50 protein-coding genes and 5 pseudogenes (1 of these 55 running past the window's edge) are annotated in these 57,671 nt (G+C 51.5%); 28 read left to right on the forward strand and 27 right to left on the reverse strand.

The features are described 5' to 3' along the window. The coding region (locus HKD32_RS13535) for a DUF1656 domain-containing protein (RefSeq protein WP_194258267.1) at window positions 1-162 on the reverse strand (162 nt) is incomplete at its 3' end. Window positions 163-335: 173 nt separating this feature from the next. Here HKD32_RS13535 and HKD32_RS13540 point away from each other — a divergent pair. From HKD32_RS13540 to HKD32_RS13550, 3 genes are read left to right on the forward strand one after another with little or no spacing between them, the layout of a single operon-like run. Then, window positions 336-845 carry a MarR family winged helix-turn-helix transcriptional regulator gene (locus HKD32_RS13540; RefSeq protein ID WP_010505599.1) on the forward strand — a complete coding sequence of 170 codons (510 nt, stop codon included), beginning with the start codon at window positions 336-338 and terminating at the stop codon, window positions 843-845. Next, window positions 842-2,845 carry an FUSC family protein gene (locus HKD32_RS13545; RefSeq protein ID WP_194258268.1) on the forward strand — a complete coding sequence of 668 codons (2,004 nt, stop codon included), beginning with the start codon at window positions 842-844 and terminating at the stop codon, window positions 2,843-2,845. Before HKD32_RS13540 ends, HKD32_RS13545 begins: the two co-directional genes overlap by 4 nt. Before the next feature lies 1 nt (window position 2,846). Continuing rightward, complete coding sequence (locus tag HKD32_RS13550) at window positions 2,847-3,146, forward strand: EF-hand domain-containing protein (protein ID WP_064275414.1); 300 nt, start codon at window positions 2,847-2,849, stop codon at window positions 3,144-3,146. Window positions 3,147-3,291: 145 nt separating this feature from the next. Here the strand turns inward: HKD32_RS13550 and HKD32_RS13555 are convergent, their stop codons facing one another. Further along, the gene (locus HKD32_RS13555; RefSeq protein WP_194258269.1) at window positions 3,292-4,914 is read right to left on the reverse strand and encodes an NAD-dependent malic enzyme; all 1,623 of its coding nucleotides are present in this window, start codon (window positions 4,912-4,914) and stop codon (window positions 3,292-3,294) included. Window positions 4,915-5,021: 107 nt separating this feature from the next. Here HKD32_RS13555 and HKD32_RS13560 point away from each other — a divergent pair, with 107 nt between their 5' ends. Together HKD32_RS13560 and HKD32_RS15520 are read left to right on the forward strand one after the other, a co-directional pair. Next, window positions 5,022-5,927, forward strand: a complete 906-nt coding sequence (locus HKD32_RS13560) for a LysR family transcriptional regulator (RefSeq protein ID WP_034880152.1) — start codon at window positions 5,022-5,024, stop codon at window positions 5,925-5,927. A 135-nt stretch (window positions 5,928-6,062) separates the two neighbouring features. Then, window positions 6,063-6,585: pseudogene (locus tag HKD32_RS15520) on the forward strand (transposase); the annotation flags it as partial. A 315-nt stretch (window positions 6,586-6,900) separates the two neighbouring features. Here HKD32_RS15520 and HKD32_RS15305 read toward each other — a convergent pair. After that, complete coding sequence (locus HKD32_RS15305) at window positions 6,901-7,326, reverse strand: hypothetical protein (protein ID WP_228119048.1); 426 nt, start codon at window positions 7,324-7,326, stop codon at window positions 6,901-6,903. Window positions 7,327-7,573: 247 nt separating this feature from the next. Here HKD32_RS15305 and HKD32_RS15310 point away from each other — a divergent pair, with 247 nt between their 5' ends. Together HKD32_RS15310 and HKD32_RS13575 are read left to right on the forward strand one after the other, a co-directional pair. Beyond that, window positions 7,574-8,620 (forward strand): Hint domain-containing protein, encoded by a 1,047-nt coding sequence (locus HKD32_RS15310; protein ID WP_228119049.1) that lies wholly within the window; start codon window positions 7,574-7,576, stop codon window positions 8,618-8,620. A 78-nt stretch (window positions 8,621-8,698) separates the two neighbouring features. Continuing rightward, window positions 8,699-8,923, forward strand: a pseudogene (locus HKD32_RS13575) (hypothetical protein); the annotation flags it as partial. A gap of 90 nt (window positions 8,924-9,013) precedes the next feature. On the opposite strand, the pseudogene HKD32_RS13580 reads toward HKD32_RS13575, so the two are convergent. The 4 genes and pseudogenes from HKD32_RS13580 to HKD32_RS13595 form a co-directional block, all read right to left on the reverse strand. After that, window positions 9,014-9,810 (reverse strand): annotated as a pseudogene (locus tag HKD32_RS13580) (transposase); the annotation flags it as partial. 93 nt (window positions 9,811-9,903) lie between these two features. Next, window positions 9,904-10,984 (reverse strand): annotated as a pseudogene (locus tag HKD32_RS13585) (IS5 family transposase). An 811-nt stretch (window positions 10,985-11,795) separates the two neighbouring features. Next, window positions 11,796-13,682: a hypothetical protein gene (locus tag HKD32_RS13590; protein ID WP_194258272.1), complete on the reverse strand. Its 1,887-nt coding sequence runs from the start codon at window positions 13,680-13,682 to the stop codon at window positions 11,796-11,798. Window positions 13,683-14,166: 484 nt separating this feature from the next. Beyond that, entirely contained in the window at window positions 14,167-15,090 is a 924-nt protein-coding gene (locus HKD32_RS13595) for a LysR family transcriptional regulator (protein WP_194258273.1), read from the reverse strand. Window positions 15,091-15,188: 98 nt separating this feature from the next. Between HKD32_RS13595 and HKD32_RS13600 the strand changes: the two genes are divergently transcribed. Together HKD32_RS13600 and HKD32_RS13605 are read left to right on the forward strand one after the other, a co-directional pair. Continuing rightward, window positions 15,189-16,148 (forward strand): carbon-nitrogen hydrolase family protein, encoded by a 960-nt coding sequence (locus tag HKD32_RS13600; RefSeq protein WP_061928342.1) that lies wholly within the window; start codon window positions 15,189-15,191, stop codon window positions 16,146-16,148. 362 nt (window positions 16,149-16,510) lie between these two features. Then, complete coding sequence (locus tag HKD32_RS13605; protein ID WP_228119050.1) at window positions 16,511-17,077, forward strand: SCO family protein; 567 nt, start codon at window positions 16,511-16,513, stop codon at window positions 17,075-17,077. On the opposite strand, the gene HKD32_RS13610 is transcribed toward HKD32_RS13605, so the two are convergent. From HKD32_RS13610 to HKD32_RS13630, 5 genes are all read right to left on the reverse strand, one after another. After that, window positions 17,074-18,417 (reverse strand): PepSY-associated TM helix domain-containing protein, encoded by a 1,344-nt coding sequence (locus HKD32_RS13610; RefSeq protein ID WP_194258276.1) that lies wholly within the window; start codon window positions 18,415-18,417, stop codon window positions 17,074-17,076. The genes HKD32_RS13605 and HKD32_RS13610 overlap by 4 nt on opposite strands. Window positions 18,418-18,425: 8 nt before the next feature. Next, the gene (locus tag HKD32_RS13615; RefSeq protein ID WP_228119051.1) at window positions 18,426-20,783 is read right to left on the reverse strand and encodes a TonB-dependent receptor family protein; all 2,358 of its coding nucleotides are present in this window, start codon (window positions 20,781-20,783) and stop codon (window positions 18,426-18,428) included. A 30-nt stretch (window positions 20,784-20,813) separates the two neighbouring features. After that, window positions 20,814-21,206: a hypothetical protein gene (locus HKD32_RS13620; RefSeq protein WP_194258278.1), complete on the reverse strand. Its 393-nt coding sequence runs from the start codon at window positions 21,204-21,206 to the stop codon at window positions 20,814-20,816. Window positions 21,207-21,462: 256 nt separating this feature from the next. Then, on the reverse strand, window positions 21,463-22,068 hold the full coding sequence (locus tag HKD32_RS13625; RefSeq protein WP_194258279.1) for a contact-dependent growth inhibition system immunity protein: 606 nt from the start codon (window positions 22,066-22,068) through the stop codon (window positions 21,463-21,465). Next, window positions 22,065-25,379 (reverse strand): endonuclease toxin domain-containing protein, encoded by a 3,315-nt coding sequence (locus tag HKD32_RS13630; RefSeq protein WP_194258280.1) that lies wholly within the window; start codon window positions 25,377-25,379, stop codon window positions 22,065-22,067. Before HKD32_RS13630 ends, HKD32_RS13625 begins: the two co-directional genes overlap by 4 nt. 524 nt (window positions 25,380-25,903) lie before the next feature. Here HKD32_RS13630 and HKD32_RS13635 point away from each other — a divergent pair. The 5 genes from HKD32_RS13635 to HKD32_RS13655 all read left to right on the forward strand — a co-directional run bounded on the left by HKD32_RS13635 (window position 25,904) and on the right by HKD32_RS13655 (window position 29,436). Next, the gene (locus HKD32_RS13635) at window positions 25,904-26,194 is read left to right on the forward strand and encodes a type II toxin-antitoxin system RelE/ParE family toxin (RefSeq protein WP_061928277.1); all 291 of its coding nucleotides are present in this window, start codon (window positions 25,904-25,906) and stop codon (window positions 26,192-26,194) included. After that, entirely contained in the window at window positions 26,184-26,513 is a 330-nt protein-coding gene (locus HKD32_RS13640) for a HigA family addiction module antitoxin (RefSeq protein ID WP_061928275.1), read from the forward strand. The genes HKD32_RS13635 and HKD32_RS13640 overlap by 11 nt, the downstream gene beginning before the upstream one ends. Window positions 26,514-26,586: 73 nt before the next feature. After that, complete coding sequence (locus HKD32_RS13645) at window positions 26,587-26,826, forward strand: hypothetical protein (RefSeq protein ID WP_194258281.1); 240 nt, start codon at window positions 26,587-26,589, stop codon at window positions 26,824-26,826. Between the two features lie 62 nt (window positions 26,827-26,888). Next, complete coding sequence (locus tag HKD32_RS13650; RefSeq protein ID WP_194258282.1) at window positions 26,889-27,425, forward strand: contact-dependent growth inhibition system immunity protein; 537 nt, start codon at window positions 26,889-26,891, stop codon at window positions 27,423-27,425. 364 nt (window positions 27,426-27,789) lie between these two features. Next, window positions 27,790-29,436, forward strand: a complete 1,647-nt coding sequence (locus HKD32_RS13655; protein WP_194258283.1) for a hypothetical protein — start codon at window positions 27,790-27,792, stop codon at window positions 29,434-29,436. A gap of 23 nt (window positions 29,437-29,459) precedes the next feature. Here the strand turns inward: HKD32_RS13655 and HKD32_RS13660 are convergent, their stop codons facing one another. The 3 genes from HKD32_RS13660 to HKD32_RS15320 all read right to left on the reverse strand — a co-directional run bounded on the left by HKD32_RS13660 (window position 29,460) and on the right by HKD32_RS15320 (window position 31,516). Beyond that, the gene (locus HKD32_RS13660; RefSeq protein WP_194258284.1) at window positions 29,460-30,176 is read right to left on the reverse strand and encodes an IS6 family transposase; all 717 of its coding nucleotides are present in this window, start codon (window positions 30,174-30,176) and stop codon (window positions 29,460-29,462) included. Window positions 30,177-30,930: 754 nt separating this feature from the next. Continuing rightward, window positions 30,931-31,383 (reverse strand): transposase, encoded by a 453-nt coding sequence (locus tag HKD32_RS15525; RefSeq protein WP_408870757.1) that lies wholly within the window; start codon window positions 31,381-31,383, stop codon window positions 30,931-30,933. Beyond that, entirely contained in the window at window positions 31,352-31,516 is a 165-nt protein-coding gene (locus HKD32_RS15320; protein ID WP_228119053.1) for a hypothetical protein, read from the reverse strand. Before HKD32_RS15320 ends, HKD32_RS15525 begins: the two co-directional genes overlap by 32 nt. Window positions 31,517-31,721: 205 nt before the next feature. On the opposite strand from HKD32_RS15320, the gene HKD32_RS13670 reads away from it, so the two are divergent. Then, window positions 31,722-32,573 carry a hypothetical protein gene (locus HKD32_RS13670; RefSeq protein ID WP_194258285.1) on the forward strand — a complete coding sequence of 284 codons (852 nt, stop codon included), beginning with the start codon at window positions 31,722-31,724 and terminating at the stop codon, window positions 32,571-32,573. A gap of 30 nt (window positions 32,574-32,603) precedes the next feature. On the opposite strand, the gene HKD32_RS13675 is transcribed toward HKD32_RS13670, so the two are convergent. Together HKD32_RS13675 and HKD32_RS13680 are read right to left on the reverse strand one after the other, a co-directional pair. Continuing rightward, window positions 32,604-32,891 (reverse strand): hypothetical protein, encoded by a 288-nt coding sequence (locus HKD32_RS13675; RefSeq protein ID WP_194258286.1) that lies wholly within the window; start codon window positions 32,889-32,891, stop codon window positions 32,604-32,606. Further along, on the reverse strand, window positions 32,888-33,238 hold the full coding sequence (locus HKD32_RS13680; RefSeq protein ID WP_194258287.1) for a hypothetical protein: 351 nt from the start codon (window positions 33,236-33,238) through the stop codon (window positions 32,888-32,890). Before HKD32_RS13680 ends, HKD32_RS13675 begins: the two co-directional genes overlap by 4 nt. Window positions 33,239-33,771: 533 nt before the next feature. Here HKD32_RS13680 and HKD32_RS13685 point away from each other — a divergent pair. Next, on the forward strand, window positions 33,772-34,023 hold the full coding sequence (locus tag HKD32_RS13685; protein ID WP_194258288.1) for a DUF1272 domain-containing protein: 252 nt from the start codon (window positions 33,772-33,774) through the stop codon (window positions 34,021-34,023). A 315-nt stretch (window positions 34,024-34,338) separates the two neighbouring features. On the opposite strand, the gene HKD32_RS13690 is transcribed toward HKD32_RS13685, so the two are convergent. The 5 genes from HKD32_RS13690 to HKD32_RS13710 all read right to left on the reverse strand — a co-directional run bounded on the left by HKD32_RS13690 (window position 34,339) and on the right by HKD32_RS13710 (window position 39,066). Next, entirely contained in the window at window positions 34,339-35,478 is a 1,140-nt protein-coding gene (locus HKD32_RS13690; protein WP_194258289.1) for a YiiX/YebB-like N1pC/P60 family cysteine hydrolase, read from the reverse strand. A 164-nt stretch (window positions 35,479-35,642) separates the two neighbouring features. Next, the gene (locus HKD32_RS13695; protein WP_194258290.1) at window positions 35,643-36,059 is read right to left on the reverse strand and encodes a hypothetical protein; all 417 of its coding nucleotides are present in this window, start codon (window positions 36,057-36,059) and stop codon (window positions 35,643-35,645) included. A gap of 347 nt (window positions 36,060-36,406) precedes the next feature. Next, on the reverse strand, window positions 36,407-36,703 hold the full coding sequence (locus tag HKD32_RS13700) for a helix-turn-helix domain-containing protein (RefSeq protein WP_194258291.1): 297 nt from the start codon (window positions 36,701-36,703) through the stop codon (window positions 36,407-36,409). After that, the gene (locus HKD32_RS13705; protein WP_194258292.1) at window positions 36,700-37,041 is read right to left on the reverse strand and encodes a type II toxin-antitoxin system RelE/ParE family toxin; all 342 of its coding nucleotides are present in this window, start codon (window positions 37,039-37,041) and stop codon (window positions 36,700-36,702) included. Before HKD32_RS13705 ends, HKD32_RS13700 begins: the two co-directional genes overlap by 4 nt. 495 nt (window positions 37,042-37,536) lie before the next feature. After that, window positions 37,537-39,066: an LA2681 family HEPN domain-containing protein gene (locus tag HKD32_RS13710; protein ID WP_194258293.1), complete on the reverse strand. Its 1,530-nt coding sequence runs from the start codon at window positions 39,064-39,066 to the stop codon at window positions 37,537-37,539. 493 nt (window positions 39,067-39,559) lie between these two features. Here HKD32_RS13710 and HKD32_RS13715 point away from each other — a divergent pair, with 493 nt between their 5' ends. Beyond that, window positions 39,560-41,536: an ATP-dependent nuclease gene (locus tag HKD32_RS13715; protein WP_228119054.1), complete on the forward strand. Its 1,977-nt coding sequence runs from the start codon at window positions 39,560-39,562 to the stop codon at window positions 41,534-41,536. A gap of 321 nt (window positions 41,537-41,857) precedes the next feature. Here HKD32_RS13715 and HKD32_RS13720 read toward each other — a convergent pair whose 3' ends face one another. Then, entirely contained in the window at window positions 41,858-43,288 is a 1,431-nt protein-coding gene (locus HKD32_RS13720) for a hypothetical protein (RefSeq protein WP_194258294.1), read from the reverse strand. 788 nt (window positions 43,289-44,076) lie between these two features. Here HKD32_RS13720 and HKD32_RS13725 point away from each other — a divergent pair. The 4 genes and pseudogenes from HKD32_RS13725 to HKD32_RS13740 all read left to right on the forward strand — a co-directional run bounded on the left by HKD32_RS13725 (window position 44,077) and on the right by HKD32_RS13740 (window position 48,562). Beyond that, the gene (locus tag HKD32_RS13725; protein ID WP_194258295.1) at window positions 44,077-44,958 is read left to right on the forward strand and encodes a hypothetical protein; all 882 of its coding nucleotides are present in this window, start codon (window positions 44,077-44,079) and stop codon (window positions 44,956-44,958) included. A 57-nt stretch (window positions 44,959-45,015) separates the two neighbouring features. Further along, window positions 45,016-45,974 (forward strand): annotated as a pseudogene (locus tag HKD32_RS13730) (IS481 family transposase). 324 nt (window positions 45,975-46,298) lie between these two features. Continuing rightward, window positions 46,299-47,522, forward strand: a complete 1,224-nt coding sequence (locus HKD32_RS13735) for an HNH endonuclease (protein ID WP_194258296.1) — start codon at window positions 46,299-46,301, stop codon at window positions 47,520-47,522. A 497-nt stretch (window positions 47,523-48,019) separates the two neighbouring features. Further along, entirely contained in the window at window positions 48,020-48,562 is a 543-nt protein-coding gene (locus HKD32_RS13740; protein WP_194258297.1) for a hypothetical protein, read from the forward strand. 570 nt (window positions 48,563-49,132) lie between these two features. Here HKD32_RS13740 and HKD32_RS13745 read toward each other — a convergent pair. Continuing rightward, a complete protein-coding gene (locus tag HKD32_RS13745; RefSeq protein WP_194258298.1) occupies window positions 49,133-49,876 on the reverse strand; it encodes a hypothetical protein in 744 nt (247 codons plus the stop codon). 172 nt (window positions 49,877-50,048) lie between these two features. On the opposite strand from HKD32_RS13745, the gene HKD32_RS13750 reads away from it, so the two are divergent. Continuing rightward, the gene (locus tag HKD32_RS13750) at window positions 50,049-50,258 is read left to right on the forward strand and encodes a hypothetical protein (RefSeq protein ID WP_194258299.1); all 210 of its coding nucleotides are present in this window, start codon (window positions 50,049-50,051) and stop codon (window positions 50,256-50,258) included. Between the two features lie 41 nt (window positions 50,259-50,299). On the opposite strand, the gene HKD32_RS13755 is transcribed toward HKD32_RS13750, so the two are convergent. Then, on the reverse strand, window positions 50,300-50,746 hold the full coding sequence (locus tag HKD32_RS13755) for a hypothetical protein (RefSeq protein ID WP_194258300.1): 447 nt from the start codon (window positions 50,744-50,746) through the stop codon (window positions 50,300-50,302). 112 nt (window positions 50,747-50,858) lie between these two features. Between HKD32_RS13755 and HKD32_RS13760 the strand changes: the two genes are divergently transcribed. Together HKD32_RS13760 and HKD32_RS13765 are read left to right on the forward strand one after the other, a co-directional pair. Next, window positions 50,859-52,307 carry a site-specific integrase gene (locus HKD32_RS13760; RefSeq protein WP_194258324.1) on the forward strand — a complete coding sequence of 483 codons (1,449 nt, stop codon included), beginning with the start codon at window positions 50,859-50,861 and terminating at the stop codon, window positions 52,305-52,307. A gap of 458 nt (window positions 52,308-52,765) precedes the next feature. Continuing rightward, window positions 52,766-53,701, forward strand: a complete 936-nt coding sequence (locus HKD32_RS13765; protein ID WP_064275578.1) for a replication protein RepA — start codon at window positions 52,766-52,768, stop codon at window positions 53,699-53,701. Window positions 53,702-54,056: 355 nt separating this feature from the next. On the opposite strand, the gene HKD32_RS13770 is transcribed toward HKD32_RS13765, so the two are convergent. After that, window positions 54,057-54,719: a ParA family protein gene (locus tag HKD32_RS13770; RefSeq protein WP_064275576.1), complete on the reverse strand. Its 663-nt coding sequence runs from the start codon at window positions 54,717-54,719 to the stop codon at window positions 54,057-54,059. A 694-nt stretch (window positions 54,720-55,413) separates the two neighbouring features. On the opposite strand from HKD32_RS13770, the gene HKD32_RS13775 reads away from it, so the two are divergent. The 3 genes from HKD32_RS13775 to HKD32_RS15330 are packed head-to-tail and all read left to right on the forward strand — an operon-like array spanning window position 55,414 to window position 56,759. Further along, window positions 55,414-55,791 (forward strand): hypothetical protein, encoded by a 378-nt coding sequence (locus tag HKD32_RS13775; protein WP_194258301.1) that lies wholly within the window; start codon window positions 55,414-55,416, stop codon window positions 55,789-55,791. Then, a complete protein-coding gene (locus HKD32_RS15325; RefSeq protein WP_228119055.1) occupies window positions 55,788-56,390 on the forward strand; it encodes an adenine nucleotide alpha hydrolase family protein in 603 nt (200 codons plus the stop codon). The genes HKD32_RS13775 and HKD32_RS15325 overlap by 4 nt, the downstream gene beginning before the upstream one ends. A 39-nt stretch (window positions 56,391-56,429) precedes the next feature. After that, the gene (locus tag HKD32_RS15330; protein WP_228119056.1) at window positions 56,430-56,759 is read left to right on the forward strand and encodes a hypothetical protein; all 330 of its coding nucleotides are present in this window, start codon (window positions 56,430-56,432) and stop codon (window positions 56,757-56,759) included. 10 nt (window positions 56,760-56,769) lie between these two features. On the opposite strand, the gene HKD32_RS13785 is transcribed toward HKD32_RS15330, so the two are convergent. Next, a complete protein-coding gene (locus HKD32_RS13785) occupies window positions 56,770-57,282 on the reverse strand; it encodes a MucR family transcriptional regulator (RefSeq protein ID WP_194258302.1) in 513 nt (170 codons plus the stop codon). Between the two features lie 370 nt (window positions 57,283-57,652). Here HKD32_RS13785 and HKD32_RS13790 point away from each other — a divergent pair, with 370 nt between their 5' ends. Beyond that, a protein-coding gene (locus HKD32_RS13790; protein ID WP_228119057.1) for a hypothetical protein crosses the window boundary here: on the forward strand, window positions 57,653-57,671 show its 5' portion. The gene runs 236 nt beyond the window's last position; 19 of the gene's 255 nt are visible here — the first part of the coding sequence; it begins with the start codon at window positions 57,653-57,655; its stop codon lies off the right edge, out of view.

Here is a 57,671-nt window from a genome sequence, read left to right on the forward strand (position 1 = left end):
GACATAGAGCGCTATTTCAAATAGAGCGACGTGCCAGAACCAGCTTAAGGCGCCGGTCCGCCACAGAATGCTTCTCAACAGCAATGTCACGAACACTGCTGCAACGGCATAAATTGAAAGGGGTGCAACAAAGACGCCGAAGAGATTAACTTCCGTCAGCATCTGCTCCCCCTCCCCGTTGATGAAATATTACCTGCGTGTTGGTTCACGTCTCACTCATCGCACGTCAGCCCCAGCAGAAAACTTGAGCCGACAAGATTAAAAAATTTTCCAAGCTCGCTCAAAACAAGCTGAAATCTATTTCCTTGGCGTCGTTTGTCATATAAAAAGGTTACATGTCAACAGATGATATGGAATCGGAAATGTCGAAATCTTTTACAGCCGCCTGCCTGGACCAGACGCGCTACCATGATATTTCCTTAACGTTCCACGTCATGCGTCTGGCAACCTTATGGCGTACGCATTTGGACCGGGTTTTGCGCCCCAATGGCCTGACGCTGGCGACCATGCGTCCCATGGCCTATCTGATGACCTCGAAAACGCCGCTAACGCAAAGCGATCTCGCTTCTTTGATTGGGGTCGATCGATCCGCTCTGGTCCGTCTGCTGGATGTTCTGGAAGCAGAAGGTCTGGTTATTCGCCAGACAGACACTCAGGACCGACGCCTTAAGATGGTTCTTCTGACATCCGAAGGTAAAAAACAGTGCAAGCTGTTTCATCGCCTGGCTGCTGACCTGGAAGCAGAGCTGACAACCGGATTGTCCATGAGCCAAAAGCTCACCCTGACAAAAGATCTGGATATGATGGAAGCGCTTCTCTCTGTTGATCATGGCGCGTCTGTATGACAACCATCGTTCGGAAGAAGCTTTGGTCGCCACAATCATTCTGGTTTTCAGAAGCACGATGGAGCGGGTTTTTAAAAACCACTGCTTTTACCGTTCGAGTGTGTCTCTCGATCGGCTTGGCTTTGCTGGTAGCATTTGTTGTTCAATTGGACTCTCCGATGAGTACAGTGACAACTGTGGTAATTGTCGCACATCCTATGGTTGGTGCACTGGTTTCCAAAAGCATTTGGCGCGTTTTGGGAACAGTGTTCGGAGCGGGTTTGAGTGTAGCCATTATGGGCTGTTTTGTTCAGTCTACCTGGCTTTATTTCGTGGCCTTGGCTCTCATCGTCGGACTAGCCTGCATGACCGCAAGTCTTCTAAGGCTGTATCGGGCTTATGCCGCTGTTCTGACGGGATATACAATCATCATTGTCGCATTTTCGTCATTTTCTCATCCTGAGAGCGTCTTCATGTCTGCGATGATGAGATTATCTGACGTGGTCATCGGCGTGGTGAGTACAGCCGTTGTTTTTTTAGCAACGTCTCCACGTCGAAGCCAACCCGTTCACGGGGCATTGAATGACGCTTTCCTAGCGGTTCTGGAACACGCAAAATCGTTTCATAGCAGTCTTACAGCTCTCTCTGTCGATGACGATTCAGATTTCAGAACGCTTCCTGTTGCACTCTATGATAGCCGTCAGGCCGTACTAAAGAAAATAACGGCACTGACGCCATTGCTGGAATATGCAGCATCCGATAATCCTGAAATCAAAGACCATCTTTCAAGCTATAAAATGGCGGTCAATCAAATGGCCGGTGTGATTGCGGGTTATCATCCCCACTGGAGCAACCTACACCAACCTCACGCCCGGTTTTACGAGATCCACGCCTACACAACACGTATGTTAAAAAACGTGATCGACGGTATAAAAAATCCGTCATGGCGGAACGATCCGGAATCAATCTTAAAAGCACTTGACCAAGGTATTCAGTCTCTAGAGTTATTTGAGGCAGAAGAAATGCTTACGGCCGCCAGTCTTGCATCTGTGCATAATGTCGAAAATCTTTTGTTGGCATTACGTCGCATCATCGAGGACCTCACAGAGAAAAAAAATCGGGTTCCAATGCGCGTATCTCCTTATCTGGAATGGCCGACAGCGCTCCGTAATGGAGCAAGAGGCATCCTGATCACGCTGCTTGCGACATTCATCTGGTATGTAACAGCGTGGCCGAATGGTCCTATGATGATGATGTATGTCATTGCAGCATCCAGCCTGCTTTCTACGGTGCCCTCAGCATCGAAGGCCAGTATGGCTATGGCGATAGGAACTGTGCTGAGCATACCTGCGACATGGATCTATCACGTTTATGTTCTGCCACTTATTAGCGGATACTGCTTGCTCTGGCTGAGTTTGAGTTTTTTTCTTTTGCCGGGAATTTGGCTACAGTTTCATCCGAAATATAGCATTGGTGCTTTCGGATACGCTGTCTTTTTTGCAATACAGTCTCTCGTAACCAATGAAATGGTTTATGATGATATCGCCTTAACAAATACCTGGATGGCCATTATCTGTGGTGCCGTTCTTCTGGTGCTCGTATTTCGAGTCTTTCTTCCTCCAAACCATGAATCTGATGCCAGAGTGATTATGAGATCATTGCGCAGAAGCGTGAATTTGTTAGCGACATCTTCGTCCCATCGTTTGCCTTTCGCAGAACAGTGGCAGGGAGATCAAATCCAGAAACTATCGCGATTGGCATTGAAACTGTCATTCCTGAGCCAGAAAGACCGTGCTCGGGACGTCCTGGATCGCGCCTTTTCTTTAGTGTCGCTCGGTAAGCTCATTCTGGAATTACGGCAAAATGCAGAAAATCCGTTCGAGAAAAGAGCCGTACGGATGTTTCTACAGGATGCCATCATAAGACGTCAGGAAATAACCTACGAAGCTTTTGGGAATAGAACCCTGTCAAGTGGTATCGAACAAATACAGTTTATTTTAAAAAATCTTCAGGAGATATAACATGTCTATCAAATACTGGAGCATTTTAGCTTTTGCCTTGGTATCATCATCATGTTCAGCGCAGGTTCAAACGAATGAAAATCAATCTTTTTCGATAGCTGACAAAAATCATGATGGAAGAATCTCTTTCGACGAGTTTGAAGTTTATGTTCGGGATTATCTTCGTGAGAAAAGTAGCTTTGAAGCGTCCGGATTTTCTATGCTATCCCATTCAACGCAAGAGGCAGTGCTAAAAGACCATTTCGACAAAATGGACGTCGGACATAAAGGTTATCTCCTTCCCAACGAATGGAAGAGATAGGGAAATTCCTCCGAAAAAAATTAGAGTTATTTACCATCCATTAATTTCCTACTAGAAAATATGGTAGTAACGGATGGTAAATAAATAGAATAGAAGGAAACTTTTCTATTAAAGATAACAGATATTCTTTCTATTTTTTTGTCATTCAGTATTCTGCTCGGTAGAGCTTGGCTTCAATCCAGTCCACGATATCCTCGGGTTCAGGAACTTGAGCCAGGCCCGATTTGAAGATTTGACGCGCGACCTTGATGGCCGTGTTGATCTCTACACGCAGGACATCTTTTTGCGGCGGGAAAAGCAGACCGTGGGCCCGTTGCTCCGGTGTGACCTGTTCAGCGGTCGCTCTGGCGGCTTCAAGGAAGACCTCGTCGGTGATGCGTCTTGCCTGTGTTGCCCAGACAGCCAGTGCCACGGCGGGGAAGATATAAAAATTATTGGCCTGCCCGGGGGTGAGCGTTTTGCCATTCAAAGTAACATCGTCGAACTGGACGCCAGCAGCGAAGAGGGCCCTGCCGTCTGTCCATCGATAAGCCTGTTCTGCGGTACATTCCGCCTTGTCGGTGGGATTGGAGAGCGCGAAAATAACGGGCTTGTCGTTAATGCTCGCCATGGTGCGAACGACTTCCTCGGTGAAGCCACCCGCGTTTGTGCTGACGCCGATCAGGACAGTGGGCTCAATGCCTTTGACTGCTTCCGCAAGGTCTTTCGTCGATGCATGGGCGTGGGCGAACACTTTCTGCGAGGGATTAAGATCCTGCCGCGAAGGTTCGATCAGGCCGTTGATATCCATCATGGAAATACGGGCTCGGGCGTCAGCTTCAGAAAGACCTTCGTCCTGTAATGCACTCACGATCATATTCGCGATACCGATCCCCGCAGACCCTGCACCGTAGAACAGGATACGCTGTTCTTTCAGCGCCTCACCCTTGATCGACAGGGCGGTGTCGAGGCCCGCGATCGTAATGGCCGCAGTCCCCTGAATGTCGTCATTATAGCAAAGGATCTTGTCACGATATCGCGCCAATAGGCGGATGGCATCGTCTCCTTTCCAGTCCTCAAAATGTAGGCAGCAACGAGGATAAAGTTCTTGAATGGCTGCCACGAGTTCATCGACGAATGCGTCGAGTTCGTCTGAGGATGGAGGTGCCTGCCGCAGACCGAGATAGAGTGGATCGTCAATCAGCTCCTGATTGGTTGTACCGATATCCAGTAACATTGGCATCAGGCCCTGAGGTGGGATGGCGGCGCAGGCCGTGTAGAGCTGCAGTTTGCCGACTGGGATCCCCATGCCATTGGCTCCGATATCTCCGAGCCCCAGAATACGGCCGCCGGAACTGACGCAAATGAAGCGCACATCTTTTTCAGGCCAGTTGGCGAGCACATCCTTCACATGACCTTTATGACGTAGCGAAAGATACATGCCCTGTGGTCTCTCGAAGAGACGGCTGTACTGACGGCAGGCATCAGCGATTGTCGGATCGTAAACAATGGGAAGAAAGCGCTTCGGATCAGACATCACAACCTTGAAGAACAGGGTCTCGTTACGCTGTGACAATCCGTTCAGGTGCAGAAAGCGCTCGAGATCGCTGCTCTTGCTGTCAAGCTGCCATAGGACGCGCTCCATCTGCCGATCAAGGGTTTCGATGGCGTCTGGCAGGAGGCCAAGCGTACCATTCGCGTACCGCTCCTCATTCGTGAAGGCAGTTTCGCGGTTGTGAACCGCGTCCAGAAGGGGGGGGAGTGAAGATACAGTGCGATTGTACGTCATGTCTGTCTCCATTCATTGATGAACTTATAATGGATGTGCGTTTATCGCGCTGGTAGTCGCATAAAAGACATTGTATCTGTGTGCAAAATGCAAAGATGGCACTCTCAATGCACGATGACGCCGGTGATCTGAGATTTTTCGTACTTCTCGTTGAAGCAGGAAATCTGACTGCAGTCGCGCGTCACCTCAACGTCTCGGCAGGAGCTTCCAGTCGAAGGCTGGCTCGGCTGGAGGAGCGGCTTGGCGTACGCCTGGTCACAAGGACATCAAGGCGCTTCGACCTGACGGACGAAGGACAGACGTTTTATGAGCGTGCTGCAGAGATCATGATTGATATCGAGGCGGCTGAAGCAGAGATTTCTGCCAATCAGAAAGAGCTTCGTGGCGTCCTGCGGATCGGGGCGCCACTTGAACTGGGACGCCGCCGTTTGGCTGATTTTGTCAGTGAATTTGCCGATCGTTTTCCAAAGCTGCGTGTGCATCTCCTTCTGTCAGACGAAGGACTGGATGTCGTTAACAGTCGCCTTGACCTGGCCATTCGGATTGGAATGCCAAATGAAGCGGGGACTGTCGCGACGAAGATCATGAATAGTGAACGGATCATCTGCGCTTCTCCAGCCTACCTCGAGAGGTTTGGCATGCCGACCACCCTTGCCCAGTTAACTGAGCACCGTTGTATTTGCCTGATGCGAGGGCATGAACTGGGGATGCTCGACCAGTGGAGACTATCTCGTTCGGGAGAAGATCAGATTGTCGAGGTAACTCCTCATCTCTCGACGACGAGCGGCGAAGTGGTGCATGACTGGGCCCTCAAGGGCAAAGGTATCGTGTTCAAAGTCTTGTGGGACGTCGGCGACGACCTGCAACGCGGCAGGCTGGTCCGTCTTTTTCCGGAGTACCAGGGAGAGACGATCGGATTGTTTGCAACGATGCCCAGCCGACGCAACGTCCCGCTACGCGTTAGAGCTTTTCTTGATAATCTAAGAGACTTCTTGGCGCCTCCTCAGTCTTGAGCGTATTCGGGGAGGTGAAGAGCGATCAGAGGGGCCGATCGCAAACAGTGCTGTCAGCTGGAAAGTTCTAAAAACCCCCTTGGTTATGATGGGTCCTCGATGATTCACTTTTTTATCTTGTGATGAGGGGGGTATTTGAAGCAGCCAGATTTCTTTAATGTTGAAAAATGGATTGCTCGACTGAGTAGGCTGGGTAATCAATTCGAAGCATTTTCTCGGACTGTGAATTTTGAAGTGTTCTGCCCTGATCTGGAGATGTCTCTGACCTGTTCAGACGGAAGAAAAGGCGGTCATTTCCCGTTTGATGCAGTGTTGGTATTCAAGATCCTGGTAATCTAGACGTTGTACAATTTTCCTGATGAGCGGACGGCATATCTGATCAACGATCGCCTGTCGTTCATGCGTTTAATGGGATTGGGGCTGTCGGACCGTGTGCCAGATGCCAAAACAATCTGTTCATTGGGTTCTTGGCTAAAAATCCCATGTCTCCATCAACCGGAAGTTCCGATTCATCCGGAAATGGAAAACGACGGATGCCCCCGCCAGTGATGGTGTGCGGTTGAGAGAGGGGCTGCTGGAAAAGACCACTACCGCTTCAACGGTACGGGCAGATACGGTTAATTTCTTAAAAAGCGATGAAGACTCCATAAAAAACAAATGTAGAATTATATTTCCATATCTCATCAGATAATCTAGTAAATAATTTTTCAATAAATTAAATATAAGAAAAACCTTAATAATAAAACAATGAACAAATGTTGATTTATTTATAAACCAGAGAATATTAATATTAATATTAATTAATGAACCAAATATGATGTTTTTACAGAAACCATACATTCTGTAATTCATCACGCATACATCGTTGCTCTTTGCAACATATCGCGCTAAGACGTGTCAACGATAAATTAACGGAAGGATAAAAGATGTCGCTGCTATATGGATACGACCATACTGTCACGAAAAGCGGGAGTTACACTCTTGTTCCAGCTTTGCCTGTCCTTGGACTAATATCCATTGGCGGAGCGAGCGCTAATTTTTCAGGCAAAAACGTCAATGCTTCCGTCAATTTTTCTCCCTCATTAATCTCCCTGGCAAACCCTTGGAGTGTCACCTCAAGCAACAACGCCTTTGTTACAGTAACTGGATTGACTGGTGGCGTTGTCAATGCATTGACTGGTGCGACATTCACAGCAGATGGAGGCACCATTTCCATGGATAGTGCCTCGACAATATCAGCCCTTTCTGGTTCGACATATAATATCTCTTCTGGCGGAAAGCTGATCCTGAATTCAGTACAGAACCAGGCTGCGATTTCTGCCTTAAGTGGATCCAAAGTAGCTTTCGGAAAAGGTGGTGGTACACTTCTGATTAACCCAGGAAGCAATGTATCCGTCATTTCTTTTCAAAGTATATCAGGATTTGAGAATGCGGGATCAACCATAGAAATTCCTGGCGCAACAAAGGTTGTTTCCGTTTCAAAGAACGGAAGTAGCACGAATATCGTCACAGATAATGGAAAAACAATTACGGTATCGGGAGATTTTTATGACTATGGAGCAAATAATAATTTGTTCCAGTCATATCAGGATGGAAATTTATTCATTAGTTCGACTCCGTTAAATAACACAAACCAGAACGGAGTCTTGGTTTGCTTCCTGAGAGATTCGATTATTTCTGTTCCCAATGGAAAAAAAGCCGTGCAGGATATCGTCATGGGTGACGAAGTCCTCTGTTATAAAGACGGGGTGACATATACAGATATCGTCACGTGGGCGGGACATGCGCATTGTACGGTGCGACCGTATCTTCCACTGGATCAGGCGGGCTATCCCGTCCGTATTCTGAAGGACGCAGTATCCGACGGCGTGCCGTTCAAGGATATGCTCATCACAGCCGAGCACTGCCTGTTTTTTGATGGAAAATTCGTTCCGGCCCGTATGCTCGTAAATGGTCGTTCGATCTTCTATGACACGTCGATAACCTCTTACGATTACTACCACATTGAAACTGAAGAACATTCAGTTATCATGGCGGATGGTATGCTGACTGAGAGTTATCTTGACACTGGAAATCGTAGTGCGTTTCGGCAGGCTGGAGACGTCGTGTCTCTGACACCTTCCCGTAATCTGTCCTGGGAGGATGCAGCAGCGTCTTTGACCGTAGACCGTGATCTTGTCGAACCCCTCTTCCGTCAGATTGAGACACGAGCTGTTCACCTCAATTCTCCTCTTATGACTGATACTCTCTCCCTGACGCAGGAGAACGATCTTCACCTTGTCACAGATACCGGTGCAACGCTCCGCCCGATCCGTAAGAATAATGATCGGATTATGTTCATGATTCCGGCTGGTGTTGAAAACGTTCGGATTGTTTCAAATGCAAGCCGCCCGTGTGATGTTGTCGGACCGTTCGTGGATGACCGCCGTATGCTCGGCCTGCTGGTCGGCGACGTCCAGCTTTTCGAGGGACACGCGACGAAGACCCTGACATCTCATCTGCAGGACATCGATCTGTCCGGATGGAATAATGTCGAGGACGGCATGTCCCGCTGGACAAACGGAAGCGCGCTCTTGCCTCTTGGGACCCGGCCGATTGGAAGTATTGCTCTCATGGCGCTTCAGATTCACGCTTCGGGACCATATCTGGCCTCAGGCGCTGAAGCTGCTGACCTGCACGCTCTACAGGCTTGACGTGACACCAACCCAGCGTCAGTAAACGCTGGGTTGGCACTACATTTGCGTTTTCTTGAGAATTCTGAATCTATGGGCAACCATAATTTGGAACGAGATGAGTGGCACGGCTGGCACCATCACGTCACGCTGGCCATGCTCACATGCGCGATGATGGCGGCCGTGTGCTACCGGGCCAACGCGCTCAAAAAACTCTCTGCCAATACGCAGGAGCTCATCCGATGGTCGATCCATGAAATCCGCCGTCGCGTCGTGAAGCTGGAGGGTTCTAAAAAACCTTTGATTGACTGCTCTTTCGCCTGATTTTAGGTTTTTAGCGTGTTGAGTGCTACTTCCTGAGTCTGATTTTCGCTTTGGGTTTCAAGCAAAGCGAGAGTTTCATGCTCTGGATTGCTACGCGGCGTCGTTAATTCGCTCCGGGAAGAGGAATCGGCGCATATTATAGACGATATTGGCCAGCCCGATCCTCATGGTGGCCCGTGTGATACCGACAGTTCGGATGAAGAATTCCGTCTGCGATTTCTGGTCGGCAAAGACATGCTCGACGCGCGACCGGATCATCGACTTCCCTGCATTCGATCTCTGGATATGGCGTGGCATAGGCTTGAGATGCGGCTTTTTCCTGTGAACCTTCGAGACAAAGCCCTCTCTTTCCATGAAGTTCTCATTGGCTTTCGAGCGGTAGGCTGTGTCCGCCCAGACTGTTGAGGCTGTATTGCTTTTATCAAGCGGGCCCTCTCTCAATCGCGCGCCATCACTGGCGGCTGCATCTGTCGTCTTCCATTTGCGGATCAGCCGAAATTTCCGGTCGATGGAGAGTGAGATTTATAGCCAAAGAACGGGATGGCCAGATCTGTTGCTGGCATACTCCCGTCCTCCTGTCGCTTCGCTTTCGTGAACTTCAGGGTCCAGCGCGCATGCCTGTCCTTGTGGGACAGCTTTGACGGCTTGTCCTGCCAGTCCTGTGGGATCCGTCCTTCACGCAGATCCTTTTTCTCCGCATTGGTATTGCGCTGCTCTGGAGAAGCCACCAGTGTGGCATCCAGGATCTGGCCTGACATCGGCAGATAAACAGCATTACACAGGGTTGCGTCAAAGCGATTGAACAGACCGCCAATCGCACCAGCATGGGTCAGACGCTCTCGAAACAGCCACACCGTTCTGGCATCAGGTGGAGGGTTCGAAGAACCCTTGATTGATTACCCTTGCGCCTGATTTCTGGTTGCTGGTCCTGATTTTCACTCTGCGTTTTGAGCGGAGAGAGGGTTTCATGCTCTGGATTGCTACGCGGCGGCGTTAATCCGCTCCAGGAGGATAAAGCGGCGCATATTATAGACGATATTGGCCAGCCCGATCCTCATGGTGGCCCGCGTTAAGCCTACGGTTCGGACGAACAGTCCCGTCTGTGATTTCTGATCGGCAAAGACATGCTCAACGCGAGATCTGATCACCGACTTCCCTACGTTGGATCTCTGGATATGACGGGGCATAGGCCTGAGATGCGGCTTTTTCCTGTGAACCTTGGAGACAAAGCCCTGCTTTACCATGAAGTCCTCATTGGCTTTTGAGCGGTAGGCTGTGTCTGCCCAGACCGTTGAGGCTGTATTGCTTTTATCAAGCAGGCCCTCTCTCAATCGCGCGCCGTCACTGGCGGCGGCATCTGTCGTCTTCCATTTGCGGATCAGCCGAAATTTCCGATCGATGGAGATGTGCGACTTGTAACCAAAAAATGGGATGGCCAGATCCGTTGCGGGCATACTCCCGTCTTCCTGTCGCTTCGCTTTCGTGAATTTCAGGGTCCATCGTGCATGCCTGTTCTTGTGGGACAGCTTTGCCGGTTTACCCTGCCAGTCCTGTGGGATCCGTCCTTCCCGCAGATCAGTCTTTTCATCGTTGGTATTGCGCTGCTTCGGAGCAGCTACCAGCGTGGCATCCAGGATCTGGCCTGACATCGGCAGATAACCAGCGTTACGACAGGGTCGCATCAAAGCGGTTGAACAAAATATCAATTGCTCCCGCCTGTGTCAGACGTTCCCTGAACAGCCAGATGGTTTTGGCATCAGGCACACGGTCGGACAGCCCCAGGCCTAAAAAGCGCATGAAGGAGAGACGGTCATTGATCAGGTATTCCGTCCGGTCATCGGACAGATTGTTCAGCGTCTGGATGACCAGGATTTTGAACATCAGCACCGGATCAAACGACGGACGACCGCCTTTGCTGCCGTCTGCATAGGCCAGCGCTTTATCCAGATCAGGACGAAATGCTTCGAAATTCACAGTCCGGGAAAAGGCTTCGAGCTGATCGCCAAGCCCGCTCAAACGAGAAAGCCGCTCTTCAACATCAAAGAAACCGGGCTGTTTCATGTCGCCACTCTTCCAATAAAAACCGGAAAAATAGAATCACAGAGAGGGCCTCAAAACCAAGAGGTTTTTCGAACCCTCCATGCCCCCAATCAACTCAGGGGAAATGGAATCACAGAGCAAACCTCAAAACCAGAGGTTTTTCGAACCCTTCACGTTGTAGTTTGCATTATCAATGAGGTTTGTATACAGAATATGAGAATTCTTATCTCGCTGTACATCAAATTTTCCTTCGTGTCCTATGGCATTATTTGCGAGATAATATTTCATTCTCATGTAGTTTGGCGTCTCTTATAGCATCTGAAAATTTTATAGTAGACTTTATCATAAATGTTCGTCCGCTACCGTCTTTTTATTGTAATGTTTATTCGATCCCTCTAAATCATAATTATTCAATTCTCCGTATTCGTTATTTTATCTTTTAGAAAGAAAAATATCAATAAAGACCATGCAAAAGAGTAAACTCCCAGAATTATTTTAAATAATATCTCATTTTTATTTATATTTAAAAAAGAATTATGTATATAAAACTCCGAGAAAATTAATCTTGCTAAAGAATATAAAAAATATGATGGAAGTACAGATAGAATAAGAATCCTAAGAAACTTCTTTCTTATAAATGCAGCTGTTAGAGACATGAGAAAATTCGATGACGACAACCAAAAGAACAATATGAGAGACGTACAGAAATAGAAAGAAAAATCTTCGTAATTAAAATTATGTAATGATGCGTCTGTCAAATAAGCTCCAATAGCGCCTATAGCTCCATAAGAAAAAAAATAGAAAATAATCATTATGATCATGAGAATTAAGATCATTTTATATACCCTGATTTATAATCATTGTAACCTTCTATCCATAAAGGCAAATCTCTTTGAAGTGTGCTGAATGCCTCCACATGAAGATCGTTCTTCACAATATAAAGGAGTCCCAACGCCTCGATCTCGCCATCAAGTAACCCCACAGCCGCCCCCCATACGCCAACGTTATAATTGGCATTATCTACGAGTCCTTTGTAACTAACTTGTAGATTGTTATCTCTTTGGGCATCGAATTTTCCGCCATGTCCAAGAGTATCATGCATAAGGTGCATGAAGTTTAAACTTAGCTTGTCATCCGTTTTGTGTAATTCCCCATCTTCAGCAACAGATCTAAGACTATAATTTTCTGTTATACCAAATACCCTTCCGGACCCATCTGTGTATTGATGAGCATTTGTTGGCAAGCCCTCTATTGGGGTATAGTGTCCTACTGGAGAGTTTTGATCAATCGCAGGTAACTTTGCACCAACTTCGAGAAGTGATTTGATTCTCTCTAAGGTTAATCCTTTGTTTGCCATATCATCTGAAATATTTGTAGTCGGTATTAAGTTTTGTGGGTTTTCAAGAGATTGTCCCGTTTCATCTTCATATGCCTTTGCAAGAGCATTTATAACCAAGTCAGAATGAGCAAGCTCTACACGCATACCTTGAATCGTCGAGGTATCAGCCAGCTTGTCTTCCACAGCGCCTCGTTCTGCGTCCGTAGGGGGGCGTCCGAGCATGTTTTGCCAATACGGATCTATCACCCAGGCTTCGCCATAGAAATGGGCAAGATCGTATCGGACTTGTTTGTAAGTTCCATTTTTGCCGACAAGATCTTTCTGTGCATTAGTCCAGTTATCATCGTTAGAACTGGGAACCCTATCCTGCACTTGAGAGATCAAATTCTTGTATAGCGCTGTGGCTTCGTCGGAATGAGCCAAATTAAATCGTGTATTATTCAAATTATCATTGTTACCAAGAGAGTCTAATTGTTTTTTCATTTCATCTGCATCTGACATTCTGTTTAAAACATCATTGTAGTCTTTCTCGACTTTGTCCCTTATTCTATCGCTATGAGCGTATAAGGACCTGACATCATTGATGTTGTGCTCTTCAGACGAAAAATAATCGTAAATGCTTTGTATTGTTTTTTCATCGGGTTCTGAATCACCGATATCTTGAGCTGCTTTGTTAATCTCATTATCGAGATCAGAAATCTTTAAAGAGGCATAGCCTCCTGAGTGAGTGACATAGGTGACTAGACCTTTGCTTCCTTCAAGATACTGCACCCCGTTAATAACCTTCACCTTTCGAGCATGAACTTCTATTTCTTCCGGGGGTGATGGGGGAAGATTGCCATTTGCATTGCCGGGAGGAGTATATCCATCTCCCGTATTAGATAATCCTCCCGACCCAGGGTTGTATCCTGTCACTGGAACTTCGTCTCCTTGTCCAGGCGGGGCTTCTACGCCGCCGCCACTGCCTCCGCCTCCTGAAGTTACGGGGGAAGGAGGATTATCGCCCTCATCATCGTCTGAAACGGACATAAGAGATATTGCTACAGGAAGCTTTATATTTGAGGCTGCTATTGTAGTGCCGTCATTTGATGTACCATGGCTTTTTGCAATATTACGAATCTTCTGATGAATGTTGGCCAGATCGGGAGAGTCTCTCCAGTAATCGATCTGGCGGTGAGGAGAGTAATTAGAATTTATAGATCTGATTGTGTTTAAATTCTGTGTCGAACCCATTCCATGAGGATTAAGTGATACACCTTGAGAAGACGGGGCTGATAAAGAATTATCGTGCTGATCTGGTGAAGTTTTTCCGATTGCGGGAGATATTGTATGATGCTGCGCCCCGGACGTCTGCGGAAAAATTAATGAGAAATCCGACAATTTTACCTCCGTCTCGTAATGAGATATGTCGGTACGATACCATAATTATCTTTTTGTGACAGTCCTTGGTTATCGAAGATTGTTTCGATTTCTGTCGAATATACCTGTGACCCAATTTATGGGCGGCTATTAGGATCAGAACCGATAAAATTACCTTTTAGAGGACAAAAGGTAATTCTCAGGTTTTTTCTAAAAATTGCCCCCTCTCCACCTCCTATGTCCGTTAATTTCTATTATCGGACATAGGGTAGGATGCCCAAAAAAGACCCGCAAAGGTCTTTTCGAGGCATGTTGCACAGACGCCATGCAAGGACAAAATCTGCTCCCGGAAAGACATCCTGATCGTCTCTGGCCCTCTTTGCGAGAGACATTCCAACTCACGCAGGTCTGTAACTATTCTGAGGCTCGCGGCTGACTTGGGGGGGATTCGGAATGTCGGTTATCAGTTTATTGTTGTCCGATATCGGATATTCACGATGCGAGATTAACCCGAATAGGTTGCCTCTAAGTCCAGTAAAATCGCCAGGAAGGCATCGCTTATGACCTGGCGCATCCAGAGATTATCGGCCGTTCTCTGCCAGAGGATCGATACAGAATAGTCTCCCAAATCAATAGGTGCCTCACAGACAGTAAGGCCCGAAACGGCCGCAAGGCTCTGGGCCGCATGAATTGGTAGTGTGGCAACGGCACGCGTCCCGATCAGGAAGGGAGGAAGGGCAGAGAAATGTGTCAGCGCCGATTGCACCCGTCGTGAGTGACCAAGATCTTTCAAGGCTTGATCTACAATGCCCTCGCGACCTGAAAATGAGACCAGAAGATGTGGCAGAGACAGATAGTCGTCCAGTGTTAGTGGCAGTGTAAGGCCGCAGGTGACGGGATCAAGCAGGCAGGCATAACCGGACCGCCCGATCTCCTGCTGCTGTAATCCGGAGCGCACATTCGGCTGTGCGACAACGGCAAAGTCGATTTCGCCCGCTTCAAAAAGGGCCTCCACGCGGTGTGTGTTAGCCTGCCTGAATGTCACTGAAACACGGGGCGCTTCTTCTGCCAGCCGTCTTCCGATTAGCGGCCCAATTGCAATCTGGAAGTCGTCAGACATTCCTATGGAAAAATGCTGCCGGCTGGTTGCGGGATCAAAAGCCGCGACAGTCGAGAACGCGGTATTGATCAAAGCGACCCCGCCCTGAAGCGGCTCCGCCATGGCGATTGCCCGCAGTGTCGGCTGCATACCCCTACGTGTGCGAACGAACAATGGATCATCCGCCGCCTTCCTCAGGCGGCCCAGAGAAGCGCTCACGGCTGACTGGCTCAGTGACAATCGTTTTGCTGCTCGGGAGACGCTGCGCTCTTCCCAGAGTGCCAGAAAGGTAGTGACCAAGTTGAAATCAAGACGTGAGATATCGATCATAGTGATTTTGACTATCAAAACAATCAATTTGCCCGATAATGTGAGAAAGTCCACTCTCCCCGTCATTGCAATTCACCACATCCATGAGAGATCCGGACATGAGCCAGCGTCGCGTCGCCGTTATCCAGGCAGGAACCAGTCTCTTCGACACCCCTCGCACACTGGATCGGATGGAGGCCCATTGCGAAGCCGCAGCAGCGCAGGATGTGGAGCTTGCAGTTTTTCCTGAAGCCTATGTCGGCGGATATCCAAAAGGTCTGAACTTCGGCGCTGTTCTGGGAAGCCGCTTCCCTGAAGGCCGTGAGGATTACCTACGGTACTGGAAGTCAGCCATCGACGTCCCAGGCGCAGAAACGGCGCGGATCGGCTCTTTCGCAGCGAAGATGAAAGCCCATCTCGTCGTCGGCGTCATTGAGCGCGATGGTGCTACACTTTATTGTACGGCACTCTTTTTCGGGCCAGATGGGGCGCTTCTTGGCAAACACCGCAAGCTGATGCCGACTGGGACCGAACGATTGGTCTGGGGACAAGGAGACGGTTCGACCATTCCGGTATTCGAAACAGAGATTGGGCGTATCGGGGCTGCGATCTGTTGGGAAAATTACATGCCCGACCTACGTCAGAGTATGTATGCCCGGGGTATCAATCTCTGGTGTGCGCCTACGGTGGATGAGCGCGATATCTGGCAGGCTTCCATGCGGCATATTGCCTATGAAGGACGGACGTTTGTGCTCAGTGCCTGTCAGTACATGACGCGCGCGGATGCGCCGGAAAATTATACCTGTCATCAGGGTCACAACCCGGAAACCGTTCTCATTCGTGGCGGAAGCGTGATCGTCAATCCGCTCGGAGAAATTATCGCAGGCCCGATCTATGATCGTGAAGCCATCATTACGGCGGATATCGATCTGGACGATGTCATCCGGGGGAAATATGACCTCGACGTGGTGGGACATTATTCCCGTCCTGATATCTTCAGCTTGGAGGTTAACAACGTCTGTCAAAATCCAGTATCGTTCTCTGTGCAAGAGATCGATGCTCCACTTCCCACGATATGAAGATCGAATAAAATAACTGCGGCCTCTATCGCCTTGCCGTAACTACTGAAGCCCTCCTTTTAGATGTCACGGCACAGTCCGTATCTGGGGATGAACTGCTCTGGGGGGGGGAAGCAGTCTGTCCGCTATTTGCCCTAAACGCCTGCAGTCGGACATTCAAAAAATTATTCTATATCCTCGGAAACTTCGGCTTTCCCTTCTGTATTTCAGAGCCAGCTATGCTCATGGCACGCTTCGTATGCTAAGACGGTATGCGCAGGGAGGATACTATGACAAAGCACGGTGGAGGACGCAAAAAACCAAAGCAGCTTATTCAGAAACAATCTACTCGTTTCAAAAGCGCAAAGAAACTAATTGCTCCGATGTCGATCATTGCGGTTCTCTTTCTAGGGGCAATCGGAATGCGTGGGATTTTTCTAAATCGGGCATCAACAACGTTGGGCGGCCCTTATACGCTCATCGATACGCACGGTCATCCTCTTACGGAGCGCCAGTTCCAGGGGCGCTATACGCTGATTTATTTTGGATACACACACTGTATAGATGTCTGCCCGTTAACCCTCTCGACTGTCACACAGGCTCTTGAGCTTATGGGAAAAGCGTCACATCAAATTGTGCCGCTTTTTATCACGGTTGACCCATCACGTGATACTCCAGAGGTTGTCGCTGATTACGTCAGCCATTTCTCTCCTGACATCGTTGGACTGACGGGAACGGAATCCCAGATCCAGTCGGTCATTAAAAGTTTCCACGTCATGGCGCGACGTCGTGGCACTCCAGCGGATCGTGTGTCCTCAGACTACCTCATGGATCACAGCTCTGTGCTGTATTTGATGGATGGCGATAACCGACTGGTGTCTGTCTTGCCAGTTGACACCAGCCCGCAGGAAATCGCCACACGACTGCGTCGTCTCGTTCCTGCCAGTTAGCTATGGCGGAAGACTTGTAAGAACAAGCTTGCAAACCAAAGGAGCAAAAGAGAGGCGCCCAGTTCTGGTAGAAGCACTGCCAACAACACCAGAACAACCAGCGCGCCTGCACCTATCTGCTTATTGGGCACGGTCAATGGAGCTCCGAGTTGTCCAGGCGGTCTGCGCCTGAGCCACAGAATGAGCGCCGATACGCTCATAGTCAGCAATCCTGATGCCACAAGAAAATTTAAAAGTTGATTGGCTCTTCCGATAAGCTGCCCTTCATGGGCTGCAACCCCATATCCGATGATACGATCCATCAATCTCTTATCTTCAAAGCGTTGGACTGACCGTACCTGACCAGAGGCGTCTACCTTCGCACTGATGCGTTCTGGACGGTTTTGCGTGTCCGAACGAACCCGCCATAGAGTTTCACCCGTTGATGGTGGCGTCACGAGGACAGGTGCAGGGAATTTAAGTTGAGACGCAGCCACGACCACATGGTTGAGCCCGTCTGGGAGGGAACTATCGGACATGGTCATGGAGCCCATATCCATGCCAGGCATTGTGTCCATTTTAGGCGGAGAAACTTGACGGCCAGCAACAAGGTTGCGCTCGGAAACAGCTCCGATTTCCCAGTCCGGAACAGTCGTCATTCGATTGATCTGTGTCTCCACACGCGACAAAGCGTGCCCCCAAACAAAGGCCCATGGCAGGCCGGAGATAAGAAAAAGCGCCAGAAATAAGGAGATCCACATCCCAGTTACTGCATGAAGGTCTCGCCACCGGACACGACCGTTTCGGGTAACCCGTGGATAAAGAATACCTGCCAGACTCTTTATCCGGCGCGGCCACCAAAGATACAGGCCTGTAGCAATCAGAACGATTGTCCAGGAGGCCACCATTTCCATGATGATGGAGCCAGTATTCCCCAAGAGCAGTTGGCCGTGCAGTTTGAAGATGATGCGCTCAAAGCGTTCTTCTTCGGGAACCTGTTTGAGAACTGTGCACGATGTCGGGTCAACATACACCCGAATGGCTGTACCTTGGCGATCAACGATCACTCGGGCGGCGCTGGAAGCCGTCTTCGGCAGTTCATAGGCTAGAAAATGGCTACCAGGGACAGCATTGAGTGCCGCCCTGACTTCCTGTACCGGGGTTGAATGTGTCGCGCTGCTTGCGAGATGATCGTAACGCCAGTCGATCCAATGATCGACCTGCGGCTTGAACAGGTAAATTGATCCTGTAAGACACAGAAACACAATAAAGGGCAGACAGAAGAGCCCCGCAAAAAAATGCCATCGCCAGATCGTTCGATAATCGGGCCAGACTGGGGTTCTGGAAGCGTTCATCATCATGGATACCTTCAGAACTTGATCCGCACGCCACCAAAGAACGCTCTTGGCGATCCAGCGTATATTGATCCTGTCTTATTGGCCAAAACACCCCGCCCAGCCTGCTGCCCGGTCGAGAGGAGTGTATCGCTGATGTCAGTCGCACCTGCGGCATAAACCTGATTGGTTACATTCTGCACTTCGAAGTAGCTGTGCAGACGGTGAGCCCAACCCAGATGTTCTGGAGGGTCGTAATGAACCTCCAGATTGAGCAATGCGTATGAGGGGGCTTTCAGAATATTGGCATTGTCGAGGTAAAAGGAGCTCCTCCACGTCACTTCTGCAAAACCTCCCAGCCCTTGCAGCCATCCGTCTGGCTGATCATAGAGAACGCGGGCATCCAGGAAATGCGGCATGACGCCCGGGATGAGGTTGCCCTTTCGCGAGAAATTACGCGCCATCGTGCTGTTGGACAGGGTTTCGGTGTATTTCGTGTAGATCTGGTTATCATAGGTATAAGACAGCTTCAGCCGTGCACCTGGCAGAGAGGCTCGTAATGGCTGCCATGTTGCGCCAAGTTCAATGCCACGATGCTCTGAAGCCGGGGCGTTGAAGGTATAACTTCCAGCAGGAGTATTGACACCCGCCGACTGGCTAACAAGCTCGTTTCTGTAGAACTCATAAAAGCCAGTAGCCTGAATATTGATGCTGGGCGACGGGTGCCATTCAGCGCCCAGATCAAAACCGAGACTTGTTTCGCTCTTAAGCTGCGTATTGTTCCCGTAGGTTCCCTGAGGAGTGACAAAGAAACTGGAATAGCCGGGTGTGGCGTAGGCTGTTCCAACACGAGTATGGAGAGTCCAGTCCTTGGTTGGCGTATAAACCAGCGATGCTTCCGGTGCCAGATTGAAGAAACGCCGATTGGCCGTAATATATCGCAGCGCAGTTGAATTGGCAGATCTGTTGTAGAGCGTTTCGAGCGCGCCGATGTCGGATTGTGTGCCGCCAAGTCCAATTACAGCATGCCAGAGCGGCGAAAACTGCCAGTCTTCCTGGAAACGAATACCAATGTTCCACTGATGGCCATATGATGTGGAATTCAAAGCACCGCGGGTCGCGCCGCCTTGCGGGGTCAGATTATAGACCTGATAGCCATAATCCATGTAGTCGAAGCTGGCACCCACAAAGCTGGCCAGGGGCGTCTTTCCGATACGTCCGCGGTTCGTCAGATCCGTCTGCACATTATAGGAATTAAACGGTCCCACAAAAGCCGTTGTCGAGACTGGCTGATCAATATGACGTTGATCATAGGTAAACTGGGTATGCCATGTCGTTCTTGGATCGAAGTCATGCTCCCATCGGAGACCCACAATGGTGCGTCGGTCAAAACGACCCAGCCCTGCCTGCTGCGGGCTCATCGTCTGGCGGGCTCCATAAGCACCATTCACCAAAAGATTGACCGAGGCGCATCCAGCCGCGGCCGATGCCGCATTGGCACAACCATTTTGGTAGGGATTACTGCGAAATTGGTTCAGAGAGAGGCGTAACGGCAGCGATGTATCCGTGACGTTATTGACGAACTTTAGAATGAGGCGATCTGATGAGGTCAGATTAACCCGCAGCCGCATATTCTCGGTGGACGTATTGTACTGGCTGTTCGCAATAAAGCCTTTACCACGTACATCGCTGCCAAACAGCATGAAGTCGTAGCGTTTATTGCCTGCTCCAATTGTTACGTAGTTATTGAACAGGCCGAAGCTTCCGAAGTCTGAGCCCAATTCCAGACCATGAATGTCAGCGCCGTTCCGGGTGCGGAAGTTGATCGCCCCATTGATCGCATAATTACCGTATAACGTGGATGCCGGTCCCTGGAAGACATCCACGCCCTCATAAGCATGCGGATCGATCAAATCTGCCCGGGCCGTACCATCCGGCTGCGTCATGGGAAAACCGTCTTCTGTGACCTGAAGGTTCTTTAGGCCATAGGACTGTCGTGCGCCCGACCCGCGGACGGAAATAACGCTGTCACGCGGTCCATTGCCCTGTAGGACGGTTACACCGGGAATGGTTGCGACCATATCACTCACGGTCTGGGCCGCTCTATTCGCGAAATCTGCGCGTTCTGCGGTGTAGGTTGTTTCACCAGTTGGATGAAGCAGTGCCGAGCCATGCGCAGCACCTCGCACGATAATGCGTTCAGGAGTTTGTATTTGATGCGACCCCGATTGGGGCGTTGCTGCTTTACGGGAACGTATATGAGGCCGTTGCGCCTGAGCCGGGACGACTCCCAAAAAAACGCAGGCAAGCGCGAGCGAGCCGAGAGGACGGCTGGATACAAAAGAAATTGGCATCTGTTTGTTCTGATCTAAGAAACGCAGAAAACCTTTCATCGTAGAGACGAGAAAGGCGCTCAGTCAGTGCTAGATCAGATGGGGAGGTCCCTGAGCATAGATGCCCGATAGCCGCCACAAAGGAGGGCCTCGCACTGGCGGGAAACACCAAAAAGCGTGACGGCTTGTTAGAAAAATTGCGAGAAAAACAGCTACAACGCATCCGGTCAGAATGATCGTCAACAGGTCATCGATTACGGCAATGCCATCACCAACATCCGCTGCGTGATGATGATCAGGGCTATGTGAATCAAGATCCTGGCCATCGCAAAGGGTTGAGAGGCTGGCGACCTGTTTTAACGGATTGTCGAGGAAAAACTGCGGTACCGGCAGCCCCCCAACACTGAGCCGAATAATGATGGCAAGCAGAACCAGCGGCCAAAAGACCAGCCCCCCTCCACTATGCCATGCACGTTTCTCCATCCTTCTTTATTTAAAGGGGCTTGCAACACTGCGCCAGATGGCATTGTAATTTTGTCGACCGTTTGGGTTGTGATGCATGGTTGCTCCAATCTTGTTGGAGTTCCACGTCAACTGGCGATGTCCGCTTTGCGGAAGCCTCAATGGCCTCACTTAGGTCTCAGATGAGGGCGTAAGCAGCAGGTCCGCTTACGCCTTCATGCTGGACATCAGATCCCCATTAAATTTGCCGCCCCTCTGTCAAAGTGTCTGGCAGGCGTCAGGTTGACTGGCGGCCTAACATATTGACTGTCTGCCGTTTGGGGACTTCACATCGGGAAAGTGCTTCCTGAACAGCCAGTCCCAGATCTTCATCTGAAACAGACAGCGGGACATGCATGACTTTTTCTTTATGCTGCTTTGTATTGGATGGCCATGCAGAGTGGCCGCCAGTGGTCCGTTTGCTGGGCGTCAAAATAACAAAATCGTCCACAAGATAGTGCCACTGGGCAAAGACCATATCGCAGCAGGACCCTGCCTGTTCACGTTTCTTATAGCCGTACGTTGAGGCAACCTCTTCCCAGAAAGCCAGACGGCGCATGTTAGATTCTTTCTCCATTGCTGCACGAGCCGACGGGTCTACCGGCGGATCTTTCGCGAGATTGGCGAAATACTCACTTGATAAAAGCGCTCTGCGAAAATTCTCTCCAATCCAGTGAGGAGGAGCATCTTTGGGAGCATGCGTACTCCAGCCCGTACGTGAGAAATAACTTCCCCCCCAGATTTCTTTGCACTCAATCACCAGAAATTTCGGAGACATAACAACGCCGACACGTTTGGTATGCAGCCACTGGATGCGTTCGGGCGTAAAATAGGTCTGGGTCATTTGATTTCATCAATCTCAAAAGTCAGGGGCTTTACGTCGCTCGGAGTGTAAGCTGCCATCTTGGCCGCTGCGCCACGATAGGCCTGACAGATCTGCTCCCACTGGGCTTCAGTCGTGCCATCAGACCGAACAGCCAGCTCAAAACGATAGGATTTAATATCAGCTTGGGCAAACTCGACATATGTGTTCGAAGACGTCCTGCTATTGCTCGCTTGATACAGGGTCATCTTTTTCATGTCGGCCCAGATCTGCCACTTAATTTCTGGGGGGTGATTTTGGTAACTGTCCCTTTTTGTGTTGAGGGTCTTATCGCTGACAGCGTCAAAAGTATCTTTGTTCCAATGATCGAATGTTGGCCAGTTCCCGCGGTGATCCTGCAGCCAGACATAGCCGCCATCCGGGCGCCAGTTGTTCAGTTTCTGCTGAACATAGGCTTCGTAAGGCAGACCCTGTTTGGACAGGTTGTTACCAGCGCCAGCATCGTTCCAAGTGATACCATTGGTCTTATACGTATCCGGCCAGTCTTTCTGATTTACAAGCGAATACAGGATATTTGCTCCAGCAATCAGACTGGTGTTCTCCACAGGTTTCGGAACTGTCGTGCGGAATTTGTTTCCATCATTACACGGTGGGGTCGGGTCGTCTTTGTCCAGCTTCTGAACGGTCTTGATAATGGCCTGATCCGTGGCAGCAGTCAGGACGGCTTCTCCCCCTTGCGAAGAGAGATTAGCAACGTCTGCAGCGGTATCGGCTTCCTCCATCATGGGCTCAGCGCGCATGCTGGCTGTCAGATCCGTTGCCTGGTCCTGAGAGACAGCAAGCGCGCTGATATAGTCCTGGAACGTCGCCGCTGCAGGAAGCGCCTGATATTGCTGGACTTCGGCCTGAAGCTGTGCAGATGTCTGCGCTTGCGTCATGACCCAGGCTCTTTGAAGATGAAACAGGGCGGTTCCTGCAGTCTGTAGCTGACTATCGGTGGGAGGAACCTGGCCCCAGTCTGCATAAAGGTTCCGGTACTGGGTGTAGGCTTCAGAGGACTGTGAGAGCGGACTATAAATGCCTGCGAGACTTGTGCCGGAAGCGATCGTCGCCTGTGCTGTCGAAAGCTCACTGGCGGAGACTGGCCGTCCGAGGAAGAAGCTGTAACCTTCTCCGAGCGCTGCTGTGACTTCATTTCCATACGCGTAAGACACGGTCATGTCCTGAAGAGACTGACCTCCGGCGATTGTGCGTGAAAAGTAATCCAAAAGCTGGCCTGATGGCGCCTGGATGTCAGATTCCTTCTGAATGATCGCTGTCGCTGCGCCACGCACTTCGCCACCATAGGCAAACGAAATGGTCATGTCCGCCAGGGATTTACCGGCAGAAAACTGCGACGAGAAATAATCAAGAAGTTGCGCTGACGGAGCCTGGATCCCGGCTTCTTTCTGGATCACGCCTATGGATGCAGTGCGCGCGGCAGATGTAAATGCAATATCCTGCCGAACACGCTGCAACGTCCAGTCCGTGTATGATCCCATACTGTTTTCAGCCCATTGATCATAGGCTTCATCATATTGACCGTCCGTACGACCAATAATGTCATGCTGAAGCTGGTTCAGAGCCGTATGCGTTTCGACACTGTGCGCCATATTGATACGAACCTGAGGGATGCCATACCCTGAGGCCAACTGGTTCTGGTAATAAGTGTTCTGACCGTCATTGGGTGAATTCAGCCCTGCAAGGTCACGATACAGACCTTGAATCACGGCACGCCCGGCATCTGACATGGCAAGCGCTGTCTGCTGGTTTGTAATGCTCCCGCCGTTATCAAGATCCTGCTTGGCGCTGGCGATCTGATCTGCTGTCGGACCGGTCCCCAGGACGCGCTGATAGTAGGCTGTGATGACGTAATCTTCACCCGAGAAATAGGCCAGATCATGACGCACCTGATAATAGGTCTGCTGACGGCCTCCGATGAGACTTTCGGTAGCCTGGATCCAGGTTTTGTCCGCATCTGTCGGCGTGCGGTTTTGAATGTTCTGAATCAGGCCATTGTAACCGCCATGCTCGCCCGTCCAGAGGGCCGTGCCCTGATAGATCTGTGTAAGTGTTGTCGAGCTGTTTGTAAGAGCGTCTTCCTGGGCCTGGATCCAGGTCTTGTCGTTCTCCGTAACCGCACGCCCCTGAATATCGATGATAGCCTGGGAAAGACGCTGTGTAGCTTCGTCGGAATGGGAGACCTCAGTCCGGACCTGTTGCAAGGTCCACCCACTGGCCAGCTTGTCTTCGTAGTGAAGAAGGCCTGAAGCATCGATATTCCGAGAAAAGTCCGTTTGATAAATTGCATTCAGGGCTGCCTGGGCTGCATCACTGTGTGCAATATTGGATCGCATCTCCGTAAGAGAGTATCCATGAGCCATCATGTTCTGGGCCCAGGTATTCCAGCCGGTATCGTAACTGCCGTCTGTGCGGCTGAGAATATCGCGCTGAAAGCCGTTCAGATCCGTGGTCACTTCAGGATAATTAGAGACGGTCACATAGAATTTCAGCCAGACTTCTGCTGGTGTCCATCCGTTATGTTTGATGTCCTGATTGATAACGCTGACCCAGTTATTATGTTCTGTAGGCGTAAAATCCCGATTTAAAAGACGCTCTGCAACGTAATGTCCTGATCCACCATCAAAGCTTTGCAGAAAATATTTATTGGTTGCAGCATCACTATATCCTGGAGGTACGTCGGGAAGTCCGCCATGAGCAATATCCAGGTCTCCATTAGCCCACCGATATCCGTCATTCCGCAAAATTTTGAGTTCAGTGAGATGACTGCTGACCAAAGCAGAGTGCTCTACCATGACGGTATTTGAGGCAAAGGGGTTGCTACTAGCAAACCAGATTGTAGGCCCTACGCCGCCCTGGTCGTAGAGCGGTTCATCAATGGACGTCGAGTAAAGCGCGATGGCGGCACGACTCACCAGTGCCGGAGATGGTGAGACGGCTGTCGATAATGTCTTTGTTTCTGAAAGGGCCGTCTTGTCTGAAGTAAGTGCAGAAGCCGGATTGCTTTGCCCGGACGCAAGCAGCTCGGTCTTGAGCTTTTCGACCTCCGGGGAGTTCTTCCAGTAGTCGACACCTGACGTCAGGTCCTGACCGGAGCTTCCCACCTGCTTTCCTGACAGGCCCGTTAAAAGGTCCTTGATCTCCTGAGGGGTAGGGAGAGATCCGTAGATCTGATCGTGTGTCGCGACAGACTTTCCCGATTTTCCAGACAGAACCCCTTCAAGATGATCAGTTGGAGGGACTTGTGCTGGAAAAAGGGACTGATCTGTCATCTTGAAATCTCACCGTAAAATTATGAGTGACAGAATGTTTCTAGTGTAACAGAACGTCAAGAACAGGTTTCGTATTATTTCTTAGGCAAAATCTAAAAATTTTACTTCAATCTCTCTTTGGGAGCACGTCTTACAGACGATAGACGGGATTTCTGAATCCCGCGCTTGCATGCTTTATTGTCGGTTTCCCCCCACATGTCGGTCGCAACTCAGAGAAATGGTTCCAAGCCCGCGTGAGTTGGAGGGCCATAGACAATCAGACTGTCCTTCCGGGAGTAGACTCTGTCCGTGCAGAGCCTCTGTGGAACACGCCTGGAACGGACCTTTGCGGGTCTTTTTGTGCCCTACACCCTATGTCCGATAAAAGAGATTAACGGATATAATTTTACCTTGTCAGATTTACTGAGAACGGTCGTCTCAAATGAGATAGGGAAGGGGGACTCTTAGGTAAGTTCAAGGCAATAGGAATTCTACTATGTAAAGCATATCTTTACATTGAGAACGTAAAGCTGTAGGTTACATCCATGGAGATCGACAGCATCAGTCACAAGGGCCTGCGCCGGTTTTTCGAAACAGGTAATGCTAAAGGTCTCGTTGGCGACGTCAGCCGGCTTCGGAAGATGTTGGCATTCATTGATGCAGCAGCGTCGTTAGACGAACTTGCTGTTCCTCCAAATTATGGGTTGCACCCATTGACGGGGGATCGCGCAGGCACCTGGTCAATGACGGTCACCAAAAACTGGCGTCTGACGTTTCGCCTGAACGAGCAGGGTTCCCTCTGCGATATGACACTGGAGGATTATCATGGCGCTTAAAATGCATGCCTCGCTGGCCGTTCATGTGGGTGACTGGATCAGGACAGAAATACTGGAGCCCTATAATATCAAGGTAAACACCGTTGCGGAACATTTTGGTGTCTCGCGTCAGTCGATCAGTGCTCTTCTAAACGGAAGGTCTAACCTGTCTGCTGACATGGCCATTCGGTTTGAGAAGGCCTTTGGAGTACGCGCCGATACCTTGATGCGTATGCAGAGCGCATTCGAACTGGCTCAGGCACGTGCGCATGAAGCCAATTTGAACGTCCAGCATTTCAATCTCGTCGCACCTTCCAGGACTGAACAACGGACTATTTAAGGTCGACTTTGGGGTTAGCCGCGGGCCTAAACAAGATCATCCCCCAGAAATTAAGTGGCAGATCTGGGCCGACATGAAAAAGATGACCCTGTATCAAACGGGCAATAGCAGGACGTCTTCAAATACCTATGTCCGGTTTACTCAAGATGAAATTAAGTCTTATCGTTTTGAGCTGGCTGTTCGGTCTGATGGCACGACTGAAGCCCAGTGGGAGCAGATCTGTCAGGCCTATCGTGGCGCAGCGGCCAAGATGGCAGCTTACACTCCGAGCGACGTAAAGCCCGTGACTTTTGAGATTGATGAAATCACATGACCCAGACCTACTTTACGCCCGAACGCATCCGGTGGCTTCATAGTAAGCAAGTTAACATCATCATGTCTCCCAGATTCTTGGTGGTTGAGTGCATAGAAATCTGGGGAGGAGGTTATTTCTCGCGCACGGGTTGGAGTACGCATGCCCCCAAAGATGCTCCTCCACTTTGGATTGGAGAGAATTTCCGTAAAGCTCTTCTGTCCAGTGAATATTTCAACAAGCCTGGGGAGCCTTCCCTGAACAGAGAAGAGGTTGATGCCATGTCGAAAACTTCGAATGCGCGCCGTCTGGCTTTCTGGGAAGAGGTTGCCTCAACGTACGGCTATAAGAAACGTGAACAGGCAGGGTCCTGCTGCGATATGGTCTTTGCCCAGTGGCACTATCTTGTGGACGATTTTGTTATTTTGACGCCCAGCAAACGGACTACTGGCGGCCACTTTGCATGGCCATCCAATACAAAGCAACATAAGGAAAAAGTCATGCATGTGCCGCTGTCTGTTTCAGATGAAGATCTGGGACTGGCGGTTCAGGAAGCGCTTTCCCGATGTGAAGTCCCCAAGCGGCAGACGGTCAATATGCTGGGCCGCCAGTCAACGTGAAGCCTGCCAGACTCTTTGACAGAGTGGTGGCAGCTTTAGGTGTGACGTGATGAGGATCTCATGTCCGAGGGGCGTAAGCGGACCTACTGCTCTCGCCCTCACCTCAGACATCGAAGTGATGATGATGGTTGCCCGAAAGCCGACATTGTCAGGCGAACCACGATAGACCGCGTTTGGAACTTTGCAGTCATTCTCGGGCCGCCGTCGAAAGAGCGGCTTACAGTCGAACACCGTAAGTTTTCAAAGACAGCAAGGGGCTGCGGGGAGCGGAAAGGACGGGCCGGATACGGCAAGGTCGAATGACGTGACGCCGTTTTTCGTATAAACGAAACAATCTATTGACGCTCACTACTGCGGCTGGCGAATGACCCCTGATATCGACTTTTCAAAAATTCGTGCGGAACGCGGCGGCCAGAGAGAGGGCTTCGAAGAGTTCTCTGTCCAGATTTTCCATCATTACAGTGTAGCTGCGGGCTCGCAGTACAAGCGGAATCACGGCGATGGCGGCGTCGAAGCGATCTGGCGATTACCCACAGGAAAAGTCGTCGGCCTTCAGGCGAAATACTTTCTGCCACTTAAGGCTGCACATCTCTCCCAGCTCGAAAAGTCGCTCGACACAGCCCTCGACAATCATCCTGACCTTCAAACCTATATCGTCACTCTGCCATTTGACCCGACGCCAACGGTCAAAGCGCGTAAAGGTGAAGGCCAGGCGGAAAAGCTGGAGACTTGGCGAAGAGGCCTAATTGATCGCGCTGCCAAGCGTGGCATCACGATTGAGGTCGTGTGGTGGCATGAAAGCGAGCTGAAGTCTCGACTCCTCGGCATGAACAACCCCGATGGGCGTATATTGTACTGGTTCGGCTCGCCGCATCTAAGCATGGCGACGCTTGAAAGGGCCGCCACCGTGGCTGAAGGCGTGGCCGGCCCGCGATATTCACCTCGCCTTCGGGTCGGAAACGACGCCGGCGATACGATCAAGGCCTTTGGCCTCGATCCGAGTTGGCCAGCGGTCCATCAGGGCTGGGTAGAGCGGTTGGACGGAGCAGTGCGTGTTTGGAGCGACATGGCCCCAAAAGCGCATCCTGCTTGGTGCGAGCAGATATTGGCGGCCCTAAACGATGCGAAACTTCGTTTTGCCGCGGTCGAGAAGCTCTGCTTCACGGAAGTCGACCGCTTAGCACTACATAGCCTCGCCAGTAATACGCTTCCCATCGCCCAGTCTCTGGAAGCCGAAGTTAAAAGTGAATTTGACAGTACGCATGGTGCACAAAACGATAACATTCTCTGGCGGCAACACCAGGCTGCCTATCAGTGTGTATTCCCCGCCGCAGATCTCGATCACGCTCGCGAGGCGTGTGCACTCCTGCGCGACATCCTCGCGTTCGCCGAAAGCTCAGCTGCGATCGCCGCCGGAGCGGACATTTTGCTCATGCGGGGGGCTGCCGGCATCGGCAAGACACACACCACGATCGATGCAACCAAGGAACGGATATCTGCCGGGCGGGGGGCATTGGCCATACTCGGACAGGAAATAACACACGGCCAGAATCTGTGGAGCGTGGTGGCAAGCAAGCTAGCCATCGGTCCGTCGGCGAGTAAGTCCGAGATCTTGGGCGTGTTGGCCGCGTTCGCCGAGGGCACAAATGCGCCGTTCCTGATTTGCGTAGATGCGATTAATGAAACCCCCGATCGGCGGCAATGGCGATCCTGGCTTCCTCAACTCAAGGTGGACCTCGTAGGGCAGCCGATCAAACTGCTTCTCACCTGCCGGGACATCTTCATAGAGGATGCGCTCGAGGCCGCAGCCGACGACCTTCCCTTCTTTACGCATGCGGGCTTTATCGGCCGTGAATATGACGCTGCATACGCCTTTGCAGCATTTTACAAGGTTGGCCCGCCCGCAGAAGTGGTCGCGCAACCCGAGTTCGCCAATCCACTGTTCCTTCACCTAGTCTGCCGAGCAGCAGTGAACCTGAAAGGCACTGTTGCAAAGTCGGGCAAGATTTGAAGCGGGCCTGATTTTCGGGGTTTTTAGTAAGTGTAGACCCCGAACTGCCTTTCGATTAGGCGCACTTCTCCCATGATGCCTTTCTGGAACTGGAAGAGCTGAGCCTGCCCTTTTTTCAAGGCGCGCATGACCTCGAAACCCTTGATTGTCGCGTAAGCGGTTTTCAGCGTTTTGAAACCACGCACTGGCCTGATCAACTGCTTGAGCTTGCCGTGATCGGCCTCGATCACGTTGTTCAGGTATTTCACCTGACGATGCTGCATTGTGCCTGGCAGCTTACCGTCCTTTTTTAGCTCTTTGATCGCGATACCATAGGCCGGGGCCTTGTCCGTGTTGATCGTCTCTGGTTTTTCCCAGTCCTTCAGTCCGCTCACTGCCTTGCCCAGGAAACGTTTGGCAGCCTTGGCGTTCCTGGTCGGTGACAGATAGAAATCAATCGTATCGCCCTCCTTATCGACCGCCCGATAGAGATACGTCCATTTCCCTTTGACCTTGATGTAGGTCTCATCAACCCGCCAACTGCGGGAAAAGCCCGGGCGTTTCCAATACCAGCGTAGGCGTTTTTCCATCTCGGGCGCGTAGCGCTGAACCCAGCGGTAAATCGTGGAGTGATCAACGCTCACGCCACGCTCAACAAGCATGGTTTCCAGGTCCCGGTAGCTGATCCCGTAGCGGCAATACCAACGCACCGCCCACAGGATCACCTCACCCCGGAAATGTCGTCCCTTGAAATCGCTCATCCGCAGTGCCCCACACCAAAACTGAAAGCGGTTTCAAACAGGGGCACCAACTTTGCAACAGAGCCGTACAGGTTGATGCTATGAGTTGCGGAGAAGAGCGAGACAGAAGACCGGGGCCAAGTGGTCAAACATCCACGTCACATCTCCTTTTAGGATTTCAGATTAGATGCTTTCGCTTCGCCTTTTATGTATCGGTAGGTATTTACGCCAAAAAATATCATGCAAAGCACTGTATAAATGGAAAAAATAACAAGGAATTCCATTGCATTCCAATGATGAAATTTATTGGAAATTGGATAAAGCAACGGGATAATGCCCATTATCGGAGCTAAATATAGTGCTTTCTTCACTTGCCACTCCTGAACCCGATCACATCGTCATTCTGAACCTTTAGGATGTCAGAAAATGTACGACTACGTCAGCTTACGAGTAGCCTCATGGAAATTCAATAACGACTGATATGTAGGCGTATGCCGCCCGTATGCTCCGGCATCACTGAGCAGACGGGCAGTTCAGGGGGGGGAGAACGGAATGTCCGCTGTGCGTCGCGAAACATAAGAAGCGGACTTAATATTTCTCAGAGCGCACACTGTGGTTTTAAAAGGCACTGCGGGATACGACATGGAGCGATTAAGCCGATTGCTGCTTCATTAAAAAACGTTCCCTCTTTCATGCCGAATCAAGCGGCACGATGATTAGGTTACGTTGACAAAAGGCCTGAGTCAGAGCCTTACGGCGACGAAGTTAAGGAAACTCATAAAGGACAAGGCAATCGTGTCGTATCGGGTCGCGATGCGGCGCATCTGAGGTGCTTGAACATCCGCGCGATGCGGTTGCGGTCGATGTAAGGCCACCAGTCTGTTTTCTGTGGAACGCTGCGGCCTTGGCGAGATGGAATGACCGTCAGGATCCGGTGGATCACCAGATCCTGACGGAAACTATCGCTGTCATAACCCCGATCGGCCAGCATGGCCTGTGGGTTGGGAACCGGCAACATCGTCAGGGCGCCTGTGGCTCTGTAGTCCGAGCCGTGACCTCCGGTAAGGACAAAGCCAAGAGGACGTTCTTGATCGTCGCATTGGGCGTGAACCTTGCTCGCAAAGCCGCCGCGTGATCGACTAAAACCTTCCGTATGAGCCCCCTTTTCGCACCGGTAGCGTGGGAATGCGCACGGACTACGGTACGTCGACCATATGCTGCCAGTCATCTGTTAGGGTCAGATCTCCAAGGATTTGCAAAAGAGCATCCCACACGTCCTGTTCGGCCCAACGTCCACGCTCAGGCGGCAACAACGAACCAGTTATCACCCATTCCTGATCCGTCAGATCGCCTCGTGCCATGTCTGTTCCCTCTGCCCGCTATCCCCAGGCATCCCCGGGCACAAAGTGAATCACATCTCAGGCAGACCATACAGTCCTTTTGCCAACTTGATCTAGGATCGAGCATCTACATTACCCATAACTGGTAATCGCATAATATTTGTGGTGATATATGTCACGTTGAAAGACTTTTGGGTGATCCTTGAAAGAAATCTGGAGAAATTAATTGAGCGATGATTTTTTTATCGGTGATTTAATCAGAGCCAAACAATCCGCTGTCGATGCAGCAGTTACCACCATAGCCAAGAGTGCTGCGGGTCCATATTTCTTGCAGCGGCGTCCTGCTTTGGTATTAGGATACTATTCCCTTGGTATTGGCAATCGAGTGAGCGCATGGATCGCTTATAAGCGGAAAAATGGAAAATGGTACGAATACGGTTGGCCCGTAAATCTAAATAAATACGAGCTAGTTTCCAGACCCAAAAACACTGCAATTCTTAATCCGTTTGAAGCATGGCAAAATGTTCCTCAAGCGAGACACATTACTCTCGTTAGATCAAAGAAATGTTTCTACAGTTACCAGTGGGCTGCGGGAACATCGACAACCGATCCCGATACACCCCTGATATATCAGTCTCTACCTATGTCAGCCGCTGATCTGGGGGCATATATTCGGCTTGCTCTCTCTAAGACGAGCGATCACAGATCACAAAGGATCGATGGGAAATTTTCGGAGGGTTATCTTCGTGAAATTGCTATCAGATCCAACGAAACTGCTGCCCCCATAAAGGAGGAGCTTTCGACAAAATTCAAACTCGAACCTACCAAGCTTCTTTCCGCACGATCGCAAATATCTATAAACCAATTATTTGATTGTTATGAATTACATCCTTCAGTGCAATATGGTGGAAGCGATATGTTTGTTTCCATAAATGAAAGTGATGAAATTTTAGGGAAGGCGGCACTTGAAATGCTCGATAGACCCTACATGGCAGAAAAAAAATATTGCGAAAAATATTCCTATTTGTCGCATGTTATACCTCATCTGGAAAAATCCATCATAGATGCGGAATTTTAATATTCATTTATAATCTTATTGATCTTTCTATCACCTAGGTCCTTTCAGCATATTGCTAAGACGCGTCGATTGGGCCGGTGGCAGCGTGACTGCAGCGGTGATTTGGGAAATCTCATCGGCGGAAAACAACGCCGGAAAGATGAAGCGCTTTTCCAACTCCTCCAGCACCACGAACCACGAGATATATTTCATCTTATGATCGGGATTGCGCATGTCTTCGGCAAAAATCTGGGGCAAGGCGCTCCCTTGGCAGGCTTGCAAATGCCCGCGATCAACGGCGATTGCCGTCTTGCTCATAATGTTCAAACCATCAGTCATAATGATCCGGCCGAAGGGGCACTGAGATCTATGACCTCCAGTTCTGTCAATCGGACAGTGATAGTCAATATCCCGTGCAGTGGGGCTGTTTGGTTCTTTGCGATATCGACTGAGGAGAAATCGGCAAAGCGGGTCAAAAAGCTGTCAATCTCATTGAGCTTCATTGGCCCGGTAAATTCGAGTTCCATCGACTGCCAATCATCGTCAACCGCGCCAATTTCAAGCCAAGCGATTGTAACACCCAAAATAGTAACGCCAGTCACGACACAGCAAGGCGCATGCTCCCCTGTGGCCGAAGGTGTGCAGAGAAAACCAGTGCTGCTGGAGGAAAAGCCTTTCACATCCATGCCAGGGGAGGCTTCGATACGGATAGGCCACACGGATCTTGTCAATATTGTCAGTCTTGAGAGGATGCATTGCTTGTATCCAACGTAAGGTGGCGACAATAGCGAGAAGAGGGATCGTCAGATGAGTGACTTAATGGCAAGTAGCGTGACTTCGGAAAGCTCGTGAACAGGTGCACATACCGAGCTTGCGGCACCATAAATTGTACAACAGCTAGCTAAATTTGTTCGCGTATAAGAGGCGTTCCGGTTCGTCCAGAAGGCCGGACAAAAGAGGGGCGGATTATGCGGCTCTGCGAGTAGTCGGTTTCGGAATAACCGGACGCGCCAAGCCGCAGCACTGCTCCCCACCAAAGTTCCAAATGCGGTCTATCGCGGTTCACCTAAAAACGTCTGCTTTCGGGCAGCCAACATCCCCACTTCGATGTCTCACTTATAGGCGATAGGGGAAAGCGCTTTGCTGGTCCTCAACAATCAGACATCATCAAGGCGCGCCGCTGCGGTGGCCGTATCTGCAACACCGGAGGCAAGACAAGATGCTAGATCTTAGGCCCAACTGCGAATGCTGCGACCGAGACTTGCCGCCTGAGAGCCTTGAAGCGCGGATATGCACCTTCGAATGCACGTTTTGCGCGACATGTGCGGCCGACGTTCTTCCAGGCTCTTGCCCGAATTGCGGCGGAAATTTGGTGGAGCGGCCGATCCGCCCGCAGGCAGCGCTTGTCAAAGCGCCTGCATCGAACCGACGGGTCATCAGAGACCACGGTTGTAAGTCGTTTCCTGCGTGAGAAAGGGTCAATCAATCATGCAGCGCCGGGAGACAGGGGCGATCCGCAGTTAGCTCAAACCGAATTTCGAGCCCCCCGCATCATGTCCGCTTTCGGGAATCAGATTACTCGCGCGCGACGACCGAGAAGAGGCGTAAGCGGACCTGCTGCTTCCGCCTCATGTGAGACATACGATCCATGCGAAAGCTCAATGGAAAGCCGACATCACGGGCTACCTTAATAATAGCCTTCCATTTTAGATGAGGATAAAGTGAGAATACATGATCGCCGTTCGATATCCTTTTTTAATAACGAGAACATTGACTGGCATCCGTATCAGAATGGAATATTATTTTCAGAAAAACCCTCTCGGCAGAAAGAAAATAATTCCTCCGCCTCACTACAAAGAGAAGTTATAATTTCTTCTTCATTAATGTCTTTTTCTTGCTGTGTAATAGGTAAAATTGCCTTTAATGCGTCACGTGTGTATTTTGACATATATATGTATTCAAGAACTATATTTTTATGAAGAATGTAGTGATCTTCATAGTACGTTAAACCTGTGGATATGAAATAATCCCTATAGGTATTAAGTTCTTTTATTCTATCGCTAATGGCAGATTTGATTGCGTGCAAATTTCTTGTTAACCCTGTCACTGTATCTTCATGTGAATTATTTTTGATATACATTGTACAAAAATCTCCAAAATACCTCTGGGGATTTCTATACCTATCCAAACAAAAATCAGATAAATAACTGTTTGATCTTATGATATTTGTGAATTCATTATCGAATGACCTATTTTTTATTAGGAAATCAGATATATCTTGAAAATTATTTATTTTAAAATTTACTTTTTTCCTCTTTAGGAGGTCTTGAATTTTTTTTATTATTTCAATATGATTTTTTTGATGTAATGTTAAAGGATCTAATGATTTCGTAAATTGTATTTCCGTTTCGTTTAATTCTTTTATTGCTTCTTTTACTTCAAAAAAACTATCGCATGAAAATAAAGTCTGAGGAGAACAAAAGCTCGGATATTTTATTCCGTTGAGTTCATAAGCGATTTCTTGGAAACATTGAGCAACGAAACGCGAGCAAAATTGTTTGTCAGAAGCTTTGATACCACACCACCGCAAAGGAGCCATGAATATGGCTTCAGGAACAGAGTACGGCGTGAGAATTTTTTTGTTGGCAAAGTTTATTAACGATTGTTCTTGTATATTGGTTAGCTTTTTTTTTGGTCGTAAAACGTGAATTTTATTCTTGTTATCTGCTAATATACGTTGTGGGTTTTTAGAAAAAATACCTTTAGAAGCAGCCTCCAACATGGTTTTCCCAGTCCACAAACCAACATGAGAAACTTTTCCTTTTGTAAAAAACCTTATAGCTTTACTGACTGCGGCATTTTCTGCTGTAAATATAATATCTCCGACTTCGAGTTTCATAACGTCTACTGAAAAAAAATTCTCCATTTTATCAACATATCCTATATGTGTTTTTCTTAGTAATCGCGTAGACGACTATAATTCACTTGCACTCTTCGCATTCTATTCTGAATGTTATCAGAAAGTCGACTGTCCCACGTCTGCTGCCCGAAAACGGACTGACTGTTGTCCCCCCTGTACTGCCTGTCCGCTCAGAAGGATGGATAGGAAAGATGCGTCTTAACTCCTGAATGGGCCAAAACGTCATTCAGGTTATCAACAAGGCCATTGCCAACCTTCGGGATGACTTGGGACAAGAGTTGATCAGGATGATTGTGGCATTCAAGCTCCATCCTGAGAAAGAAGCTCCGCATAATCTGCCCCATGACCTCTTGTCCTAGATGAAGCGAAGCAAATTCCGTCATATACGGTTGCATGATTTTCATTGCCGAGATCACTCTGTTTCGCGCTTCCGGCGCGTTAACAGATGCTTTGTCTCTATTTGCGTAGTCCAGATAAGTCGCACATGATGTCGAGGGTACGAAGGTCGTCGTATCTGAGGCTACAGCTGGTGTGGCCCCAAATGCGAGCTGTAATGTCAGTAAAAACAAACCTTTAAAATTACGCATCTGATATACTCATCCCGAAAAATATACGCGCCCGACCGGTCGATCCCTTCTGCGACGATCAGGATCGACGCCATGTCTCCATGATTTGATTACACGGTTCCTGAGACAAGCAACATAGGGCTCAATTACAGCCTGCCGTTTCAGGCTGGGCTTAATCCGTTCTTCAAAGTCCTAAGAGACCCGCTGTAGGCCCGTTCTGCTATCTTCGGCGGGGCTCCGGGCTGTTTGCCGTCGGCGAGGGTCACCCATGTGAATATCCGGTTTAACTGACCGCCCTACACAAAGCAGACCTTCCGTTTACCTCTCATATTGCTCATTTGAATGAGCGTATCGGGACCTGTGTTTCCTCAGCGAGCCGCAGTAAGTAGCTCACTCACCAACGACGGCCGCTTATCCAACATCGCCAGCAAAACCTGAGCTGGTCCGGTTGGCTGACGACGGCCATGTTCCCAGTTCAGAAGGGTCCCTTTGGCGACCCCGATGCTTCTGGCAAACTGTGCCTGAGAGAGTCCAGTCCGGGTTCTGATGGCCGCCACGTCAACCGACGGAACATGCACCTGGTGGGTCACGCTGTCCTCGTCCGGAGCTTCCGAATAGGCGAGAGCCTCATTCAGCCCCTGCAGAATGCTGTCATAAGCGCTCATGATGGTTCTCCGTATTTCGCAACAAGCGTCTTGCTCAAGTCTACCAGGGCGGCCTGTTCAGATCGCGTTAGATTGTCTTTCTCGTTTTTAGCAAAAACAGTCAGGAGAAACAGAGGCATCTGTCTTCCACCAAAAACATAGAGAGTTCTGTACCCTCCCCTCTTCCCACCACCCTCGCGGGAAAAGCGGACCTTTCGCAGACCGCTGCCTAAAGAAATTCCAGCATCTGGCATTGCAGCGAGTATGTTAATCAGAGCCGTACGATCGTCGTCTGACATCAGGGCTTTTGCCCGCTTTATGAATTCAGGCAGTTCGACAACGGTCTGCAACTTTGACATTCACAAAAATCTATACGTCATTGGCTCATACGTCAACGGCGTATAGTTCGGAGACATGAAGGGCGTGATGGGCATTTAGACAAACAGCCGTTCAGAAACCTCAAGGAATACCAAAAATCCGCAGTTTTCCGCCATGAAATCTATGTCCATTTTTTACATTATCGGACATAGGGGGTGAGACCCAAAAAAGACCTGCAAAGGTCCGTTCCAGGCGTGTTCCACAGACGCTCATGCAAGGACAACGTCTGCTGCGGGAAAGACAATCTGATAGTCTCTGGCCCTCTTTGCGAGAGACATTCCAACTCACGCAGGTCTGTAACTATTCTGAGGCTCGCGGCTGACTTGGGGAGGAACGGAAGGTCTGCTTTCAGGTGGTAATCTGAATTAGCGAACATTCAGCCAGACCAAAGATAATTTTTGAATTTCCCTTTCCGGGAATCAGAAAACAGAAAGGCTAATGACCAAAAATACTATTATCCTGACGAAACAGTCTTTCTAATTTGGATCGCGGCGCTTTCTGCGATCTTCGAGATCATAAAGCGGCATCGATCCAATCATAGTATTTGGGTTAGCACGGCGCTTCTCACGTTCTTCATGGTCGATCGCGAATGATACATAAAATAAAGCCGAGCGGGCAATTTGCATTAGCCGTATAGCCTTCGATTCCAGTTCGTCGCTCCCGATGGTAATCCCGAAACCACTAGTGTTGGCCTGTCCTATCATGAACGGCTTAGCCCAGCCCATGCTGACGCGCAGATAGGTATGCTCAAGCGCGTTGCGGATCGCATGGAGTTCGTGGGCGTCTGCAGCTGTTGTCTGTTTAAGCTGATCGTCAAACAGTTCCTTCGACAGCCAATAGAGTCCCCGTAGAGGCCAATTGTTCGATTCCTCGAACTGCGGGAGCAGCCTCTGCTTCTTTTCGACCATCCAGACGTTCTTGAAGTTGATATGCTTGGATACCTTCCCCAGTTTCCAATAGCGGTCGATCAAAAAGGCAATCTTGTCGAGTAAGGAATACGCAACGCGAAATGCTGTCCGAACTCTCTCGCTCGCGAGCGAGTAGAGTGGATAATCGAGCGTGTTAGTGAGCGTGACGCCGCGGTCGGAGAAGTGGGTCCGTGTGCTGCTCACTCCTTCGAATAGCATGTAGCGGGCTGAGGCATATTCTTGTTTCATCTGGCTGAAAAAGCCGATGATTGGAGGCGGTGAATAGTCTCCAGGGCGTTCGTCGAATCTCTCGGTGATACCGGGCAACATAAAATCGTCGGTCGCCGCAGCGAGATACGATCCCAGGTCATTCAAAGGACAAAGAAACAGCCGCTTATCGAGGCACCATTGACGATAGGCGCGTTCCGTTTTTGATCGGCCATGCTCACCCTGATCAAGGTGCTGCATCGACCGCACTGCATCGACATCGAGCTTTCTCTCAAGTTCGTTGGCTAGGTTCCTGAACTGCGCAACGAGGGGCGTAAAGTTAGGAGACTCATACACTGCATCCCGCGCCATCGCCTTGCAAAGACTGTCATAGGCATGGAGCGACAGAATGGCGCGTTCGCGATTGTCTTCGACCATACCGGCATAATGTCTGAGTCCGGCACCGCGGTTACCGAGTGTTATCGCGAAGTGCGGACAGATGCAGAGCGCATCATCCCAACCGGCGATTGCGTCGATTGAGCGACCGACCCTACTGAGTAGATTGGCACGATTAGTCAGAATTTGGCAGCGTCGTATCTTATCGAGCTTAATGAACCCGGGATGGTTGACTGCCCGCGAGAGTGCCAACATCTCTTCCTGAAGTTCTATGTTCTCCCAAGACCAGGATGGTCGCATATTAGCAATCTGCGATCGCGCAGCCCAAGCATTAGCCCGGAAATACTCTGCCAACACGGCATTCTCTTCAGCGAGCGGCCGTTGTGTAAGGTCATCGAGCAAATAGAATGCCCGTGTCAGGCCGCGTTCAAATGTCCCATCACAGGAATCGTCGATCAATTGGCCGATATGTTTGAGCGCCTCGTCGTCGCTCATTTTTGTGATGCTCCGTTCGCATCTTTTATTAAGAGCTTCGAGATTGGGTTGATTGGTCAATTTGACTAACTTTCTGAATTTTGTCTCAGGGTGGACTTCCCGTAAGAGTTTTGAGTTTGTCGGCAGCTGAGATGCCTATCAAGGCGCGATTGGGAAACGAAGAGCAGACATTCGTTGCGCTTAGCGCTTATGTCTGAACGGCGGAGCTTGCAGACCGTCCACTTCGGAGATTGTCGAGTAGCGACTTCTATGGCCGCCAAGTAGGCGACTGCCGCCTGTCTGCCCCTGTATCACTGAGCAGACAGGCAGTTCAGGGGGGGGGATTACAGAATGTCTGGTATCGGTTCATCTGGTGAGAAACTGGACGTTATTTGATATCAAAATTGGTCAAATTTCGGACTTATGATGACTTAGTTCTTATAATAAAACGTACGTAATCCTCGCTCTGCACGAGCAACTAGACTTCTGTGAGAATAATCTTCAAAGTGCATAGATGATCGATAACAATAATGTTGACGTTGAGAATATAGTGACGACACTTCCAGAAGAATCTGCTGTAGTGATAGCGACCGAAGATTCTTTTGAGATTGTCAAAATAGCGGATGCGGTTTTTGATCCATCGATTCGAAACCACGACCTATCAGTCAAGGATGGTGCCACTGGCGCCAGCGAAAGATTAGTAGGCCCCGATGGGGTGTCGGTGTCTTCCCCATCAATTGGAATCTCTGACACTCGGTCCGCACGAGCGCGAAAGTGGAGCCCTCTTGAGTCGATAACGGTTCGTGGCTTCAAAGCGGCAAATGAGGCAACTATACCGCTTGACCGCCTCACAATCCTCGTTGGACCAAACGGCTGCGGCAAATCGTCAGTGCTTCAGGCAATTCACTGGGCAGCACGAGCAGCAAGCTATGTTTTACCACGGAGCACGAAGGAGGTGATTTCCTTCGAGCGACTGGACTACGTTCCGTCTAGCGATCCTCTGACCACTCTTCACAAGGGAGAGCTCAAATCGGACGCTGCTTCCAAACCTGTTGAAGTCGTGTTTTCACACTCTGCGGGCAACGAGGAGGCAGTTGAGGCCACAATCCGTATTCGCGGTGCCCGAAACCGGGGGGGCATCAGTGTTTACATGGATGGCGGTGGCGCAGTCACGCCCTATAAGCAACGTTATCAATTTATCACCACTTATATCCCTGGACTTGCTGGTCTATCGGAGAAAGAGTCTATTCTCGCACAACCAACACTGCGTCGGCAGGCTGCGAGTGGAGATGCCGGAGGTGTGCTGCGTAACATTCTTCTCAACTTGCGCAGCCGCAGAGAGGGAGAAACCGATGAGACACCGGGACTGAACAGACTCGCCAAGCTGAACCAACTTGTCCAACAGGTACATCCGGGGATCCAAATAGATGTCGCGTTTGACGAACGCGAAGACTACCATATATTCGCCACTATTCGGACGAGAGAATTTTTCGGTGAAACTCGGCCGCTGGAAACTGCTGCGACCGGTGTACTGCAAGTTATTCAGATCTTCGCGTATCTCATCTTATTCGAACCTAAGATTATGTTAATCGATGAGCCGGATGCACACCTTCACCCAGACAAGCAAGAACGCCTTATCGAGGCGCTAGAGCGGGCCGCACCTGCTTACGACACCCAGATCATCCTTACCACCCATAGCCCCCATATTGTCAGGGCCGCGAGCGCGGCGGCTAAGCTCGTCTGGATGAAAGACGGAAACATTGAAACGGAGGACGACGAGGCGATCCGCCGCCTACTAGGCTGGGGAGGCCTCGACAAAGGAGCTCTCTTTTTTGTCGAAGATGAAGACGACAAGCCACTCAGGGCAGTCCTTCGGCAGTGGCCTGATCTCGCACGACAGGTCGCTGTGTGTAGGTGTTTTGGAATAGAAAATCTGCCACGTGACAAATTTTTACAGGGTCTCCTAGTTGACGGAGAGCTTAAACTCCGAGCGTTGCTACATCGCGATGGAGACTTCATGACGCCTGAGGAGGCGTTGTTGTGGTGTCAGAAATTCAAGACCCCGGGCGTCTTTCCTTGGGTCACGGCGGGGTCGGATATTGAAGCCTATTTCTGTCAGGTCGATTACCTATGTGCACTTTACGATGTAACGCCCGATAAGGCGGAAGATTGGCGGTTACAAGCTGCCCGGAAAGTCGGAAAGGCACGTGATGCTTTTCTCGAAAAGCGTAAAAAAGTTGTACAGGCTGTGTGGCCGAACGGTGGATCGCCTAATGCAGATGCAATGTGGACGGAAGCGGGCGGCCATTCGCCTGCGACAGTGAAAGGTAAGCTGCTTCACCGCGCGTTAAAAACAATTGTCAAAGAGGCTGGACATGATGACACGCAGTTGAACGCATACAAAATTCCCAGTAGATATACTGTCGCGCCTGAACTAAAAGGGCTGATCGAAGAAGCTATCGGAATTATCGTTACTACGGAAGACGAGTAATATGACAGCCTTCAGTCGCCGCCCCCATATCGTTGGTTGTCATAAATTATGCAGGTAGCCGCCGGATCTCGCCTTCGTGAGGGGCCACTTTTGGTTTGGTTATAGAAGCGAGTTGATGACCGAGATGAGGCGGCTGCCCCCGTCTGCTCCTTTATCGCTGAGCGCGCAGGCGAATTAGGGGGAACGGCAGCAGGTCAGATTTTTGCGGGCGATCAGTAAAACCGGACATCTACATGGACGACCCTTGCGAAGGCGCTCAAGGACACCCCCTTACTTCCCGCCGGCGGTGAACATCGGCTTCACCAGCAAATTCACCAATGCCTAGCCGATCGTCGAAGAAGGCTGGCTCAAAGGTCGGTGCTCATGGTTTGGCGAGGCATAATCAATGTACTGCTCCGCCGCGTTGGTGATCCGCAGCAGTAGACGCTGAAACAACCCTCTTAACAGCTTCATGTCGCGGATCGCCGCCACCTCTTGACCCTGAGGGATGGGCATGCCGTGGGCGGCCTTGTTCCGCCGGCGCCAAGCGGCGTCCTCGTCTTCACCCAGTTCTAGGTTCAGGGTGGCCATGACATCCTTCAGCCGCTGACGCTGATCGATGCCATTGAAGGTGGGCAGTTTATCCTTCAAGGCCGCCTTCACCTCAACGGAGACTTCGGCGCTGGCGATGACGTCGCTGAGCGCCGCTCTAAGGATTTTCCATTCGTCTTGTGTTGCCCAGCCCTTTCGTACCTTTCCAGAGTTAGCTTTGGTGTATGCACTCAGCAGGCTCTCGATCGCCGCGCCGAAGTGCACGGGTGCGATATGCGGGGTGGCGGCGCAGGCATGCCAGAAGGCCCAATGCAAGTTCGCAAGGTTTAGGACGTCAAACGCGGTCACAAACGCCTGGATCGCCCTTGTTAGCTGCAGGGCACCTAACTCGTTCAAGAAGCGGTCGCCGAGCGGCGCTAGCTGGAGAGTTTCAATGTCGAAGGCATGGCGGCGAAGGCTGTAGGCGCTTCGCGCTAATGTGGACACGACGTTCCATTCGGCGTCGTAGTGGGTTGTTCCTAGATCGATCAAGTAAATGCCCATCGCGAAGGAAAGGCCTGTGCGGACCTTCTTTCGGAACTCGTCATCGGGGACGCCGTCGTAAACAATGCACCCGGGCTTGATGGCACCAGTCCGGTCTTTTCCGTCGAGCGCGCAAACGTAAAAGGTTATTCCATCCACGGTCAGTTTGGCGGAGTTCCGCGAGGTGCTGAACCGTTCAGTATCGCTCGCAATGGTTATACCGTCGTGGAGCGAAATTCTCCGAGTTGTAATGGTTTTAGTGACCACGTCGGAAGCCTCGGGCCACGTGTATGGGCTCTGAGGCAGGTTTTCGAGCCAATCGATGACGTATAGCGCGGACGCCCCGGAAGGGTTGTTGGTCTTAGCGATCTGAACCTGGGCGAGCTCCTTTAGGGGCTGCTCAGCCCCTGCTTGGAACTGGCGGTGCTGGCTGTAGGGCACTAACCCGAAAAACTCTCCTTCGAGGCCGCCTACACTGCGGAGAAGTGCCCGCTCAGTGGCCAAGCGAACCATGCCTGGCGCCTGATCGACCGCCGCCGATATCGCATTTGGGTCAGCCTCAGTCTCCAAAATGAGGCGTAGCTTTTCGTCCCTTCGGATTGAAAATCTACGGATCGGCTGATGGAGGGGGCCGGGATCGGCGATCTCGAAGAGGCTATTGTTCAGAATGCAGAGACATTCCTCAGTTAGGTCGTGCATCAGCTTGCGCCCTCTCGAAGAGTCTTAGGCCGGATGAATTCGCCGATGAGCAAGGTCATGTGTATGTCGAACAAACCAAACCTTCTGAGGACCCATCGCGGAATGATGTGCTCGTCGTTGAATGTGTTTTCCCTCGGCGCGGCACTACAAACAAAGCAGGCGTCGCCCATAACGATATCATCGACGAACCGTATACAACTCATTAGGAGGATGCGGCTGTCACGGCTGACGAACGTTACATCCTGCTGTTCAAGGGGCATTGCTCAAAGTTTCCCTTCTCCTAATCACAATTTTGACTTGATCGAGGGCTTTTATAATACAGAGTGCGCAATGCTGTTCTCTACCATAGAGACTTAAATATTACCTGAAAATAGTTCCTTTATACAATAAAATATCATGTACGATTACGTTTTTATAATTTCGCGCGTAAATCCTTGTCACGATGCAGTTTCCGTTTTCGCTCCGTCGGGACTCACGAACGACGACTTTATACGGAACACCCTATTTATCGGCAGCTATGTCCCAAACGCGGTCTATCGCGGCTCGCCTAAAAATGTCGGCTTTCGGGCAACCGCCATCATCACTTCGACGTCCGAAATGTAGGCGTAAGCAGCAGGTCCGCTTCCGCCCTCTTTTCAGACATCCTTATCGCAGATTCTACTTTCCGATAGCGGACCCCGGGTTTCGTCACGCAGCTTGATTATAAACGCTGAATGAATGCTACGATGGGGGCTACCAGCTCATTCAGCCTCGGGGGGTTTATGCGTTTCGTTATCGATAGATGCTGCATGGATTCAGACAGACTCAGGGACTTCCTCTTACTGTCTCCGCAGCACGTTGCTGTTCTGACAGATTATTCCGTTATGGAATCGTTAAAGGGCCGGACGCTGGAGAATATCGAAACGGCCTGGAGGGTATTGCGTGACTTTCCCGATCAGATCGTCGTTTTGAAGGAAGCGCACGAAGCCGCGTTAGTGAGACCGCAGGAGGCTGAGGTCGCTCAACAGATGATCTGCCAGATCGAAACACGGGCGCTGAGCAAAATTCCGAAGATTATCGCGAGCGCCAAATTGGGAAACGAGGACTCGCTCGATCAACTGCGCAAACTTGGACGCGAAGTAGATGATCATTTTGAGCAAATCCGTGCACGGTCCTCCGAACTGCCGCTCTTCATAAAAAGTGTTGAAGGTATCTTTTCAGCTGGCGAGCTAAAGCAACTGCGCAAAGCAAGCGAATTGAATGAAGATATGGCAATCAAGCTTTTCAACTACGTTGTGCATCAAACTGAAGGTCTGTGCGCACAGCATCCGGACAATCCTCCTATGCTCGAACCGAAACACCTCGCCAACCAATTCCTGTTTCGGTTTGCCGTTGCCAACGCCGCCTACCTCATCGAATTGGTCCGAACAGGTGCTAATCGCCGAAACCCCGATGATGCGCGGAATGACGCTGTCGATATCATCAACGTCACGTTCGCAACATATTTTCATGGACTTATGACGGATGATAGAAGGGCAGGTGCTACATACGAACTCACCCGGCAGTTGCTGACGGCCTACGGAAGTGAGGTGGTAGATGGGGCGCTAGATTGGACGAGAGCTTATCCGGTAGATATTCCGGCAGATTTCTTCGAGATACTTTCTGACGGGTGCCCCAGACCACTGCCCTAGGTGTTTAGTCCCGTGTTTTGATGGGGTATTATTTTCACGAGAGTGGAAGGAAGTCTTATGGGACAGATACGTCATGGGAGCGCCACGACCACGCACGCCGTGCGAGCAGCAATACAGCGATCGCAGGCTTCGCTCGCGACGCTGAGCAAGGAGTTCGGGATCAACCCGAAAACAGTTGCAAGGTGGCGGAAGCGTCAGACTGTCGAAGATCAGAAAACTGGCCCTAAAAAGCCTCGCTCAACGAGCCTGACAGAAACCGAAGAAGCCATGGCAGTCGCTTTTCGCCGGCATACGTTGCTGCCGCTGGATGACTGCCTTTATGCCCTGCAGGCCAGCATTCCCCATCTGACACGCTCGGCCCTGCATCGCTGCCTTCAGCGCCACGAGATCTCACGACTGCCGGACATGGAGGGAGACAAGCCCAGATGCCAGCGCTTCAAACGCTGCCCGATTGGGTTCTTTCATCTCGATATCGCGGAGGTCCAGAGCGCTGAGGCAAGCTGTATCTCTTTGTTGCCATCGACCGGACATGCAAATTCGCTGTCACACAACTGGGCGAGAAAGCTGATCGGAAGACAGCCTGGGAATTCCTCGAACATCTCCTGAGCATCATCCCTGATCGGGTTCATACCATTCTAACCGACAATGGGATCCAGTTCGCTGAGCAGCCTCGTAATCGCAATACGGTGTGGTCGCGTCCCATGCGCTTCAACATGATCTGCGAAGCCCACGGGATTGAACACCGTCTGACGAAACCCAATCATCCCTGGCCGAACGGTCAGGTTGAGCGGATGAACCGGACAATCAAGGAAGCAATCGTCAAACGCTTCCATTACGACAGTTATGAGCAGTTGAGGACACACCTCAACGACTTCATGGCAGCCTATAATTTCGGGCGAAGACTCAAGACCCTCAGTGGCCTTACCCCTTACGAATACGTCTGCAAAATCTGGACTTCAGAGCCAGAAAGATTCATCATCAATCCAACCCATCAAACCCCAGGACTAAACACCTAAGAGCCCCCTTCCCTACCTCATTTGAGACGACCGTTCTCAGTAAGTCTGACAAGGTAAAGTTATATCCGTTAATCTCTTTTATCGGACATAGGGTACGAGCGACAAAAACAGGATCCGAGAAGCCTCTCTAATGTTCTGACCTGGAGCACTCATTCGGGGAAAAAAGCGCCATCTTAGAAAGATGGTTCCATCATCCATGCCATTTCCTGCGAGAGAAATTCCCCCCCCCCAAAAAAGCTACCACGAGCGAGATGTTGAAAGTTGCCGCTTGAATAGCCTCTATGTGATACAAGCTGCGACACATGACGCGCGCGGGTCCGAGCAATGAAAACATGCATCTATTGTGGCCTCGAAAAGCCCTGCAATGACTTTTCTGATGAGCATATTTGGCCCGATGCTTTGGGTGGCGACTTTCTTCCGACATTCTGGCGAACTGATGATGTCTGCGGAAGATGTAACAGCGCGTCCGGCGTTTTCGTGGACGGTGCGTTCATCAAGAGCTTCTTTGTATCCATCGAGCGTTCGTTCGATGCCCTCGACTATCTCGATCCCGACAAGCCGACTGGCATCCTACCGCTAAGCTATCTCGGGACAATCCAGGGTATCACCACGCAGGAGGGCGAGGTCGCCGACTTTTGGGTCTGTGCGCCAGGCGCCAACATCGTCCACTTCCGAACGGCGAGTGAAGAGGACGCCTGGAATGCATATGCTGGCGGCGATCCTCGTCGCCAGTCAAAGCGATCAAAGGCGGGACGCGTAGCAGTAACATTGACCTCGGCGGAGCCGTACTGGATCCGCACAGCCCTATCATCCGTAAAACATCACTTCGCTAAAGCGGACAAGTTCGTGACGAACCTTCAACTTCCGCCGAGCGCGAAGCATTTCAAAGTGCTTGACCCAAACGATCTGCAGCAAGCAGCTGACCTTTGTTTCTTAAAGGATATTAAGGCCACCACCCTCCGCGGAGATTACCTGCGTAACCAGGTCGCCATCGCGTCGAATGCCGATGGGCGCTTCCTGGCCAAGCTTGCTCTAGCTGTCGGCTACAAGCTGTTTGGCGCGCAGTTCCTTCAGACGTCCTATGGACTAAATCTTCGCAAGGCGTTCCGCGAAGCAAATCACGAAAGGCGTCTGAAAGTCCCTATCCGAGGATCGGGCTACCTGCAAAGCGCTGCTCTCGGTGCCTTTGAGGAGAAGCTGCGGTGGCCGGGTGGATGGGTTCTCCTACTCATGCAGCATCAGAATGCTCTTTCGCTGACCGTGCAGACGCCTTCCGGACGCAGCATGGTGATCCAGGTCACGGACGATTCCGCCTTGCTTGGGGACTTGGGGCCGGAATACCGTGATGGTATTGCTTGGGTGACTGTTCCAGCGGCAGCGCGCGCGGTTGGTCCCATTCATCTACCCGAGTATTTGGCGCACCAGATCGGCCAACAGGTTTCTCCCAAGTTGCGAGAACTCGATGTCCTGAGAGGGCTGCGCAATCGCCTTCCTCCAACCGGCATTTCGGATCCCAAAGACCCTGAAGCCGGGATGAGCAAGTCGTAAATTGAGCATAAAAATCACAGAGTCGGGCTCTAGAGGTCGATTCAAAGCGAGCACGTCCGCTTTCGCCTTACTCCCTTGACAGTTACACAGGTAAGAAGACTTCTGCGAAAGCAGATGTGGCTAGATCACAAATCCTGCATGCTTATAAAACTGCGGTTTGCAGCGTCATGAGGTCTGAAGTGCAATAGTTTACTTCGTTTTCCGGACCTACGTGCGCATCACTACACCATAGAATGTGGGGCGCTTCTTTGGTGCCGGGCACCCCATCAAGTTAAAGCATTCTGGGGCGATCCGTTTTCATCTCGCCCGTGAGCAAAGGATACGGAATCGCGTCTTGTTCGACCTGGTAATCGACAGTAAACTACGTGACTGCGTTTTAGGCGCCATCGCAACCATGCGACGTCGTTGTCAGCGATGAAGCTCTGTTAGAAAACTTATTCTAAGCGTCTGACAGAGAGTTATTTGTGTTTCACGACCCTGTCCCGTAGAGGCAGAGGATGCAATACGATCCCGATGACGCCCCGGAACTAACCGAAGCTTTTTTCGCAAAGGCGGTGACCATGCAGAACGGCCATCCGGTTCGGGGAGCAAAAAAACACCAGCAGACGCCCGAGGAATTCTACCTGGCTGCCGCGCAGTACCTCAGCGCGGTCGAGAAGTTGGTTGGTTCCCCAATACAGCAACGGCCGCCCGAAGGTCTCGAGCTACCGGTCTTGGCGCTTGCATGTTTTTCGCTGGAGTTCTATCTCAAAGCATGGGTCTCCGACGCTGTGAAGCGCCAACATCCGCAAGCGGCAGGGGTCAGACCCCACGGTCACGAATTGCTCCCTTTGTATCGCCTGGCCGTGAAATGCGGATTGCCTGAAGTGTCAGGGCTCACACATGCGGTCACGGCGTTCGATCCGGATCATCGTGATCATCTCTTCAGGTATTTCCAAAAAGACCGGACCTATTATCCCAAAAATATGGACGAGACGGTCTTAGTCATGCGTCAATACCTTGACAAGCGGGTTCGGGAAAAGCTTGCCACGCCGCGGTAATGCCACTGTTGCCGGTCAGTGGACATGGTCGCCTCTCCGTGTCACGAGCGTCACGGACAAAAGGCTATGATTTGCTCTAGTGCCATAATCTATTTTAAACTTAGCTTTTTATAATTTTATTAGAGGGTTTACTCGATGACTGTATCTGTTGAGATCTATGTGGCTTCCGCTCCCGGCAAACGACCTGACGATGCTTGCTCTCATACTTATGACCTGCCAGATGGAGTAGTCCCTTGCGAGGGGGATCAAATTCTCATCACGGGAAGTTCTGCGTCCGTACAGGACACAGTGCTAGGCCGCGTTCGTAAGGTAACTCACTTGATGGGAGACGGATTCTATAAAATTCATGTTTGCGTAGATCCCATTTCATCCGAGGAATTTCACGAAAATTATAAAGACTGATTAGAAATAGGTGCGACACAGCCATAATATATGTTTTCATACTTATTACTTGGCTGTGCTTCATTGAGAAATTTCATCTGATTTTTCATGTGCACATCTAATCTAATTGCAGGATGGTGATGTAGCCCTTTCGTTCGTAGCAAAAATCAATTCGCTCTATATTTTGCTTTACCCGGCGTTCTGCGTCGGCACACTATCCTCATCGCGCTTGCAGACCTCAATGCCTTCGTCCAGCAGGTCCAGGAGCCGCTGATGTCTCTGGCGTTTGGACTTCAGGGAAAATTCCACTATCCAGACGATCAGGGCGCCGCACAGACAAATAAGAAGCACAAGAAGACCAGCTCCACGCATGATCGTGGGTCCATGCGTTGGACCAGAGGTGAGTAATCCTGTGAGCCCCACGCCCGTCACGAGTGGGACCAGCTTGAGGAGTGCGGGAAACTTCAGAAGCGAGAGCCGTTCCAGATAGCCGTCATAAGATCTCTCACAAGCTTTGCGCGCCAGGGAAAGCTCCTCCTGAGAATACAGCTTCAACCGTTCGAGCATTGCAAGATCACTCGAAAGCATTTGACCAGCACGGATAACGCTCTCCTTCTGGAGGGCCTTCAGTTCTCGTTTGGCTGCCAGAGCAGTACTGCCAATCAGATAGGCGGCGAGACTGAGGTTAAAAACGAGATAGGCAAGCAGAACTGCGAAAGCGACATGCCGCAGCGTTAAAAGCACCGCTAACAGAGTCAGGCCGGAGCCGAGCCAGAGGACGGTCACGATCAGAGTTCTGGGACGTGACGGCGTCAAGTCATTGCCTTTGATAGACGGAACGGCATCGACGATTTCCAGGAGAAGCTCGCTGAGAGGCTGCCTGTCCGTGTGGTCTTCAGACACTATCCGGCAGGGCCTATTCGGATCAATCACAGCGTCTTCTTCCCTTTGATGACAGCATTGCGTCGGGGACACTAAAGACTGGGGTCGGACTGGACCACCCACGGCGTTCGCTCTTACTGCACTCACAACCACCCGCGATATGGTTGCCTGGCAGCGGGTTTCCTCCGCTGCATCATCAAGGTTTCAGACTGGAGAAGCAGACATGACCAGAGTTCTTTATGGTGACAGCCGCGCCCTCGCCCGTGCCGAAGACCAGGGTTTCGTTCACTGTGTTCGCGACGAGGCGTCTCTGGAGACGTTCCTCAAGGAAGGACACGACACGATCCTGGTGCATGCAGAAAGTCCAGAAGGTGTGATGCGTCGCTACCCTCGCCTTGCGAGCGCGGACGTCACTATTGAAGCCGCCGCCTGATCTGACACTCAGATGGCCGGATCATACGCCGATCAGGGCTTCTATAGCCTCAGGCGTGTGACCCCGGCCCGATACAACCCTTCGAACAGGTCCCCGAGTGCCAGACGCCGTCGCAGCGTCAGACGTCGTTGGGCCAGATGATACATCCGGTCGTGCAGCAGATGGCAGCGCTGACACAGCGCGCGCAAATTGCGCAGCCGGTTGCTAGTGGGATCATGATTCAGATGCGCCGCTGCCAGGGACACTTTCGTTTGACGCACCTGCAGAAGCTCGATCAGGTCCGGAGGTGAGACCCGCCTGCCCCGACCATTGAACCAATGCCCCGTGTCCGGATGCTTCCATCGGCCACCCGGTAGCACCTGAAGGCAATGTCCATGCGGCCGACCACAGCGCTGACAGACACCCCCTGCCCGCTCGAACCTCACCTGCCGGCTCAGTTCAGGCCAATTTGGGGGGTAAAGCGGCTTCAGTTCCGGTCGGATCGGCATTCAGTCTTCGTTAACACATTTCCGGTCTGCATTGGACAGTGTTTGTTCTCCTCTCTGCCCTGCCCCGGCTTCATGCTATCAGAAGCCAAGTTCTGGTTTCGCGGAGGCATTCATGCTCAGCCATCTTCACATCACAGGCTCGGCAAAGGCTGCCCGTGAGGCCCTTCTGGACCGGTTGGACCAGAAGACCCGACAACAGCTTCCTGCCGGCGATCTGACAGAAGCGGTGGCGCTTCTCTCGACCGGTCGCTTCTCCCCTCGTCTCTCTCTGGTCATTCGCGGCATCGAATACCGCGACAACGAATTTGCCGAAGACACGGTCCTGTCCACCGATGTCGAGACGGCCGAGGAGGCATTGGCCATCGCCAGTGCCCATCTGACCGCCCTGCCCTCCGGGCACGAACTGGCGATTGCTCTGGATCTCGAACCCGAACCGGTGTTCGTCGCCTGGCTCAGACCGAAGGTCGCCAGACGGCGCAAGGCGGGACCGCAGGCGACCACGTTGGCGCCGCTGGCCTCTCCTCTGGGTCAGCAGTCTGGCGCGGTCCTGCAGTGGTTCGATGCCCTGACCGACGAGGCCCTGCCCGACTATGACGGGACGCTGGTGACGGCGGAGCGCGCCTCGAAGACCTATTCCCGGGCGGCGAAGGCCGTGAACACACGCCGGACATACCGCTCGGCCGTGCGTTCCTGGTGCGCATGGGCGGCAGGACATAGGCTCCCTGCCCTGCCCGCCCGCAGCGAGGATGTCGCCGCCTACCTGGCTGATCTTGCGCTGCAGAAGAAGCGACCCGCGACGGTGGATTTGCACCGCGCCGCACTGCGGTATCTGCACCATATCGCTCAGGTCCCCGTCCCGACCTCCCATGCCCTCGTGTCTGAAACTGTTGCGGGTATTCGTAGAACGTCTACGGGAAGCACGTCCCGTCAGGTCAAGGGGCTGACCTGGGACCTGTTGCGCGAAGTCATTGAACAGATCGATACCTCCGAACTCGTGGGGATCCGCGACAAGGCCATTCTTCTGCTCGGCTTTGCCGGCGCGCTGCGGCGGTCCGAAGTGGCGGCGCTGTGCCTGGAGAACGTGGCGCTGGATGATGACGGGATGCGGATCCGGCTGGAGCGCTCCAAAGGAGATCGGACCAGTCAGGGGGTCGAAGTCGCCATCCCGCGCGGCATTACTGCCCTGTGTCCGGTCCGGGCCTATGAAGCATGGCTTCGGAAGGCGAGACTGGCCGACGCCAAGGGACCGGTTTTCCGGCGCGTGTGGCTCCCGCGTGCTGCCGAGGCCGGTCAGCCACCTGCCCTGCCCGCGATGGGTTCAGAGGCGCTGTCTGACCGGTCTGTGGCCCGCATCATTCAAAAGCGCTGCCTCGATGCGGGACTGACAGGCGATTTCAGCGGGCACAGCCTGCGACGCGGAGCGATCACCACAGGAGCTCGTGACGGCACGGATCTGGTCTCGCTCAAACGTTTCTCCCGCCACCAGACCTTCGGCGTGGTGGAGAAATATATCGAGGTCGAGGACGCCATGACCAAGCATCCAGGACGGACCCGGTTTTAAAGCGTTTTCCTTCTGTGTGATTTGGTGAGGATCAAAAAAAGCTTTATCCCATTCAGATTGAGTGATTTGGTGATGATAGCAGGTGATTTGGTGAGATGCCGAATACGGTAAAGTGCCGCTTTCAGATGTTGTTCCGTGTGATTTGGTGAGCATACTAATAATAGATTCACTAATAACCATTAGTTCGTCTCACCAGATCACACAAAAACGGCTATCTAGCCTATCCGCGCACTAAACAGCGTATTTCTCCATGCCCATCCTCACCAAAACACACAGTTTCGTCCTTCGGCTTGGAGTTGGTTAGAGCCCGAAAGGTGTCTCAAAGGGTTTGGATCACCCAAAAGACCTCCCTCACCAAAACACACGCCCTGAACCTGCGGGCCTCACCAAAACACACACCTGCTTTCCTCGGCTGATGTGCAATAAAAGATTTCTGGGGATGCTCAAGGGCTAGCAGTGTGACGACCATCCATAAGCTTTTAGAAGCTCAAGGTAAGCAAGGCGTCTTGGCCTTAGGCTTAGATCGCGATGTAGTCGAAGCTGCATCAGCGTACATGTCTGATGAGGAAAACGGACTAGGCTTTATATATTCGGGCTGGGCTCAATGCGCTTTGCCTCACCGAAGATTACCGGCTCATGAAGCATGGCAAATGTCATCTGATCGGGTGAAGCTAATCATTCAGCCTGGAATAAAGCCCATCCCCAACACTGATGAATTAGAGCATGTTGGCGTACCCTTCGGTGCACATGCGAGGCTGATTTTGCTATTCTTGCAAACCGAAGCAATTAGAACGAACTCTCGCGAAATTGAGTTAGGCAAAAGCCTAAGACAATGGATTAAGCGGATAGGCATTCAGCCTAGTGGATCATCTGCGCGTTCGGTACGAGATCAAGCCGAACGCATCAGCAGATGCCGTTTAAGTTTCCATATTCATAATAATGAAACAGGAACAAGTGCTCTCGTAAACCAGGCGATTGTTGATGGCGCGCTTTTTGTCTCCGAAGGTGGCGCTCACAGTGACAAAAGTTATCTCGAAGTAGCAAAGCTCTCAGAAGGGTATTTTGAGCAACTTCGTAAGCATCCAGTACCCGTTCAAGAAGCAGCTGTTAGGGCCATCGCTAATAACTCGGCAGCGTTGGACATATACATATGGCTTGCGTACCGGCTTCATGTTCTAAATCAGAAGCGTCTTGTGACTTGGGGGGCTCTAAAAGCTCAATTTGGTCCTAGTTACAAGGAACTCTATCATTTCAAGGCTAAGTGGCAGAAGCCTTTAGCCTTAGCGCTAGCCGTCTATCCCGATGCAAAAGTAGAGGTAACAGAGGAAGGATTGATTCTCCATCAGTCCCCTCCCCCTGTAAAACCGCGGCTCATTCCGCGGAAGTCAATTTAGCGATCTCGCCACGGAGTTATTTTGCCATTCTCTAGATCAGGTAGAGCAACGGCTACTCCCTTGTCAGCAACAGCCCGCATAATAAACTGCTTAACGGTCATCCCCTGCTCTTCTGCAGCTCTGCCCAAGGCACGCAGAGTGCTCGCTCTAACACGCATGTTATGATTGACAGCTTTGTCCTCTGGAACGACTTCAGCTGGCGGTAATCGTGGGTTAACGCTTCGTGCAGTCTCAAGTGCTCCGATCGCACGAGTTTTCGGCTGAGGAGCAGATCCTTCTTCGTTTCTGCTCGCTCGTCCAAGCGCAGCAGCGGTGATTTCACTAGCGTCGGGTCTCTTTCTGGGTTTGAGCGCCATCAGGCTTGCTCCGCTTTAGGTATTTTAGAGCTTTCCGGTATCCAACCTATCGACCTTAGTTCGGCAATTAGAGCGGTTACCTCGTCGGCTGCGGTGCCCTTACTTGGTATCGTGCCTGAGTAGGAAATTTCTCCAAACGCTGTACGGTGTGAGATTGACGCTTTCAACGTAGGAATGCCAGCTTCCTTCAACTCCTGCTCAGCGTGCTTCGTGAGATTAGTGCGAGACAGACGGTTCATTATTGCACGAACTTCGATTTTACGACGTGCCGCTGATGCAAGCCCTTTGGCCTGTTTGATTGTCTCTTCGGCTTGGTTGAGATCTGCGGCACCAGCAGTTAAAGGAACAAGGATTTGGTCCGCCACAGTCATTGCTACTGCTCCGGCCAAGTTACCAAAGCCCGCCGTGTCGATCAGAACTAGATCGGATGTCTCATCTAATCCCAAAGCGAGGTCAGCGATTGACCGCTCTGAAGTTTCTGCAACGCAGGTGAACGGCTCTCCTTCGTAGGTGTTGTTATGCCAGTCGGACATCGCTTTTGTTGGGTCAGCGTCAATGACTGCGACTGTCAAACCATCTGCCGCGCAGCGCGCTGAGATTATCTGGCATAGGGTGGTCTTTCCGGGCCCCCCTTTGAAAGAAGCAATGGTAAGAATGGGCATTATCCATGTTTCTCCTTAGATATGTATGATCGATAACACGTCATTACGTCGTTACGCAACGCTATAACGACGTAATGACGTACCGGTCTCTTTTTCCTTTGACACCGTCCTGCCTGCGGCGAGTATTGAAGAGGATGTAAAGCCGTCATTACGTCATGACAGGGTAGCCTGACGCGGGATGTTCTACTCTGACGGCCTGCTTCTGTCATTGCGTAAAGCCGTAACGACGTAACGGCATCTTTGTGAGCTGACACCGTCCTGCCTGCGGCGAGTATTGAAGAGGATGTAAAGCCGTCATTACGTCATGACGGGGTAGCCTGACGCGGGATGTTCTACTCTGACGGCCTGCTTCTGTCATTGCGTAAAGCCGTCATTACGTCATGACGGGGTAGCCTGACGCGGGATGTTCTACTCTGACGGTCTGCTTCTGTCATTGCGTAAAGCTGTACTCAGGCAATTACAGCCGCGGGAAAAGCAAGAGGAAGAGAAGGGGAGAAGAGAGATAACCGCTGCGTGTCGGTCGCCCGTGCTGCAACAGGTGGGTCGCCGTCCGTCCTCCCCATGCTCGCCGGCTGCGCCGTCTGCGCGTGGGTGCGGGTGACGCCGATCCTGCCGCTGCGCGGCACTGTTGCACCCCGGTCGCCCGACACGCCGTCGCAAGGATGTTTGAAGAACCAGAGATGGATCGAGCATCATGCGACGCTACCAGTTTCCCTATGTTCCAACCCCCCGTGGCCGGCCTCCGATGCGCTGGACCGACACGCAGGAACCCACAACCTGCCGCCGCTGCAACACGCACTGGGACGACGGCGATCCGGCGCTGACGATTGCCTGCACGGGCTGTGGCGCTCCTGCGAATGAGCCGTGCCGCCGCAGTTCAGGTGGCAATGAGCGTGTGTGTGCCTGTCGCGACGAAGCGGCCGTCCAGATGGGGCTGCTGACACGGTGTGAGGGACTGACCTGGGACGGTCGCCACGAAAAGCCGCTGCTGCTGCGGGAACGCCCGATCGCCCACGCTCTGATGTGCCGCTCGGTGCGGACAGGCGCCCCGGTCAGTCGGTGGACCTCATGAGCCCGGATCTCGCATCCTATGACCGCATCATTGTCGCCGTGTCGGGCGGCAAGGACGGCACGGCCTGTCTGCTCGCTCTGCTGGAAGCCGGTGCTCCTGTGGACCGCATCGAGCTCTGGCATCACGAGGTGGATGGGGCAGGGCGGTCCTTCATGGACTGGCTCTCCACAGGCCCGTATGTCGAAGCCCTGGCGCGGGATTTCGGCCTGCCGCTCTACCGCTCCTGGCGCGAGGGTGGCTTCGAGCGCGAAATGCTGAGGGACACTACGCCCATAGCTCCGATTGTTTTTGAAACGCCTGACGGGGTCGTCAGAACAGGAGGGCAGGGGCCAGAGGGGACACGCCTGCGCTTTCCCCAGGTCTCGGCCAGCCTCTCCGTGCGCTGGTGCTCGGCGAGCCTCAAGGTTGATGTGGCCGATCGCGCCTTGCGGGGACAGGACAGGTTTCTCAACCGCCGTACTCTGGTCGTGACAGGCGAGCGCGCCGAGGAAAGTCCTGCACGGGCCCGCTATGCGGCTTTTGAGCCTCACCGTACCGACACGAGAAACGGGACGCGTCGTCGTCGGCATGTCGACCACTGGAGGCCCGTGCACGCCTGATCCGAGGCCGAAGTCTGGGCCATCCTCAAGCGCTGGCGCGTGACGCCCGCCGCACCCTACAAAATCGGATTTTCCAGATTATCCTGCGCGTTCTGTATCTTCCTCAGCGCGGATGCACTGGCAACGCTCCAGTGGATGGATGCAGCACGGTTTATCCGGCTGGTGGACTACGAAGAGCGCTTTGGGTGCACGATTAAGCGTGACAGATCGCTGTTGCACCTGGCAGGGCAGGGACGGATGTTTGAGGCTGCCCGGTCTCAGCCTTCGCTCGTAGCGGCCGCCTTGTCAGACCGGCCGATCGGGTCGGTTCTGACAGAGGACTGGACCCTCCCAGCCGGAGCCTTCGGCACCGGGGGAGGGCCGGTCTAGTTGTTTAGTCTCAGGCGCGAGCCGGACGGCCGCGACGTTTCTCGGGAAGCTTCTTCACCGGAGGATGTTCTTCCTCCTGCGTTACAGGCTCCTGCGGCGCAGAGGCACGGGTCGTGGAGCCCAGGCCAATCTCGCGGGCGAGGGACGAGCGTTTCTCGGAATAACTGGGTGCCACCATTGGATACTCGCGCGGCAGGCCCCACCGGGCCCGGTACTCTTCCGGGGTCATGTTGTAGGCCGTCTTGAGATGACGGCGGAGCATCTTCAGCTTTTTCCCGTCTTCCAGACAGATGATGTAGTCCGGAAACACGGAGCGCTTCGGGTTCACGGCGGGGATCGGGGCTTCTTCCGCGACAGGCTCCGGCGTGGCCGGGGCTGCGAGGGCGTCGTGCACGCTGCGGATCAGCGCAGGGAGCTGGTCGGCGGAAAGCTCGTTCTGCGACAGATAGGCGGCCACGATGTCCGCGGTGAGTGGCAGAAGATCAGCATGAGGGTGTGCAATGGTCTTGATCAGGTCGGTCATAAATGTCCCTCAAGGTTCTGGAAGAGCTCTGGACATGGCTCTTTCAGGTCATGACTGCAAGTCGTTACGACTATTACTGCCTCAGATCTTAACAGTTCCCTGAGCCGCGTCGAAACACGGTCATGTTTCTTTGATCGTTAGAGCACACATCGCAGAAGACGCGGACCGTAAAAGAAAAAGAGGAAAGAAAAGGAAGGAAAGAAGGGCAGGCACCACGGGATCGCCCTGTGCCGCAAGGGGTGGGTCCGTCCGTGTCCTCGCTGACGCTGCGGGCCGGGCGGTCCCGACGCTGACGCGTCGCCCTTGCCGCCCAGAACGACGCCGCGCTCGCCGGAAAGGGTCAGAAAGGAGACAGAAGACGATGCCCGTCATGGCCCTCACACGCCCAA

This window comes from Gluconobacter japonicus (assembly GCF_015244665.1).
GTDB lineage: Bacteria > Pseudomonadota > Alphaproteobacteria > Acetobacterales > Acetobacteraceae > Gluconobacter > Gluconobacter japonicus.

Bases quoted from the DNA above. Each gene is read 5' to 3' on its own strand.
- HKD32_RS13540 (WP_010505599.1), top strand. From the start codon at position 336: ATGTCAACAGATGATATGGAATCGGAAATGTCGAAATCTTTTACAGCC.
- HKD32_RS13545 (WP_194258268.1), top strand. From the start codon at position 842: ATGACAACCATCGTTCGGAAGAAGCTTTGGTCGCCACAATCATTCTGG.
- HKD32_RS13550 (WP_064275414.1), top strand. From the start codon at position 2,847: ATGTCTATCAAATACTGGAGCATTTTAGCTTTTGCCTTGGTATCATCA.
- HKD32_RS13555 (WP_194258269.1), bottom strand. From the start codon at position 4,914: ATGACGTACAATCGCACTGTATCTTCACTCCCCCCCCTTCTGGACGCG.
- HKD32_RS13560 (WP_034880152.1), top strand. From the start codon at position 5,022: ATGCACGATGACGCCGGTGATCTGAGATTTTTCGTACTTCTCGTTGAA.
- HKD32_RS15305 (WP_228119048.1), bottom strand. From the start codon at position 7,326: ATGACGGATACATTGCTTCCTGGGTTAATCAGAAGTGTACCACCACCT.
- HKD32_RS13595 (WP_194258273.1), bottom strand. From the start codon at position 15,090: ATGATCGATATCTCACGTCTTGATTTCAACTTGGTCACTACCTTTCTG.
- HKD32_RS13600 (WP_061928342.1), top strand. From the start codon at position 15,189: ATGAGCCAGCGTCGCGTCGCCGTTATCCAGGCAGGAACCAGTCTCTTC.
- HKD32_RS13605 (WP_228119050.1), top strand. From the start codon at position 16,511: ATGTCGATCATTGCGGTTCTCTTTCTAGGGGCAATCGGAATGCGTGGG.
- HKD32_RS13610 (WP_194258276.1), bottom strand. From the start codon at position 18,417: ATGATGATGAACGCTTCCAGAACCCCAGTCTGGCCCGATTATCGAACG.
- HKD32_RS13615 (WP_228119051.1), bottom strand. From the start codon at position 20,783: ATGAAAGGTTTTCTGCGTTTCTTAGATCAGAACAAACAGATGCCAATT.
- HKD32_RS13620 (WP_194258278.1), bottom strand. From the start codon at position 21,206: ATGGAGAAACGTGCATGGCATAGTGGAGGGGGGCTGGTCTTTTGGCCG.
- HKD32_RS13625 (WP_194258279.1), bottom strand. From the start codon at position 22,068: ATGACCCAGACCTATTTTACGCCCGAACGCATCCAGTGGCTGCATACC.
- HKD32_RS13630 (WP_194258280.1), bottom strand. From the start codon at position 25,379: ATGACAGATCAGTCCCTTTTTCCAGCACAAGTCCCTCCAACTGATCAT.
- HKD32_RS13635 (WP_061928277.1), top strand. From the start codon at position 25,904: ATGGAGATCGACAGCATCAGTCACAAGGGCCTGCGCCGGTTTTTCGAA.
- HKD32_RS13640 (WP_061928275.1), top strand. From the start codon at position 26,184: ATGGCGCTTAAAATGCATGCCTCGCTGGCCGTTCATGTGGGTGACTGG.
- HKD32_RS13645 (WP_194258281.1), top strand. From the start codon at position 26,587: ATGAAAAAGATGACCCTGTATCAAACGGGCAATAGCAGGACGTCTTCA.
- HKD32_RS13650 (WP_194258282.1), top strand. From the start codon at position 26,889: ATGTCTCCCAGATTCTTGGTGGTTGAGTGCATAGAAATCTGGGGAGGA.
- HKD32_RS13655 (WP_194258283.1), top strand. From the start codon at position 27,790: ATGACCCCTGATATCGACTTTTCAAAAATTCGTGCGGAACGCGGCGGC.
- HKD32_RS13660 (WP_194258284.1), bottom strand. From the start codon at position 30,176: ATGAGCGATTTCAAGGGACGACATTTCCGGGGTGAGGTGATCCTGTGG.
- HKD32_RS15525 (WP_408870757.1), bottom strand. From the start codon at position 31,383: ATGACTGGCAGCATATGGTCGACGTACCGTAGTCCGTGCGCATTCCCA.
- HKD32_RS15320 (WP_228119053.1), bottom strand. From the start codon at position 31,516: ATGGCACGAGGCGATCTGACGGATCAGGAATGGGTGATAACTGGTTCG.
- HKD32_RS13675 (WP_194258286.1), bottom strand. From the start codon at position 32,891: ATGACTGATGGTTTGAACATTATGAGCAAGACGGCAATCGCCGTTGAT.
- HKD32_RS13680 (WP_194258287.1), bottom strand. From the start codon at position 33,238: ATGGATGTGAAAGGCTTTTCCTCCAGCAGCACTGGTTTTCTCTGCACA.
- HKD32_RS13685 (WP_194258288.1), top strand. From the start codon at position 33,772: ATGCTAGATCTTAGGCCCAACTGCGAATGCTGCGACCGAGACTTGCCG.
- HKD32_RS13690 (WP_194258289.1), bottom strand. From the start codon at position 35,478: ATGGAGAATTTTTTTTCAGTAGACGTTATGAAACTCGAAGTCGGAGAT.
- HKD32_RS13695 (WP_194258290.1), bottom strand. From the start codon at position 36,059: ATGCGTAATTTTAAAGGTTTGTTTTTACTGACATTACAGCTCGCATTT.
- HKD32_RS13700 (WP_194258291.1), bottom strand. From the start codon at position 36,703: ATGAGCGCTTATGACAGCATTCTGCAGGGGCTGAATGAGGCTCTCGCC.
- HKD32_RS13705 (WP_194258292.1), bottom strand. From the start codon at position 37,041: ATGTCAAAGTTGCAGACCGTTGTCGAACTGCCTGAATTCATAAAGCGG.
- HKD32_RS13710 (WP_194258293.1), bottom strand. From the start codon at position 39,066: ATGAGCGACGACGAGGCGCTCAAACATATCGGCCAATTGATCGACGAT.
- HKD32_RS13715 (WP_228119054.1), top strand. From the start codon at position 39,560: ATGATCGATAACAATAATGTTGACGTTGAGAATATAGTGACGACACTT.
- HKD32_RS13720 (WP_194258294.1), bottom strand. From the start codon at position 43,288: ATGCACGACCTAACTGAGGAATGTCTCTGCATTCTGAACAATAGCCTC.
- HKD32_RS13725 (WP_194258295.1), top strand. From the start codon at position 44,077: ATGGATTCAGACAGACTCAGGGACTTCCTCTTACTGTCTCCGCAGCAC.
- HKD32_RS13735 (WP_194258296.1), top strand. From the start codon at position 46,299: ATGAAAACATGCATCTATTGTGGCCTCGAAAAGCCCTGCAATGACTTT.
- HKD32_RS13740 (WP_194258297.1), top strand. From the start codon at position 48,020: ATGCAATACGATCCCGATGACGCCCCGGAACTAACCGAAGCTTTTTTC.
- HKD32_RS13750 (WP_194258299.1), top strand. From the start codon at position 50,049: ATGACCAGAGTTCTTTATGGTGACAGCCGCGCCCTCGCCCGTGCCGAA.
- HKD32_RS13755 (WP_194258300.1), bottom strand. From the start codon at position 50,746: ATGCCGATCCGACCGGAACTGAAGCCGCTTTACCCCCCAAATTGGCCT.
- HKD32_RS13760 (WP_194258324.1), top strand. From the start codon at position 50,859: ATGCTCAGCCATCTTCACATCACAGGCTCGGCAAAGGCTGCCCGTGAG.
- HKD32_RS13770 (WP_064275576.1), bottom strand. From the start codon at position 54,719: ATGCCCATTCTTACCATTGCTTCTTTCAAAGGGGGGCCCGGAAAGACC.
- HKD32_RS13775 (WP_194258301.1), top strand. From the start codon at position 55,414: ATGCGACGCTACCAGTTTCCCTATGTTCCAACCCCCCGTGGCCGGCCT.
- HKD32_RS15325 (WP_228119055.1), top strand. From the start codon at position 55,788: ATGAGCCCGGATCTCGCATCCTATGACCGCATCATTGTCGCCGTGTCG.
- HKD32_RS13785 (WP_194258302.1), bottom strand. From the start codon at position 57,282: ATGACCGACCTGATCAAGACCATTGCACACCCTCATGCTGATCTTCTG.